Source organism: Methylobacterium sp. JK268 (assembly GCF_054052225.1).
Genome location: NZ_JBSVZN010000002.1, coordinates 1 through 54,391, shown reverse-complemented (window position 1 = coordinate 54,391; position 54,391 = coordinate 1). Strand labels below are relative to the sequence as shown.

Annotated in this window: 58 protein-coding genes and 1 other RNA gene (1 of these 59 cut by a window edge); 23 read left to right on the top strand and 36 right to left on the bottom strand. The window is 72.3% G+C overall.

Annotated elements, in window-relative coordinates:
* Both ACW9J6_RS02170 and pdeM read left to right on the top strand, forming a co-directional pair.
* Positions 1-495, top strand: partial view of a ligase-associated DNA damage response DEXH box helicase gene (locus ACW9J6_RS02170; protein WP_457114788.1) — the end only. It extends 2,082 nt beyond the left edge of the window; the window shows 495 of its 2,577 coding nt (coding positions 2,083-2,577); its start codon lies off the left edge, out of view; the stop codon is at positions 493-495.
* A gap of 40 nt (positions 496-535) precedes the next feature.
* A complete protein-coding gene (gene pdeM / locus ACW9J6_RS02165; RefSeq protein ID WP_457114787.1) occupies positions 536-1,249 on the top strand; it encodes a ligase-associated DNA damage response endonuclease PdeM in 714 nt (237 codons plus the stop codon).
* A 380-nt stretch (positions 1,250-1,629) separates the two neighbouring features.
* Here pdeM and nth read toward each other — a convergent pair whose 3' ends face one another.
* Positions 1,630-2,379, bottom strand: a complete 750-nt coding sequence (gene nth, locus ACW9J6_RS02160; protein WP_457114786.1) for an endonuclease III — start codon at positions 2,377-2,379, stop codon at positions 1,630-1,632.
* A 20-nt stretch (positions 2,380-2,399) separates the two neighbouring features.
* Between nth and ACW9J6_RS02155 the strand changes: the two genes are divergently transcribed.
* Positions 2,400-2,936 (top strand): DUF2244 domain-containing protein, encoded by a 537-nt coding sequence (locus tag ACW9J6_RS02155; protein ID WP_457114785.1) that lies wholly within the window; start codon positions 2,400-2,402, stop codon positions 2,934-2,936.
* A 436-nt stretch (positions 2,937-3,372) separates the two neighbouring features.
* Here ACW9J6_RS02155 and recD2 read toward each other — a convergent pair whose 3' ends face one another.
* The 3 genes from recD2 to ACW9J6_RS02140 all read right to left on the bottom strand — a co-directional run bounded on the left by recD2 (position 3,373) and on the right by ACW9J6_RS02140 (position 7,447).
* Positions 3,373-5,574: an SF1B family DNA helicase RecD2 gene (gene recD2 / locus ACW9J6_RS02150; protein WP_457114784.1), complete on the bottom strand. Its 2,202-nt coding sequence runs from the start codon at positions 5,572-5,574 to the stop codon at positions 3,373-3,375.
* Between the two features lie 46 nt (positions 5,575-5,620).
* Complete coding sequence (locus tag ACW9J6_RS02145) at positions 5,621-5,998, bottom strand: hypothetical protein (protein ID WP_457114783.1); 378 nt, start codon at positions 5,996-5,998, stop codon at positions 5,621-5,623.
* Between the two features lie 453 nt (positions 5,999-6,451).
* Entirely contained in the window at positions 6,452-7,447 is a 996-nt protein-coding gene (locus ACW9J6_RS02140) for an alpha/beta fold hydrolase (RefSeq protein WP_457114782.1), read from the bottom strand.
* 73 nt (positions 7,448-7,520) lie between these two features.
* On the opposite strand from ACW9J6_RS02140, the gene ffs reads away from it, so the two are divergent.
* The 7 genes from ffs to truA all read left to right on the top strand — a co-directional run bounded on the left by ffs (position 7,521) and on the right by truA (position 12,996).
* An RNA gene (gene ffs, locus ACW9J6_RS02135) (signal recognition particle sRNA small type) lies at positions 7,521-7,617 on the top strand.
* Positions 7,618-7,680: 63 nt separating this feature from the next.
* Entirely contained in the window at positions 7,681-9,486 is a 1,806-nt protein-coding gene (locus ACW9J6_RS02130) for a DNA polymerase III subunit gamma/tau (RefSeq protein ID WP_457114781.1), read from the top strand.
* A gap of 55 nt (positions 9,487-9,541) precedes the next feature.
* Entirely contained in the window at positions 9,542-9,865 is a 324-nt protein-coding gene (locus tag ACW9J6_RS02125; RefSeq protein ID WP_457114780.1) for a YbaB/EbfC family nucleoid-associated protein, read from the top strand.
* Between the two features lie 219 nt (positions 9,866-10,084).
* The gene (gene recR / locus ACW9J6_RS02120) at positions 10,085-10,690 is read left to right on the top strand and encodes a recombination mediator RecR (RefSeq protein ID WP_457114779.1); all 606 of its coding nucleotides are present in this window, start codon (positions 10,085-10,087) and stop codon (positions 10,688-10,690) included.
* Positions 10,691-10,786: 96 nt separating this feature from the next.
* Entirely contained in the window at positions 10,787-11,308 is a 522-nt protein-coding gene (def, locus tag ACW9J6_RS02115) for a peptide deformylase (RefSeq protein WP_457114778.1), read from the top strand.
* 10 nt (positions 11,309-11,318) lie between these two features.
* The gene (fmt, locus tag ACW9J6_RS02110) at positions 11,319-12,251 is read left to right on the top strand and encodes a methionyl-tRNA formyltransferase (protein WP_457114777.1); all 933 of its coding nucleotides are present in this window, start codon (positions 11,319-11,321) and stop codon (positions 12,249-12,251) included.
* Between the two features lie 4 nt (positions 12,252-12,255).
* Positions 12,256-12,996, top strand: a complete 741-nt coding sequence (truA, locus tag ACW9J6_RS02105) for a tRNA pseudouridine(38-40) synthase TruA (protein ID WP_457114776.1) — start codon at positions 12,256-12,258, stop codon at positions 12,994-12,996.
* Positions 12,997-13,051: 55 nt separating this feature from the next.
* Here truA and dapE read toward each other — a convergent pair whose 3' ends face one another.
* Positions 13,052-14,239, bottom strand: coding sequence for a succinyl-diaminopimelate desuccinylase (gene dapE, locus ACW9J6_RS02100; protein ID WP_457114775.1), 1,188 nt, complete (start codon positions 14,237-14,239; stop codon positions 13,052-13,054).
* A gap of 335 nt (positions 14,240-14,574) precedes the next feature.
* Between dapE and ACW9J6_RS02095 the strand changes: the two genes are divergently transcribed.
* A complete protein-coding gene (locus ACW9J6_RS02095; protein WP_457114774.1) occupies positions 14,575-15,366 on the top strand; it encodes a HesA/MoeB/ThiF family protein in 792 nt (263 codons plus the stop codon).
* Here the strand turns inward: ACW9J6_RS02095 and ACW9J6_RS02090 are convergent.
* The 3 genes from ACW9J6_RS02090 to ACW9J6_RS02080 form a co-directional block, all read right to left on the bottom strand.
* Positions 15,335-16,816, bottom strand: coding sequence for an AMP nucleosidase (locus tag ACW9J6_RS02090; protein WP_457114773.1), 1,482 nt, complete (start codon positions 16,814-16,816; stop codon positions 15,335-15,337). The genes ACW9J6_RS02095 and ACW9J6_RS02090 overlap by 32 nt on opposite strands.
* A gap of 190 nt (positions 16,817-17,006) precedes the next feature.
* The gene (gene infC / locus ACW9J6_RS02085) at positions 17,007-17,528 is read right to left on the bottom strand and encodes a translation initiation factor IF-3 (protein ID WP_457114772.1); all 522 of its coding nucleotides are present in this window, start codon (positions 17,526-17,528) and stop codon (positions 17,007-17,009) included.
* A 351-nt stretch (positions 17,529-17,879) separates the two neighbouring features.
* Positions 17,880-19,109 (bottom strand): glycosyltransferase, encoded by a 1,230-nt coding sequence (locus ACW9J6_RS02080; RefSeq protein WP_457114771.1) that lies wholly within the window; start codon positions 19,107-19,109, stop codon positions 17,880-17,882.
* A 171-nt stretch (positions 19,110-19,280) separates the two neighbouring features.
* Between ACW9J6_RS02080 and ACW9J6_RS02075 the strand changes: the two genes are divergently transcribed.
* On the top strand, positions 19,281-20,039 hold the full coding sequence (locus tag ACW9J6_RS02075; protein WP_457114770.1) for an alpha/beta hydrolase: 759 nt from the start codon (positions 19,281-19,283) through the stop codon (positions 20,037-20,039).
* Between the two features lie 57 nt (positions 20,040-20,096).
* Here the strand turns inward: ACW9J6_RS02075 and ACW9J6_RS02070 are convergent, their stop codons facing one another.
* The 16 genes from ACW9J6_RS02070 to rplU form a co-directional block, all read right to left on the bottom strand.
* A complete protein-coding gene (locus tag ACW9J6_RS02070; protein WP_457114769.1) occupies positions 20,097-20,348 on the bottom strand; it encodes a BQ00720 family protein in 252 nt (83 codons plus the stop codon).
* Between the two features lie 81 nt (positions 20,349-20,429).
* Positions 20,430-20,864, bottom strand: a complete 435-nt coding sequence (locus ACW9J6_RS02065; RefSeq protein WP_457114768.1) for an Hsp20 family protein — start codon at positions 20,862-20,864, stop codon at positions 20,430-20,432.
* 177 nt (positions 20,865-21,041) lie between these two features.
* On the bottom strand, positions 21,042-21,677 hold the full coding sequence (locus tag ACW9J6_RS02060; RefSeq protein ID WP_457114767.1) for a DUF2939 domain-containing protein: 636 nt from the start codon (positions 21,675-21,677) through the stop codon (positions 21,042-21,044).
* 90 nt (positions 21,678-21,767) lie between these two features.
* Positions 21,768-22,313, bottom strand: coding sequence for an RNA pyrophosphohydrolase (locus ACW9J6_RS02055; protein ID WP_457114766.1), 546 nt, complete (start codon positions 22,311-22,313; stop codon positions 21,768-21,770).
* A gap of 82 nt (positions 22,314-22,395) precedes the next feature.
* The gene (locus ACW9J6_RS02050; RefSeq protein ID WP_457114765.1) at positions 22,396-23,580 is read right to left on the bottom strand and encodes a divergent polysaccharide deacetylase family protein; all 1,185 of its coding nucleotides are present in this window, start codon (positions 23,578-23,580) and stop codon (positions 22,396-22,398) included.
* Between the two features lie 141 nt (positions 23,581-23,721).
* On the bottom strand, positions 23,722-25,044 hold the full coding sequence (locus ACW9J6_RS02045) for a S41 family peptidase (protein WP_457114764.1): 1,323 nt from the start codon (positions 25,042-25,044) through the stop codon (positions 23,722-23,724).
* The gene (locus tag ACW9J6_RS02040; protein WP_457114763.1) at positions 25,044-26,336 is read right to left on the bottom strand and encodes a murein hydrolase activator EnvC family protein; all 1,293 of its coding nucleotides are present in this window, start codon (positions 26,334-26,336) and stop codon (positions 25,044-25,046) included. The genes ACW9J6_RS02045 and ACW9J6_RS02040 overlap by 1 nt, the downstream gene beginning before the upstream one ends.
* The gene (rlmH, locus tag ACW9J6_RS02035; RefSeq protein ID WP_457114762.1) at positions 26,333-26,821 is read right to left on the bottom strand and encodes a 23S rRNA (pseudouridine(1915)-N(3))-methyltransferase RlmH; all 489 of its coding nucleotides are present in this window, start codon (positions 26,819-26,821) and stop codon (positions 26,333-26,335) included. The genes ACW9J6_RS02040 and rlmH overlap by 4 nt, the downstream gene beginning before the upstream one ends.
* A gap of 19 nt (positions 26,822-26,840) precedes the next feature.
* Positions 26,841-27,206 carry a ribosome silencing factor gene (gene rsfS, locus ACW9J6_RS02030; RefSeq protein WP_457115102.1) on the bottom strand — a complete coding sequence of 122 codons (366 nt, stop codon included), beginning with the start codon at positions 27,204-27,206 and terminating at the stop codon, positions 26,841-26,843.
* 160 nt (positions 27,207-27,366) lie between these two features.
* Positions 27,367-27,996, bottom strand: a complete 630-nt coding sequence (locus ACW9J6_RS02025) for a nicotinate-nucleotide adenylyltransferase (RefSeq protein WP_457114761.1) — start codon at positions 27,994-27,996, stop codon at positions 27,367-27,369.
* Positions 27,997-28,002: 6 nt separating this feature from the next.
* The gene (locus ACW9J6_RS02020; RefSeq protein WP_457114760.1) at positions 28,003-29,298 is read right to left on the bottom strand and encodes a glutamate-5-semialdehyde dehydrogenase; all 1,296 of its coding nucleotides are present in this window, start codon (positions 29,296-29,298) and stop codon (positions 28,003-28,005) included.
* Positions 29,299-29,896: 598 nt separating this feature from the next.
* Positions 29,897-31,018 (bottom strand): glutamate 5-kinase, encoded by a 1,122-nt coding sequence (gene proB / locus ACW9J6_RS02015; RefSeq protein ID WP_457114759.1) that lies wholly within the window; start codon positions 31,016-31,018, stop codon positions 29,897-29,899.
* 90 nt (positions 31,019-31,108) lie between these two features.
* Positions 31,109-32,140 (bottom strand): GTPase ObgE, encoded by a 1,032-nt coding sequence (gene obgE, locus ACW9J6_RS02010; protein WP_457114758.1) that lies wholly within the window; start codon positions 32,138-32,140, stop codon positions 31,109-31,111.
* 63 nt (positions 32,141-32,203) lie between these two features.
* Complete coding sequence (locus ACW9J6_RS02005) at positions 32,204-32,839, bottom strand: GNAT family N-acetyltransferase (protein ID WP_457114757.1); 636 nt, start codon at positions 32,837-32,839, stop codon at positions 32,204-32,206.
* A 188-nt stretch (positions 32,840-33,027) separates the two neighbouring features.
* Positions 33,028-33,294, bottom strand: coding sequence for a 50S ribosomal protein L27 (gene rpmA, locus ACW9J6_RS02000; RefSeq protein ID WP_457114756.1), 267 nt, complete (start codon positions 33,292-33,294; stop codon positions 33,028-33,030).
* A gap of 49 nt (positions 33,295-33,343) precedes the next feature.
* A complete protein-coding gene (rplU, locus tag ACW9J6_RS01995; protein WP_457114755.1) occupies positions 33,344-33,661 on the bottom strand; it encodes a 50S ribosomal protein L21 in 318 nt (105 codons plus the stop codon).
* 292 nt (positions 33,662-33,953) lie between these two features.
* On the opposite strand from rplU, the gene ACW9J6_RS01990 reads away from it, so the two are divergent.
* The 4 genes from ACW9J6_RS01990 (at position 33,954) to ACW9J6_RS01975 (ending at position 38,391) form a co-directional block, all read left to right on the top strand.
* Positions 33,954-34,343, top strand: a complete 390-nt coding sequence (locus tag ACW9J6_RS01990; RefSeq protein WP_457114754.1) for a DUF2267 domain-containing protein — start codon at positions 33,954-33,956, stop codon at positions 34,341-34,343.
* Positions 34,344-34,526: 183 nt separating this feature from the next.
* Positions 34,527-35,525 carry a l-ornithine N(alpha)-acyltransferase gene (olsB, locus tag ACW9J6_RS01985; RefSeq protein WP_457114753.1) on the top strand — a complete coding sequence of 333 codons (999 nt, stop codon included), beginning with the start codon at positions 34,527-34,529 and terminating at the stop codon, positions 35,523-35,525.
* Positions 35,526-35,721: 196 nt separating this feature from the next.
* The gene (locus tag ACW9J6_RS01980; protein ID WP_457114752.1) at positions 35,722-35,940 is read left to right on the top strand and encodes a hypothetical protein; all 219 of its coding nucleotides are present in this window, start codon (positions 35,722-35,724) and stop codon (positions 35,938-35,940) included.
* 81 nt (positions 35,941-36,021) lie between these two features.
* The gene (locus ACW9J6_RS01975) at positions 36,022-38,391 is read left to right on the top strand and encodes a type IA DNA topoisomerase (RefSeq protein ID WP_457114751.1); all 2,370 of its coding nucleotides are present in this window, start codon (positions 36,022-36,024) and stop codon (positions 38,389-38,391) included.
* Between the two features lie 211 nt (positions 38,392-38,602).
* On the opposite strand, the gene ACW9J6_RS01970 is transcribed toward ACW9J6_RS01975, so the two are convergent.
* The 5 genes from ACW9J6_RS01970 to fliL form a co-directional block, all read right to left on the bottom strand.
* The gene (locus tag ACW9J6_RS01970) at positions 38,603-38,770 is read right to left on the bottom strand and encodes a hypothetical protein (protein WP_457114750.1); all 168 of its coding nucleotides are present in this window, start codon (positions 38,768-38,770) and stop codon (positions 38,603-38,605) included.
* Between the two features lie 247 nt (positions 38,771-39,017).
* A complete protein-coding gene (locus ACW9J6_RS01965) occupies positions 39,018-39,911 on the bottom strand; it encodes a MotE family protein (RefSeq protein ID WP_457114749.1) in 894 nt (297 codons plus the stop codon).
* Positions 39,908-40,411: a DUF6468 domain-containing protein gene (locus ACW9J6_RS01960; protein ID WP_457114748.1), complete on the bottom strand. Its 504-nt coding sequence runs from the start codon at positions 40,409-40,411 to the stop codon at positions 39,908-39,910. Before ACW9J6_RS01960 ends, ACW9J6_RS01965 begins: the two co-directional genes overlap by 4 nt.
* A gap of 34 nt (positions 40,412-40,445) precedes the next feature.
* Positions 40,446-41,657 carry a flagellar motor switch protein FliM gene (fliM, locus tag ACW9J6_RS01955; RefSeq protein WP_457114747.1) on the bottom strand — a complete coding sequence of 404 codons (1,212 nt, stop codon included), beginning with the start codon at positions 41,655-41,657 and terminating at the stop codon, positions 40,446-40,448.
* 20 nt (positions 41,658-41,677) lie between these two features.
* Entirely contained in the window at positions 41,678-42,193 is a 516-nt protein-coding gene (gene fliL, locus ACW9J6_RS01950; protein WP_457114746.1) for a flagellar basal body-associated protein FliL, read from the bottom strand.
* Between the two features lie 265 nt (positions 42,194-42,458).
* Between fliL and flgF the strand changes: the two genes are divergently transcribed.
* From flgF to flgH, 4 genes are read left to right on the top strand one after another with little or no spacing between them, the layout of a single operon-like run.
* Positions 42,459-43,205 carry a flagellar basal-body rod protein FlgF gene (flgF, locus tag ACW9J6_RS01945; protein ID WP_457114745.1) on the top strand — a complete coding sequence of 249 codons (747 nt, stop codon included), beginning with the start codon at positions 42,459-42,461 and terminating at the stop codon, positions 43,203-43,205.
* Between the two features lie 12 nt (positions 43,206-43,217).
* Entirely contained in the window at positions 43,218-44,009 is a 792-nt protein-coding gene (flgG, locus tag ACW9J6_RS01940; RefSeq protein ID WP_457114744.1) for a flagellar basal-body rod protein FlgG, read from the top strand.
* 6 nt (positions 44,010-44,015) lie between these two features.
* On the top strand, positions 44,016-45,044 hold the full coding sequence (gene flgA, locus ACW9J6_RS01935; protein WP_457114743.1) for a flagellar basal body P-ring formation chaperone FlgA: 1,029 nt from the start codon (positions 44,016-44,018) through the stop codon (positions 45,042-45,044).
* Positions 45,045-45,049: 5 nt separating this feature from the next.
* On the top strand, positions 45,050-45,805 hold the full coding sequence (gene flgH, locus ACW9J6_RS01930; RefSeq protein WP_457114742.1) for a flagellar basal body L-ring protein FlgH: 756 nt from the start codon (positions 45,050-45,052) through the stop codon (positions 45,803-45,805).
* Between the two features lie 7 nt (positions 45,806-45,812).
* On the opposite strand, the gene ACW9J6_RS01925 is transcribed toward flgH, so the two are convergent.
* The 4 genes from ACW9J6_RS01925 to ACW9J6_RS01910 form a co-directional block, all read right to left on the bottom strand.
* The gene (locus tag ACW9J6_RS01925; protein ID WP_457114741.1) at positions 45,813-46,205 is read right to left on the bottom strand and encodes a GcrA family cell cycle regulator; all 393 of its coding nucleotides are present in this window, start codon (positions 46,203-46,205) and stop codon (positions 45,813-45,815) included.
* Between the two features lie 215 nt (positions 46,206-46,420).
* Positions 46,421-46,840, bottom strand: coding sequence for an RNA polymerase-binding protein DksA (gene dksA, locus ACW9J6_RS01920; RefSeq protein ID WP_012333933.1), 420 nt, complete (start codon positions 46,838-46,840; stop codon positions 46,421-46,423).
* Between the two features lie 192 nt (positions 46,841-47,032).
* The gene (locus tag ACW9J6_RS01915; RefSeq protein WP_457114740.1) at positions 47,033-48,406 is read right to left on the bottom strand and encodes an MBOAT family O-acyltransferase; all 1,374 of its coding nucleotides are present in this window, start codon (positions 48,404-48,406) and stop codon (positions 47,033-47,035) included.
* A gap of 71 nt (positions 48,407-48,477) precedes the next feature.
* Positions 48,478-48,894, bottom strand: a complete 417-nt coding sequence (locus ACW9J6_RS01910) for a flagellar assembly protein FliX (RefSeq protein ID WP_457114739.1) — start codon at positions 48,892-48,894, stop codon at positions 48,478-48,480.
* Positions 48,895-49,122: 228 nt separating this feature from the next.
* Here ACW9J6_RS01910 and ACW9J6_RS01905 point away from each other — a divergent pair, with 228 nt between their 5' ends.
* Genes ACW9J6_RS01905 through ACW9J6_RS01895 form a run of 3 tightly spaced genes read left to right on the top strand, consistent with a single transcriptional unit; the run spans position 49,123 to position 51,064 of the window.
* Complete coding sequence (locus ACW9J6_RS01905; RefSeq protein ID WP_457114738.1) at positions 49,123-50,232, top strand: flagellar basal body P-ring protein FlgI; 1,110 nt, start codon at positions 49,123-49,125, stop codon at positions 50,230-50,232.
* Between the two features lie 24 nt (positions 50,233-50,256).
* The gene (locus ACW9J6_RS01900) at positions 50,257-50,607 is read left to right on the top strand and encodes a rod-binding protein (RefSeq protein WP_457114737.1); all 351 of its coding nucleotides are present in this window, start codon (positions 50,257-50,259) and stop codon (positions 50,605-50,607) included.
* Positions 50,591-51,064, top strand: a complete 474-nt coding sequence (locus ACW9J6_RS01895; RefSeq protein WP_457114736.1) for a hypothetical protein — start codon at positions 50,591-50,593, stop codon at positions 51,062-51,064. Before ACW9J6_RS01900 ends, ACW9J6_RS01895 begins: the two co-directional genes overlap by 17 nt.
* Before the next feature lie 7 nt (positions 51,065-51,071).
* On the opposite strand, the gene ACW9J6_RS01890 is transcribed toward ACW9J6_RS01895, so the two are convergent.
* From ACW9J6_RS01890 to ACW9J6_RS01880, 3 genes are all read right to left on the bottom strand, one after another.
* A complete protein-coding gene (locus ACW9J6_RS01890; protein ID WP_457114735.1) occupies positions 51,072-51,398 on the bottom strand; it encodes a porin in 327 nt (108 codons plus the stop codon).
* 438 nt (positions 51,399-51,836) lie between these two features.
* Complete coding sequence (locus ACW9J6_RS01885) at positions 51,837-52,151, bottom strand: hypothetical protein (protein WP_457114734.1); 315 nt, start codon at positions 52,149-52,151, stop codon at positions 51,837-51,839.
* A 187-nt stretch (positions 52,152-52,338) separates the two neighbouring features.
* On the bottom strand, positions 52,339-54,036 hold the full coding sequence (locus ACW9J6_RS01880) for a methyl-accepting chemotaxis protein (protein ID WP_457114733.1): 1,698 nt from the start codon (positions 54,034-54,036) through the stop codon (positions 52,339-52,341).
* Between the last annotated feature and the right edge of the window lie 355 nt (positions 54,037-54,391).

Genomic DNA, 54,391 nt, shown 5'->3' with positions numbered 1-54,391 from the left:
ATCTTCGGCAGCCGCGATGTCGCCGAGCGGATCGGCCGCGAGCCGGGCTTCCTCGACGACCTGTTCGCGCAGGACATGCTCGGCGACGACCTCGAAGCGTGGCTGGATGAATCGGCCATGATGAAGCGCACCTTCCGCCAATGCGCGGTCATCGCCGGACTGATCGAGCGCCACCATCCGGGCCTGCGCAAGACCGGGCGGCAGGTCACGATGTCGACCGACCTGATCTACGACGTGCTGCGCAAGCACGAGCCCGACCATCTGCTGCTGCGCGCCGCCCGCCAGGATGCGGCAACCGGACTCCTCGACGTGCGCCGCCTCGGCATGATGCTGTCGCGCATCCAGGGGCGAATCATCCACAAGGCGCTCGACCGCGTCTCGCCCCTCTCCGTGAACGTGATGCTCGAGATCGGGCGGGAGCGGGTCTACGGGGAGGGGGCCGACGAGATTCTGGCCGAAGCCGAGGCGGCGCTGCTCGACGAGGCGCTGTCCTGACCACAACCGAGCCCGGCCCCGGCTCCAAGGACGAGAGACCGTGACGCCGGCCCTGAAGCTCGAGAAGACCACGAAGACCCCCACCCTCCTCCTCGCCGGCGAAGCCCTCACCCTCGATCTGAGCGGCGCCCTCTGGCTCGACGCCCACCGCACCCTCGTGGTGTCGGACCTCCACCTGGAGAAGGGCTCCTCCTTCGCGGCCCGGTCGGGCCAGTTCCTGCCGCCCTACGACACCCGCGAGACGCTGGCCTGCCTGCACGAGGTGGTGGCGCGGTTCGACCCGGCCCGCGTGGTGGCGCTGGGGGATTCCTTCCACGATGCGGGCGGGCCCGGCCGCATGGATCCGGGCGACCACGCGCTCATCGTCGCCCTGCAGGAGGGGCGCGACTGGGTTTGGATCAACGGCAACCACGACCGCGCCGTGCAGGATGGGATCGGCGGGCGCTTCGCCGACGAGTTGGCGATCGGGGGCCTGCGGCTGCGCCACGAGCCGATGGTGGGCGCGGCGCCCGGCGAGATCGCGGGCCACCTGCACCCGGTGGGGAAGGTCGCGATGCGGGGGCGCGCGGTGCGCCGCCGCTGCTTCGTCGCCGACGGGCACCGCGTGGTGATGCCGGCCTTCGGCGCCTATACGGGCGGCCTCAACGTGCGCAGCGCCGCCTTCGACACGCTGTTTCCGGGGGGTCTGACCGCGCATCTCCTGGGCGATGGGCGGGTCTTCGCGATCGGGCGGGCGATGCTGGCGCGGGAGTGAGGGGCGGGAGCGGGAGAACCCTCCCCCGTAGAGGCTGCCGTGTGCACACGGCATAGCAAGGCTTAACCGACGTCGATGAAGCGGAAGACTGGCAGAATTCATCCAGCCCGGCGGTCGTGAGCCACAGCATCAAACCCAGCTGATGGCGGCAAGTTCAGCTCCTCATGCTGAGGTGCTGCGTAGCAGCCTCTAAGCACCCCGGAACAGTTTGTCCAAACAAACTCTCTCTTGGATCCATGGTCTGGGGTGCTTCGAGGCTCCCTTCGGTCGCACATCAGCATGAGAGGTGTCTCGCTTTCCAGATCCGCCCAGTTGATGAGTCGGCACCATAGTTGTGTGCGCGCGGCAGCCCGCAGAGGGGGAGGGTTGACCGTGCCCCCTCACGCCCCCGGCGCCGCCGTCTTCTCCGGATAGCGGCACAGATCCGCGATCACACAGCGCCAGCACTCGGGCTTCCTCGCCTTGCAGGTGTAGCGCCCGTGCAGGATGAGCCAGTGATGGGCGTTGAGCCGGTAGGGCTCGGGCACGATCGCCTCCAGCCCCTCCTGCACCTTGTCGGTCGTGGAGCCCAGCGCGAGCGGGATGCGGTTCGAGACCCGGAAGATGTGGGTGTCGACGGCGATGGTCGGCTCGCCGAAGGCCACGTTGAGCACCACGCTCGCGGTCTTGCGCCCGACGCCCGGCAACACCTCCAGCTCCTCGCGCCGACGGGGCACCTCGCCCCCGTGCCGCTCCACCAGGATCGCGCAGAGCGCGACGACGTTCTTCGCCTTGGTGTTGAACAGCCCGATGGTGCGGATGTGGTCGCGCACCACGGCCTCGCCGAGGGCCAGCATGGCGGCCGGATGGTCGGCCTTGGCGAAGAGGTCGCGGGTGGCGAGGTTGACGCTCTTGTCGGTCGCCTGCGCGGAGAGGACCACCGCCACCAGCAGCGTGAAGGGGTTAATGTAGTCGAGGTCGGAGCGCGGCTCCGGATTCGCGGCGCTCAGGCGCGCGAAGATCTCGCGCAGCGTCTCCGCGTCGACCGGTTCCGGCACCTGCGGGCGCGCCGGGGCGGTGAGCGGCGCCACCAGGACCGCTCCCGCCTTCACCTTCACTTTTGAGGGAGCGCCCGGCTTTCGTCGCGTCATAGCCGCCTTATATTCAGGTCATGGAGACGGACAAGGCACAGGAAGGGCCGCCGACGCGCCATCCCTACGGGCGTGACCCGGACGCCGTCGAGCGGCCGGTCTTCTCCGCGGTGATCCGGCCGCACTGCTCGCTGGGCCGCACCGGCTTCCAGGTGGTGATGGGGGGGTGCTGCCTCGTCTCGCTGGCGACGAGCCTCGTCTTCCTCCGGCAGGGGTTCTGGCCGATCGCCGGCTTCTTCGGCCTCGACATGCTGGCCCTCTGGCTCGCGCTCAGCGTCAGCCTGCGGCGCGGGCGCTCCTTCGAGCAGGTGATGATCAGCCCGATCGAGATCTTCCTCGCCCGGGTGAGCCACCGCGGCGAGCGGGCCGAGTGGCGCTTCAACCCCCTGTGGAGCCGACTCCACAAAGTGGAGGACGACGAGTACGGGCTGCAGGCCCTGGCGATCGTGTCGCGCGGCCAGCGGGTGCTCGTCGCCCGCGACGCCTCGCCGCCCGAGCGCGAGACCATCGCAGAGGGCATGACGCGGGCGCTGGCCGAGGTGAAGAAGGGGTTCTGATCGGGTTAGAAGGGATTTGCGAGACGATGCAGGGTCCGCTCCGAACCCTCCAGGGCCTGCGTAGCCTCGGACGGCTCAACCGACGCCAATTAAGCTGATGACTGGCAGATGTCATTCAACCGCGCGACGGTGATCCGCAGTGTCAAACCCGACATATTGCAACAAATCCAACCCCTCATGCTGAGGTGCGACCGCAGGGAGCCTCGAAGCACCCCGGAACAGTCTTTCCAAGCAGGTCTTGTGTTGGATCTATGATCAGGGGTGCTTCGAGGCTGCTACGCAGCACCTCAGCATGAGGGGTGTTGTGCCTTCCAGCCCCGCCCAGCCGATGAACTGGCTACAGAGAGCTGTGCACACGGTAGCCTCCGCGGGGGAGGGTTAAACGCGCGGCATCTCGATTGCACCTTTCGGTAATCGAGCCGCAACGCCACACTCATCAATCCACTCCGCCCAACCACTCCCGCAACTTCGTGAAGCGCGGCCTCATCGACCCGCCCCGCACCGCGATCGCCACCGCGCGCGTCTGCGCCACCAGCACGACGAGCCGCTTGCCGCGGGTCACGCCCGTGTAGAGCAGGTTGCGGGCGAGCATCGTGTAGTGCTGGAGCACCACCGGGATCACCACCGCCGGGTATTCCGAGCCCTGCGCCTTGTGGATGGTGATCGCGTAGGCTGGACTCAACGCGTCGAGTTCGTCGAAGGGCCAGGCCACCTCGCGCCCGTCGAAGCTCCCGATCAGCGTCTCCGCCTCGGCGTCGATCCGCGCCACCACCCCGAGATCGCCGTTGAAGACGTCACGGTCGTAGTCGTTCTGCACCACCATCACCCGGTCCCCGGGCGCGAAGCGCCAGCCGAAGCGCTCTACCGCCTGCGGCGGGTTCGGGTTCAGCACCGCCTGGAGGGCGTGGTTGAGGTGGCGGCTGCCCAGCGCGCCGCGGGTCATCGGGCAGAGCACCTGCACGTCGCGGACCGGGTCGAGGCCGAAGCGGCGGGGGATGCGCTTCGTCACGATCTCGACGAGGCGGTCGGCCCCGATCTCGGGATCGTCGATCGCGACCACGAAGAAGTCGCCCGACGGGTCCGGGCTGCCCTCCGGCATCCGCCCGGCCTTGATGCGGTGCGCGTTGACGATGATCCGGCTCTCGGCGGCCTGCCGGAACACTTCCGTGAGCCGCGCCACCGCCACTCGTCCCGAGGCGATCACGTCGGCGAGCACCTGCCCGGGCCCCACCGAGGGCAGCTGGTCGACATCGCCGACGAGCCAGAGGGCGGCGTGGCGCGGCAGCGCCCGGGTGAGCGCGTTCATCAGCGGCACGTCGATCATCGAGGCCTCGTCGACGACGAGGAGGTCGCAGCGGATCGGGTGGCCCTCGTTGCGCTGGAACCCGCCCTTGGCCGGGTCGACCTCCAGCAGCCGGTGCAGCGTCTTGGCCGGGCGCCCGGTCTGCTCGCTCATGCGCTTGGCCGCGCGCCCGGTGGGCGCGGCGAGCAGCACCTCCGCGTCGACGCCGGCGAGCACGCGCAGCAGGGCGTCGAGGGTGCTGGTCTTGCCGACGCCCGGCCCCCCGGTGATCACCGCGACCTTGGCGGCCAGCACCGTGCGGGCCGCCTCCCGCTGCGAGGGAGAGAGGTTGCGTCCCGTCTCGGCCTCGACGGCCGCGAGCGCGGGGTCGACCGCGATCTCGCCCCAGGGCAGCGGCGCCGCGTCGAGGGCGGCGAGCCGCTCGGCGATCGCCCGCTCGGCCGCGTGGAGGCCGCGCAGGAAGACGTGGGTCTCGCCCCCGATCGTGTCCGCCACCAGGGCATCGCCGTCCAGCGACTCCACCAGGGCGGTACGGGTGAGGGACGGATCGACGCCGAGCAGGTCCGCCGCGCGGGCGACGAGGGCGGTCACCGGCAGTGCGCAGTGGCCGTCGTCCATCGCGGCCTGGAGCGCATAGGCGAGGCCGGCGCGCAGGCGCGCGGGCGCGGTCGGCGGCAGGCCGAGCTTGGTCGCGATGGCGTCCGCCGTGCGGAAGCCGATGCCGCGCACGTCCCGGGCGAGGCGGTAGGGATCCTCCGTCATCACCGCCACGGAGTCGGCGCCGTAGGTCTTGTAGATCCGCACCGCCCGCGCGGTGCCGACGCCGTGGGCGTGCAGGAAGATCATGATCTCGCGCACGACCCGGTGCTCGGCCCAGGCGGCGACGAGGCGCGCGGCCCGGGTCGGGCCGATCCCGGCCACCTCGGTCAGGCGCTCCGGCTGCGCCTCGATCACCGCGAAGGTGTCGGTGCCGAAGGCCTGCACGAGGCGCTTGGCCATCTCCGGGCCGATGCCCCGCATCTGGCCCGAGGCGAGGTAGCGCTCGATCCCCTCCGCGCCGGTGGGCGGCGTGCAGGCGAGGGTGTCGGCGCGGAACTGCAGCCCGTGCTGCCGGTCGCTGACCCAGGCGCCCGTCGCGGTGATCCACTCGCCGGCGGCCACCGCGGGAGCGTGGCCGACCACGGGCACGAGGTCGCGCCTGCCCCGTGCCTTGACCTTGAGGACGCAGAACCCTGTTTCGGCGGAGTGGAAGGTGACGCGCTCCACCGTCCCCGCGAGCGCGTCGCGGGGCGCTTCGGCGCCGCCGGCGCGGCGCGGGTGGGGCGATCCATGCATCGGGTCACGGCAGAGATCGGGGCCGGCGGCCCCGCGCGCAACCCTTCTACCAGCGCTCCGGCACCTCGCGGGGCTGCGGCGGGGGCGGAGGGGGCGGGGGTGGCGGGCCGAACCGATCGGGCGGCGGCGGCCCGTCGCCGTCCGGCTGCCAGTGGCTGTGGCGGTGCCAGCGGGGCGGGCCGTCGAAGCCCGGCCCCTCGTCGCAGACGCGCACGCGGCGCACATATTCCTCGCCGCCCGGGCCGTAGCGCCGCTTCACGAAGACCCGGCAGCCCTCGTCGGGACGGAAGGCGTGCGGGGGAGGCGGGGGCGGGGCCCAGCCGAAGCGAGGTCCGGGCGGCGGCTCGTCGAGATCGGCGGCAAGCGCCGGGCCGGCGACGAGGACCAGCGCGGCGAGCGCGCCGAGGCGGAGGGAGCGCAACATGGGGAGCGGAACTCCGGGGCTGCCGGGGGGCTGCCGATGCCCGCACTCTCGCGCGCCGCCGTTGAACCGGGCGTGAGGCGCGCGTTCGGCTGCCGTTTAGCTGGCGCCCCGTGCGGCTCCGGGGGCATCGCTGCTCCCGACACCGAACCCGCGCCCCAGGAATCGGCCACCACGGGTGAGAGGGGAAGAGCGCGGCACGAGTCACTGGGCTTGGCAGGCCAGTGCCACCCGACCGCCCCACCTCCTCCCCTTTTCCGGACGACTGGAGCGTCAGCGGAAGGAGATCCGGAAATCAGATGATGAATCGCCGCGAAGCGGCTCCGCATGCCAGCAGCGTTGCTGAGAAGCAGCCGCTTCGCGCAGTCCTGCGCTGGTTTCCGGGTTGCATTCCGCTGACGCTGCATGCCCCCGGAAAAGGGTGGGGAGGGAGAGTTCACTGAAGGAACCGCTCCCTCACCGTCCCGCGAGCGCCTTCAGCAGCGCCGCGTGGAAGCGATCCGGGTCCTGGACCTGGGGTGCGTGGCCGAGATCCGGGAAGGCCACGAGCGTTCCGGTCATGATCCGCTGCGCCACCGCCGGCCCGAGCCGGTCGTAGCGGCCGAGGCTCGCGGCAAGGTCCGGCGCCGCGCGGTTCGCTCCCGGCGCGGTCCGGTCCTTGTCCCCGACCATCAGCACGGTCGGCACGCGGAGATGCTCGAACTCGTGCACCACCGGCTGCGTGAAGATCATGTCCGAGAGCTGCGCCTGGTTCCACGCCACCCTGTCGCCGCCCGGACCCGCATAGAGGCCTGCCTGCATCTGGACCCAGCGGTCGTAATCCGGTTTCCACTGGCCGTCGTAGTAGTATTTGAGCTGATAGGCCTTGATGCTCTCGAAAGTGGTCTTGTGTTCCTGGGCGTAGAGGGCGTCGATCGTCGCGTAGGGCACGCCCTTCTGCTGCCAGTCCTCCAGGCCGAGCGGGTCGACCATGACGAGCTGCTCGACCGCGTCGGGGAACATCAGGGCGTAGCGGGCCGAGAGCATGCCGCCCATCGAGTGGCCGATGATCGTCGCCTTGGCGATGCCGAGCGCGTCGAGCAGGCCCTTGGTGTTGGTGGCGAGCTGGTCGAAGCTGAACTGGTAGGCGGCGGGCTTGGTGGACTTGCAGAAGCCGATCTGGTCGGGGGCGATCACCCGGTAGCCGGCCTCGCTCAGCACCGCGATGGTGCGCTCCCAGGTGGCGGCGCAGAAATTCTTGCCGTGGAGCAGCACGACCGTGCGCCCGTTCGGCGTGCCCGGCGCCACGTCCATGTAGGCCATGGCGAGGCTCTGGCCCTGCGAGGTGAAGGCGTGGCGGTGCACCGCGTGCGGGTAGGAGAAGCCTTCCAGCTCGGGCCCGTAGGTCTCGGCGGCGGAGGCCGTTCCGGCGAGGAGGCCGAGGAGCGCGGCGAGGGCGAGGCGGTGCTTCATGGGTGTCTCCACACGCGGCAAGCGCGGCGGTCCCGCGCTTGCGTTTCCGCCGTCGGCCGCTCATATAGGCGCCGGGAGGTTGGCGGGGGACGTTTCACTCGCCAACCGGGTCAGGTCCGGAAGGAAGCAGCCCTAACGAGAACGAGCGGGTTCTCGTCCAGCCTCCCACCCTTCTCCACCGAGAGCGCGCGCGGGGCTCGGCGAGCCTCCGCCGCCCTCCGCGACCGCGGCGCATGGACGAGACCACCGGCACGCCCTCGACCGTCGAGCCGGGATTCCCGGGTTTCTCCCCCGCCCCGGCGGCGGCCGGGACGCCCTACCGGGTGCTGGCGCGCAAGTACCGCCCCCAGACCTTCGACGACCTGATCGGCCAGGGCGCCATGGTGCGCACGCTGGCGAACGCCTTCGAGGCGGGCCGCATCCCGCAGGCCTGGATGCTCACGGGGGTGCGCGGCGTCGGCAAGACCACCACCGCCCGGATCCTGGCCCGCGGCCTGAACTACGCCCTGTCCGACGACCCCAAAGCCGGCCCGACCATCCGCATGCCGGGGCTCGGCCTGCACTGCGCGGCGATCATGGAATCCCGGCACATCGACGTGCTGGAGATGGACGCCGCCTCGCATACCGGCATCGACGACGTCCGCCAGATCATCGACGGGATCCGCTACGCGCCGGTCTCCGCGCGCTACAAGGTCTACATCGTCGACGAGGTCCACATGCTCTCCGAGAAGGCGTTCAACGCCTTCCTGAAGACGCTGGAGGAGCCGCCCCCGCACGCCAAGTTCGTCTTCGCTACCACCGAGATCCGAAAGGTCCCGGTGACGATCCTGTCGCGCTGCCAGCGCTTCGACCTGCGCCGGGTCGAGGCCGGCACGCTGGTCGCGCACCTGCAGCGGATCTGCGCGGCGGAGAGCGTCGCGGTGGAGCCCGAGGCCCTCGCCGCCATCGCGCGGGCCGCCGAGGGCTCGGTGCGCGATTCCCTCTCGCTCCTCGACCAGGCGATCGCGCACGGCGCAGGCCGGGTCACGGCCGAGACCGTGCGCGACATGCTCGGCCTCGCCGACCGGGCGCGGATCATCGACCTGTTCGAGGCAGCCCTACGGGGCGACGCGGCCGCCGCCTTCGCGGAGCTGCACGGACAGTACGAGGCGGGGGCCGACCCCTCCGTGGTGCTCCAGGACCTCGCGGCCTTCACGCACCTCGTCACCCGGTTGAAGGTGGCGCCGGAGACGGCGCGGGCCGACACGGCGCTGTCCGAGGCGGAGCGGGTGCGCGGCAGCGACTTCGCGGACCGGCTCTCGGTCCGGGCGCTCTCGCGCGCCTGGCAGATCCTGCTCAAGGCGCTGCCCGAGGTTCAGACGGCGCCCCGGCCACTCGCCGCCGCCGAGATGGCGCTGGTGCGCCTGATCTACGCCGCCGACCTGCCCACGCCCGACGAGGCCCTCCGGCAGGTCCGCGAGAGCGGCGCCGTCGCGGTCCCGCCGGCTCCGCGCACGCCGTCGCCCCCCTCCGCGGGCAGCACGGCCCTGCGCGCCCTGCCCGAGGCGAGACCCGCACCCGCGGCGGCTGCCCCGGCCGCGGCCGCTCCGGCACCCCGCCCGGCCCCGGCGCCGGAGCCCGCCGTGCGGCTGCGCCGCTTCGAGGACATCGTCGCGCTGGCGGAGGAGAAGCGCGACATCGGCCTCAAGATCGCGCTCGAGCGGGACGTGCACCTCGTGCGTTTCGAGGATGGCCGCGTCGAGTTCCGGCTGGCGGAGGGCGGACGCCAGAGCCTCGCCAACGACCTCGCCAAGGCCCTCGATCTCTGGACCGGCCGGCGCTGGGTCGTCGCCCTCTCGCGGGAGACGGGCGAGGCGACCCTCTCCGCCCGCGCCGAGGCGGCGCGGGAGAGCCGCCACCAGGGCGCGGCCGCGCATCCCCTCGTGCAGGAGGTGCTGCGGCGCTTCCCCGGCGCCCAGATCGTGGACGTGCGCGAGAAGCTGGCCGAGGCGGAAGCCGAGGCCCTGCCGCCCCCCGAGGAGCCGGATTCCGACCCGTAGCACCGGCGGCCGATCCGCCCCACATTGGCGGCGAGCGACCGCCGGAGGACACGCCATGCGCGACATCATGGGCCTGATGAAGCAGGCCCAGGCCATGCAGCAGAAGATGGCCGATCTGCAATCCGAACTCGACGCGGTCGAGGTCTCCGGCGCGGCGGGCGGCGGGGCTGTCACCGTGACGATGACCGCCAAGGGGCTCGTGAAGGGCGTGACGCTCGACCCCTCGCTGCTCGTTCCCGACGAGAAGGAGATCCTGGAGGATCTGATCGTCGCGGCGATGAACGACGCCCGCACCAAGGGCGAGCGCGCCGCCCAGGAGCGGATGCAGGAACTCACCAAGGGCCTGCCGCTGCCGCCGGGCATGAAGCTGCCGTTCTAGGGCGGATGTCGACCCTCCCCCCTCTGCGGGGGAGGGTGGCGAGCGGAGCGAGCCGGGAGAGGGGCCGGCGCGACGCTTCTTCAGGGCGCGCCCGTCAGAACGGTTCAGTCGTTTCCTGAAGCGTGGTTCCCCTCTCCCGGCCTGCTCCGCAGGCCACCCTCCCCCGCAGAGGGGGCAGGGCTCTGCGCCGGGCGCGTTCTCCAAGGACTCATCCCACTCATGCCCCAAGCCGTCGCCGGTCCGGAGATCGAGCGCCTGATCCAGCTTCTGGCCCGCATGCCGGGCCTCGGGCCGCGCTCGGCGCGTCGGGCGGCGCTGCAGCTCATCAAGAAGCGCGAGGCCCTGCTCGCCCCCCTCGCCGAGGCGATGCGGGTGGCGGCGGAGCGCATCGTCGTCTGCCGCGAATGCGGCAACGTCGACACGTCCGACCCCTGCACGATCTGCCGCGACCCCAGCCGCGACCCCTCGATGCTGGTCGTCGTCGAGGACGTCTCCGACCTCTGGGCGCTGGAGCGCTCGGGCGCGGTGACGGCCCGCTACCACGTGCTCGGCGGCGTGCTCTCGGCCCTCGACGGCATCCGGCCCGAGAACCTCAACCTCTCCCGCCTCGTGGAGCGGGCGAGCGTGCCGGAGATGCGCGAGATCATCCTGGCGCTCAACGCCACGGTCGACGGGCAGACCACCGCCCACTACGTCACCGAACTCCTCGGCCACCTGCCGATCAAGGTGACGAAGCTCGCCCATGGCGTGCCGGTCGGGGGCGAGCTCGACTACCTCGACGAGGGCACGCTCTCGGCGGCGATCCGCCAGCGCACGGCGTTCTGACGCGCGACGCGGCGATTTGACCCCGCGCGGGCGAATCCCTATCTCGGGGCCAACGAGCGGCGCCCGTCGGCGCCCCGATCCGGTACCACCTCCATCATGACCATCCGCCCCCTCGTCATCCTTCCGGACGCGCGCCTGCGCGTGACCTCCGAGCCGGTTGGCACGATCACGGGCGAGGTCCGCAAGCTCGCGGCGGACATGCTGGAGACGATGTACGACGCGCCCGGCGTCGGCCTTGCGGCGATCCAGGTCGGCGAGCCGACCCGCATCGTCACCGTCGACACCTCGAAGGATAAGGACACGCGCAGCCCCCTCATCCTGCTCGATCCCGAGATCGTCTGGACCTCGGAGGAGACCCGCTCCTACGAGGAGGGCTGCCTCTCGATCCCCGAATACTACGCCGAGGTCGTGCGGCCCGACCGGGTGCGGGTCCGGTTCCGGACGCTCGACGGCGAGACCGTGGAGCAGGAGGCGGACGGGCTCCTCGCCACCTGCCTGCAGCACGAGATCGACCACCTCAACGGCGTGCTCTTCATCGACCACATCTCGAAGCTGAAGCGCGACCGGGTGATGAAGAAGTTCGCCAAGGCGGCCAAGCGCGGCCAGGAAGCGGCCTGACGGTCCGCCCATGTCCCTCAAGGTCGTCTTCATGGGCACCCCGGATTTCGCGGTGCCGACGCTCGCCGAGATCGTCGGGGGCGGCCACGAGGTGGTGGCGGTCTACACCCGCGCGCCCGCCCCGGCCGGGCGCGGCATGGCGCTCAAGCCCTCGCCCGTCCAGGCGCTCGCCGAGCGCTTCGGCCTGACGGTGCTGACGCCCGCGACCCTGCGCACGCAGGAGGCCGCGGAGCGCTTCCGGGAGCACGGGGCGGACGTGGCGGTGGTCGTCGCCTACGGGATGATCCTGCCGCCGGCGATCCTCGACGCGCCGCCCCTCGGCTGCCTCAACCTGCATGCCTCGATCCTGCCGCGCTGGCGCGGCGCGGCGCCGATCCAGCGGGCCGTGATGGCGGGCGACCCCGAGACCGGCGTCGCCGTGATGCGGATGGAGACCGGCCTCGACACCGGGCCGGTGGCGATGCTGGAGCGCGCGGCGATCACGCCCGACATGACCGCCGGCGAGCTCCACGACCGCCTGATGCCGCTCGGCGCCGACCTGATGCACCGGGCGCTCGGCGCCCTGGAGCGCGGAGCCTTGAGCTTCACGCCGCAATCCGAGGAGGGCGTCGTCTACGCCCACAAGATCACCAACGAGGAGGCGAGGCTCGACTGGGCGGAGCCGGCCGCGCGCCTCCACGACAGGATCCGCGGCCTGTCTCCCTTCCCGGGCGCCTTCTTCCTCACCGATCTCGGCCGCGGGCCGGAGCGGGTGAAGGCGCTGCGCGCCCAGCGCGCCGAGGGGTCGGGGGCGCCCGGCACGCTCCTCGATGCCTCCGGCCTCGTGGCTTGCGGCGAGGGAGCGCTGCGGCTGCTGCGGGTACAGCCGGCCGGCAAGGGCGCCATGGAGGCGGCCGATTTCCTGCGCGGCCGCCGCCTGGAGGCGGGCGCCCCGCTCGCCTGATCCGATGCCGCGCTACAAGCTCGTGGTGGAATACGACGGCAGCGGATTCGCGGGCTGGCAGCGCCAGGCCGCCGACCGGTCCGTGCAGCAGGCCCTGGAGGAGGCGATCGAACGCTTCGCGGGCGCGCCGGTGCGGGTGCATTGCGCGGGCCGCACGGATGCGGGCGTGCACGCCACGCATCAGGTCGTGCATGTCGACCTCGCGAAGGAGTGGCGGACGGACACGGTGCGGGACGCGGCCAACGCCCATCTGCGGCCCGAGCCGGTCGCGGTGGTCAGCGCCGAGCGGGTCGGTCCGGATTTCGACGCCCGCCACTCGGCCCTCAAGCGCCACTACCGCTACCGCATCCTCAACCGGCGCAGCCCACCGGCGCTCGGCCGGGCTTATCTCTGGCACGTGCCCTGGGCGCTCGACGCGGAGGCGATGCACGCGGCGGCACAGGGCCTGCTCGGCCGGCACGACTTCTCGGCCTTCCGGGCCGCCGAGTGCCAGGCGAACAGCCCCGTGCGGACGCTGGAACAGCTCGACGTGGCGCGCAGCGGCGACGAGGTCGTGGTGGCAACCTCGGCGCGGTCGTTCCTGCACCATCAGGTGCGCGGGATGGTCGGCACGCTGATGCTGGCGGGGTGTGGGCGGCTCGATGCGGCGGGGGTGCGGGCCGTGCTCGATTCTCGCGACCGGACGCGCTGCGGCCCGCTGGCGCCGGCGGCGGGGCTGACGCTGACGGGCGTGGATTACCCCTGATCGATCGAGAAGCGGTGTCGCGCGCCGCGAACCCTCCCCCCTCTGCGGGGGAGGGTTAGGTGGGGAGCGTTCGAGCAGCACCAGCAAAATACGCCTCCAGCACCCGCCGGAAGATCGCTGTCAGCCGATCGAGATCCGCCACCGCCGCCCGCTCGTCCACCTGATGCATGGTCTGGCCAACGAGGCCGAACTCGATCACGGGGCAGGCCTCCTTGATGAAGCGCGCGTCGGAGGTGCCCCCCGTCGTCGAGAGCGCGGGCCTCCGCCCGGTCTCGGCCTCGACCGCCTGCGTGACCAGATCCACGAAGGCGTCGGGCTGGGTCAGGAAGGCGACCGCGTTGGTCGGCTGCACGTCGAGCCGGTAGCGCACGGCGTTGCCGGCCGCCCCGTCGAGGCGGCGGCGCAGCTCGGCCTCCAGGCTCTGCGGCGTCCAGAGATCGTTGAAGCGGATGTTGAACACCGCCCGCGCCTGGGCCGGGATGATGTTCGTCGCCGGGTTGCCGACGTCGATCGTGGTGAATTCGAGGTTCGAGGCGTCGAAATGCGCCGTGCCCTCGTCGAGAGGCGCCGCGAGGAGCGCGCCCGCCAGACGGATCAGCCCGGGGATCGGGTTCTCGGCCCGGTGCGGATAGGCGACGTGACCCTGCACGCCCTGGACCGTCAGCACCGCGCTGAGCGAGCCGCGGCGACCGATCTTGATCATGTCGCCGAGCGCGTCGGGGTTGGTCGGCTCGGCGAGGATGCAATGGTCGAACCGCTCGCCCCGCTCCCGCGCCCACCCCAGGAGCTTGACGGTGCCGTTCACCGCCGGCCCCTCCTCGTCGCCGGTGACCAGGAAGGCGAGGGAGCCGCCGAAATCCGGGCCGCGGTCCGCCAGGAAGGCGAGCGCCGCGGCGGTCAGGCAGGCAATCCCGCCCTTCATGTCGACCGCGCCGCGCCCATGCACCTCCCCGCCCTCGACGACGCCGCCGAACGGGTCGTGGCGCCACAGGGAGGGGTCGCCCGGCGGGACCACGTCGGTGTGGCCAGCCAGCAGCAGGCAGGGTCCGGCCGTGCCGATGCGGGCGTAGAGGTTCTCCACGTCCGGCGTTCCGGGCTCCGAGAAGACCGGCCGCTCGACCACGAAACCGGCCGCACCCAGGAGATCCGCGAGGTAGCCGAGCGCGCCGCCCTCGGCGGGCGTCACCGAGGGGCAGCGGATGAGGCCCTGCGTCAGGGCGAGCGGCGAGGGCGTCTGCGGCACGGGCGATCCCGGAGGCGAGGGACGGTGCTCCGCCCCTTAAGCGCCGCACGGGCGGGATGCAAACCGGCGGGTTTCGCGCGCGGTCGTTCGGGCGTACTCCACCCGCCAGGATCAGACGCGGGACCCCTTCCCCTCTGCGGGGGAGGGTGGCCTGCGGAGCAGGCGCAGCGGGACGCAGTCCCGCCGAGAGGGGCCGGCGCGACGCTGCTTGAGTCCGGCGCCCGTCACTGCGGTTCAGCCAAGTCCGGCGCCGTGGTTCCCCTCTCCCGCCCCGCTCCGCGGGGCACCCTCCCCCGCAGAGGGGGGAGGGTCGCGTCGGCGCAGGAGCGACAGCGATGGTGAGCCTCAGCCCCGACGAGATCGAGCGCTACGCGCGCCACATCGTCCTGCGCGACGTCGGCGGGCCCGGCCAGGCGCGGCTGAAGGCGGCGCGGGTGCTGGTGATCGGAGCCGGCGGGCTCGGGGCGCCGCTGATTCAGTACCTCGCCGCGGCCGGGATCGGCACGATCGGCATCGTCGACGACGACACCGTCTCGCTGTCGAACCTGCAGCGGCAGGTGATCCACGCCACCCCCGATATCGGCCGGCCCAAGGTCGAGAGCGCGGCCGACGCGGTCGCCCGCCTCAACCCGCACGTGACGGTCGTCCCGCACGCGATCCGGCTCACCGCCGCGAATGCCGAGGCCCTGGTCGCCGGCTACGACCTCGTGGCGGACGGCTCCGACAACTTCGCCACCCGCTACACCGTGTCGGATGCCTGCTACCGGGCGGGGCGCCCCCTCGTTACCGCCGCGCTCGGGCAGTTCGACGGCTCGCTCACCACGATCCGCGCCCACGAGACCGGGCCCCACGGGCGGCCGAACCCGACCTATCGCTGCCTGTTCCCCGAACCGCCGCCGGCCGGTGCGGTGCCGACCTGTGCGGAGGCCGGCGTGCTCGGGGCGCTCGCCGGCCTGATGGGCTCGCTGATGGCGCTCGAAGTGATCCGCGAGATCACCGGCTTCGGCGAGGGGCTGGTCGGGCGGCTCCTGATGGTGGACGCGAGGGCGCTGCGCTTCGAGACCCTCGCCTATGCGTACGACCCCGACAACCCGCTCAGCGGAACGGCGGCTCGTCGAAGCTCCTGAGCTTGCGCGAGTGCAGCCCGCCGCGATCCCGGCGCAGGGCGTCGAGGGTCGCGAGCCCGATCAGCAGGTGCTCGCCCACCGCCCGCTCGTAGAAGGCGTTCGCCGCCCCCGGGAGCTTGATCTCGCCGTGGAGGGGCTTGTCGGAGACGCAGAGCAGGGTGCCGTAGGGCACCCGCAGCCGGTAGCCCTGGGCCGCGATGGTGCCGCTCTCCATGTCGACGCCGATCGCCCGCGACAGGTTGATCCGCCGCCGCTCCTGCGACCAGCGCAGTTCCCAGTTGCGGTCGTCGTAGGTCACGACGGTGCCCGTGCGCAGCCGGCGCTTCAGGGATTCCGCCCGCTCGCCGGTCACCGACGCGGCGGCCTCCTGGAGCGCCACCTGCACCTCGGCCAGCGCGGGGATCGGCACGTCCGGCGGCACGAGTTCGTCGAGGATGCGGTCGCGGCGCAGGTAGCCGTGGGCCAGCACGTAGTCGCCGATGGTCTGCGACTGCCGCAATCCCCCGCAATGGCCGACCATCAGCCAGCAATGGGGGCGCAGCACCGCGAGGTGGTCGGTGATGGTTTTGGCGTTGGAGGGGCCGACGCCGATGTTCACGAGCGTCGTGCCCTGCCCGTCGCGGGCGACGAGGTGGTAGGCCGGCATCTGGAAACGATGCCAGGGCGAGGCGGCGATCAGCGCCTCCGCCCGCGCCTCCCCGGCCTCCTCGGCCGAGACCGCGACGCCGCCCGGCAGGACGAGGCGCTCGTAGCGCTCGGGGTTCTCCGCCAGGGTCCTGAGCCCGACGCGCACGAACTGGTCCACGTAGCGGTGATAGTTCGTGAGCAGGATCCAGGGCTGGATCGCCCGCCAATCCGCGCCCGTGTAGTGGACCAGGCGGCGCAGGGAATAGTCGACGCGGGGTCCGTCGAACAGGGCGAGGGGGCGCGGCTCGTCGCCCTTGTCGAGCCAGAGCCCGTCCGCGATCTCGTCGCCGACGCTCGACAGCATCGGGGTCGGGAAGGAGCGGGCGAGATCGCTCGACGTGTGCTCGCCGCGGGTGAGTTCCGCCCCCGGCTCGACCACGTACGGATAGGGGATCTCCTGCGCGCTGAGACCCACCTCGATCGTGGCGCCGTAATCGGCCACCAGCGGGCGGAGCTGTTCCAGCAGGTAGGCGCGGAAATGGGCGGGCTGCGTCACCGTGGTGGCGTAGATGCCCGGCCCCTGGAACTTCGCGGTGGCCCGCTTGATCCGCGGCATCGGCCCGTCCGGCCGGTAGGTCAGGCGCAGCTCGGGGTAGCGGAAACTCAGCCGTTCCGCGTGGTCGGGGGGCACTCCGTCCCGCAGGAACCGGGCCAGGGCCGCCTTTAGGCTCTCGGTGGCGGAGGCGTGCAGGGCGGCGAGGCGGTCGACCGCGACATCCGGGTCGGCCACGGTCTCCATGGGTCTGAGTTCGTCGGCGAACACGATCTTCCGGCCTCCGCGGGGCGCCCGCCGCGACCGGAATCGCCCCGGGCCCCTCCCTGTTGGGACGCCCTCGCCCGGAAGGCAAGGCCGGGGCGCCGATTCCGGGCGGGCGGCGGCCTCACCAACGCCGAAAGCCCGGCGAGGCGAACCTCCCGGGTGTCGGCCGGTGCGGGATCCGGGCGGCCGCGCGTCAGCGCGGCGCGAGGATCATGATCATCTGGCGGCCTTCGAGCTGCGGCTCGCTCTCGACCTTGGCGACCTCCTGGGTCTCCGCCTTCACGCGCTCGAGCAGGCGCAGGCCGAGATCCTGGTGCGCCATCTCGCGGCCGCGGAACCGCAGCGTCACCTTGACCTTGTCGCCTTCCTCGAAGAACCGTTGCACGGCCTTCATCTTGACGTCGTAGTCGTGCTTGTCGATGCCGGGCCGGAGCTTGATCTCCTTGACCTCGACCGTCTTCTGCCGCTTGCGCGCCTCGGCCTGCTTCTTCTGCTCGTTGAAGCGGTAGCGGCCGTAATCGAGCAGCTTGCAGACGGGCGGCACCGAGTTCGGGGCGATCTCGACGAGGTCGAGGCCCGCCTCCTCGGCGACCTGCAGCGCGTCGAAGAAGGCCATGACGCCGCGGTTCTGCCCCTGGTCGTCGATGAGCTGAACTTCCCGAACGCCGCGGATGTCCCGGTTGGCGCGCGGCCCGTCCTTCTGCGGGGCCGGCATGGCTCTCATAGGTCTGCGAATGGCTGTGATCTCCTGATTGATGCCGCTGTCGGCGACCCGGCCCGCCCCTGAGCCACAGGGGCGGTGGCGGAGAGCCGCGCGGACACACTCGTGTGAACTGCGGCACCTTGGCTAAACCGCGCCAGATGTCAACTCGCCGAAAGGGAACTTGGTTGCGAACGGTTGTTTCGGGAACAGATTCCCGGCTCTCGCCGGCCGGCGACCCGTTGTTCGCGCCGGCACCGCCCCGGTCATGCTGTCACGTGTGCCAGCGCACACGTGCCGGCGCGGCGTCGCCGCCCTGATCGACCTGCATCGACTTGCGGGCGGTGCCGCCGCGGCGACGGAGTGTTAAGCGGCCGGATGCGGCCGGCCCAGCAGGGCCGCGTAGACCGCCAGCGTATCGGCCGTCATGCGCTCCAGCGAGAAGTGGCTCTCGACGTGACGGCGGGCCCGGCGCGCCAGCGACTCGCGGGCGCTGGCGCCGAGTTGGAGCATCTCGGCGAGGGCCTCCGCGAGCGCGCCCGCGTCGCCGGCCGGCACGCGCCAGCCGGTGCGCTCGCCGGCCGCCACCTCGGGCGGGGCCAGGACGGTCTCGCGCACCGCGCCGAGATCCGAGACCACGACCGGCGTGCCGATCGCCTGCGCCTCCACGGCGGCGCGGCCGAAGGCCTCCGGCGCGGTCGAGGGCACGGCCACCGCGGAGGCAGCACGGAAGGCCGCCGGCATGTCCGCGCAATGCCCGACCCGGCGGACGATCCCGGCGAGGTTGTGGGTCGCGATCAGCGCGTCGAGCTCCCGCTCGTAGGCGGTGCGGCCCTGCGCGTCGCCCGCCAGGACCACGGCGAAGTCCCGCATTCCATGGGCGCGGAGCGCCGCCGCGGCCTCGATCAGCACCCGCTGCCCCTTCCAGGCGGTGAGGCGCGCGGCGAGGAGCACCACCCGCTCGTGCGGCGCGACGCCCCAGGCGCGGCGCAGGGCCTCGACCCGGGCCGGCCCGACCTGCCCGGCCGAGAAGGCGACGAGGTCGGTGCCGCGGTGGATCACCCGCATCCGGGCGGGATCCGCCTGCGGGTGGGCCGCGCGGATCAGCTCCGCCGTGTAGTGCGAGTTGGCGATGACCGCGTCGCCGCGGGCCATCACGGAGTTGTAGAAGCGCTTGACCGGCGTGCGGCCGGAATAGCTGCCGTGGTAGGTCGTCACGAGGGGCAGCCCCAGGCGCCGCCGCGCCCCGAGCGCCACCCAGGCCGGCGCCCGGGACCGGGCGTGGATGAGGGCGACGCCCTCCTGGCGGCAGAGCCGGGCCAGCCGCTCGACGTTCACCGCCATCGCGAAGGGGTTCTTGGTGCGGGCCGGGAAGGGAAGCCAGACGCCGCCCTTGGCCTGCAGCTCGCCGACGAGGCGTCCGCCCTCCGTGGCCACCAGCGCGCGCGCGCCCGCCGCCGCCAGGGCGGCCGCCACGTCGACCGTGGTCCGCTCGGCGCCGCCGGCATCGAGCTCCGGGATGATCTGCAGGACCGTCTCGCCCGCGAGGGGATGGGTCGCCGAGGCGGGAAAGGGAGAGGCCTGGCTCGTCGGCATGAGGCTCCAGGTCCTGGCACGGGACGCGGCCGCGTCCGCACCGCTGCGTGCGGCCGTTGCGCCCATCCGCGCTCCCTGGTGTAGACAATCGGTCACGCCGAGCATGTCTTCGACATTCTCCCGATCGCATTTCGGATCTGTAAACGCTCGGACCTGGATGGCACGCTCCCAATGGATCAGTTGAAAACCCCGGCCACGCCGATCACCGTGACCCGCGACGGCCGCACGCGCCGGATCGCCACGCTGATGCGCGAGGGGGCCGGCCCGCCGGTGGTGTGGCTCGGCGGCTTCCGCTCCGACATGCGGGCCACGAAGGCCGAGGCCCTCGACGCCTGGGCGGCCCGGCGCGGACGGGCCTTCCTGCGCTTCGATTACGGCGGGCACGGGGAATCGGAGGGCGATTTCGCCGACTTCACGATCTCCGACTGGCTCGCCGACGCCGAGGCGGTGGTGGCGCGCTTCGCGCCCGAGCGGCCGGTCCTGGTCGGCTCCTCGATGGGCGGCTGGATCGCGCTGCTCGCCGCCTCCCGCCTGCGGCCCTCGGGCCTCGTGCTGATCGCGCCCGCGACGGATTTCACGGAGGCCCTGATGTGGTCGCGCTTCCCCGAGACGATCCGCGAGCGCATCGCGCGCGACGGCGTGTGGCTGCGCGATTCGGCCTATTCGCCCGAGCCGACGCCGGTCACCCGTGCGCTGATCGAGGACGGCCGCCGGCACCTGCTCCTCGGAGGTCCGATCGATCCGGGCTGCCCGGTGCACATCCTGCAGGGCATGGCCGATCCGGACGTGCCCTGGGACCACGCCCTGCGGCTGGTGGCGGCGCTGCCCGAGCGCGGCGTGGTGCTCACCCTGATCAAGGAAGGCGACCACCGCCTGTCCGACCCGGCGAGCCTCGCCCGGCTGACCGCCGCGGTCGAGGCGATCGCCTGAGCCTCGGCCGGGAGCGCCACGGCCCTCTCCTCGGGGGAGCAGGGCCGCGGCCTCGCGTCAATGCACGCTCAGGGCCTGCAGGTCGTGCGCCCAGGCATTGGCGATCGCGGCGTCGCGGCTGTCGGTGAGCAGGATCGGCGCCCCGCTCGCGGAGAGCAGCGCGAACACGCTGAGCCCCGGCGACAGGTCGGGCGCCTGCGGGAACAGGCGCTTGACCTCGGCGGCGCTCATCGGGCGCACGTAGGCGACGTGGCCCTCGCCCAGGGAGGCGAGCGCGGCGGGGTCGATGGTCGGATGCAGGTCGGTCATGGTTCGCCCTCCTTCAGGGGTGGCAGAGCGGGTGGTGGCCGGACCCCGCAGCGGCCCGGCCGGCGGTGGATATGGGGATCCTCACTCGGCGTCGCGCGTCGCGATGTCGATCCGTCGCACGATGCGCTCGGGCTCGGGCCGGACGAGGTCGATCGAGAGCAGCCCGTTCGACAGGTCGGCCCCCATCACCTCCATGCCGTCGGCGAGGAGGAAGGCTCTCTGGAATTGCCGCGCCGCGATGCCGCGATGCAGGAAGGTGCGGCTCTTGTCCTCGGTCTGCCGGCCGCGGACGATGAGCTGGCTCTCCTCCAGGGTGACGTCGAGCTGGTCGCGGGTGAACCCGGCCACCGCCAGGGTGATGCGCAGCCGCTCGGGCTGTCGCTCGGTCCGCGCCACGCGCTCGATGTTGTAGGGGGGATAGCCGTCATTAGCCGCCTTGGCGACGCGGTCGAGAGCCTGCTCGATCTCGTCGAAGCCGAGGAGGAACGGATGCCCGAAGGGCGAGGGACGCGACATGGACGAACGAAGCCCTTCTCCAGACAGGCACTTCGAAGGCGCGAGCCCGCGGATGCAGCGCTCGGACGTCCGGCGAGGACCCGCCGGCCGCCTGAATATGGCGGCGGCCCAGACCCCCATCAAGGGGCCCGGCGGCGCCGGTCCACGGCCGCGACCGGCTCCCTCGGTGACGAGAGGCTAGCGGGCGGGCTCCGCGGAGCCCGGAAGCTTCAGGCGCAGGAGCTTCTGGCTGATCCGGTCGCGCAGATCCGCCGGCAGTTCGAGGTCGACGACCCGCCAGGTGAACCCGCGCAGCCGCAACCTCAGGCGGTACTGGCTCGCTCGCGGTCGATCCGGCGGGAAGCTGAAGACCACCGCGCGAAAGCCGCGCATCTCGGCCGTGCGCGCCAGGGCGACGAGGTCGGACAGGCGACGGCCGGACAGCCCGCGGTCGCTGCCCCCCGGCCCCGGCCCGGCGGCCTCCGGGCGCGCCACGCCGAGCCGCTGCGGCCAGCCGTCGTCGAGGATGTCGACGAGCACCTCGGGCGTCACAAGCGCGCCGACCACCGGCTCGACGAGGCCCGCCACCGTTTCGGTGAGCATCTGGCGGTCGCGGGGCGCGAGATCCCGCCGGTCCTCGATCGCCGCCAGCGCGGCGGCGGTGGCCTGACGGCTGAGCGAGAGCCTCAGGGTGCGCAGGTTCACGCGCTGCGTCACCGCCGCGAGGTCGTTGGTCCGGACCGCCTCGCTCAGCCGGTAGAGCGCCAGGTAGGGTGAGAGCGAGTAGCCGAGCCAGAGCAGCACGAGGCCGAGGAGCAGGCACCACCAGCGCATGACGTCAGGCTGCCGCGGGCCCGCCGGGCACGATCCGACGGAGCGGGCGCCGCGCCGCCGGGCCCGTCACGGCCGGGGCGGGGATCGGGCTCATGCGGCGCGCGCGAAGGGAGCGAAGGCGGCGATCACCTGCTCGTAGACCGGGCGCTTGAATGGGATGATGAGGTCCGGGAGGTTGGCGAGAGGCTCCCAGCGCCACGCGTCGAATTCCGGCTTGTGGGCGCCGCCCGCCGGACGGTGGATGTCGATCTCGCTCTCCGCGCCCTCGAAGGCGAAGGCGAACCACTTCTGCGTCTGTCCCCGGTAGCGCCCGCGGAAGGGCTTGCCGACGAGGATCGAGGGGAGGTCGTAGCTGTACCAGCCCGGGGCCTCGCCGAGGAGCCGGACCGATCCCGCCCCGACATTGGTCTCCTCGTAGAGTTCGCGCAGGGCCGCCTCGTGCGGCGCCTCGCCCTCGTCGATCCCGCCCTGCGGCATCTGCCAGGCGTGGCCGACGGTTCCGGCGGTCTCCTCCTCGCCGCGGCGGCGGCCGATGAAGACGAGCCCGTCCCGGTTGAACAGGGCGATGCCCACGCAGGGCCGGTACGGGAGGTCGGCCAGGGCCGGTCCGGCCGGGCGGGTCGTGTTCTCTGCCATTGCGCGCGGGTTCGAGCCTGTTGGGAGAATCCTGGCGCCGTTGTGCGAGAGAAGCGGCGGAACGACAAGGCGTCCGCGGCGATCAGATCCGCGTGCGCAGCGCCCGGCTGGCCGGGACGAGCAGGATGCCCCGGGCCTCGAGATCGCGGCTCCAGCGGGCGATGCGATCCACCGTGAGCGGCAGCGCCATCGCGGAGCCCATCGCGAAGCCCTTGCGCCGCGCCGTCTCCTCCAGGCGGGCGAGTTCGCGGTCGATCGCGTCGGGCAGCGGCGCGGCGTCGATCACCACGTCGGCCCGAGCGACCGGCGTGCGGGCGCGGCGGCCCACATCGAGCGCCAGGGAGCGGGGAGAGGTGCCGTCGTCGAGGAAGCCGAGGCCGCGGCCGGCGATCTCGCGCAGCACGGGCTCCAGCGCGCCGGCCTCCGAGGTCAGCCGCGCCCCCATGTAGTTGACCACCGCCACCGCCCCGGACACGCGGGAGAGCACGAAGGCGAGACGGTCGGCGTTCTCGGCCGGCTTGGCCGCGGCCAGCAGCGTCTGCGGCCCCGGGTCGTTGTCGGGATAGTCGAAGGGCTCCATCGGGGCCTGGACCATGACCTCGTGGCCCAGATCGCGGGCCCGCGCGGCCGCCCTCGCGACCTCGGTGCCGTAGGGCGCGAAGGCGAGCGTCACCGCCGGGGGAAGCCGCGTCACGGCGTCCTGCGTCACCGCCTGGCCGATGCCGAGGCCGGTGACCACGAGCGCGATGCGGCCGGCGGGCGCGGCGCCGCTGCGCAGGCTCGGCGCCTCGGGGCGGGCGTAGATGTCGAGGGCGCGGGCGCCGTCCGGTCCGAGGCGCGGCAGCGTGCCGTAGCGGCCCTTCTCCGACAGGCGCGGATCCGGCGCCGGGGCGAGCTGCACCTCGGCGGGCTCGGGCACGCGGATCACCACGGCCTCCGGCACGCTGCTCCCGTCCGGCCGCCGCACGGCGACCCCCGAGGCGCGCTCGACCTCGCTGGCGGTGCGGCTCGCCTCTTCGGTCGGGCGGGACGGGGCGGGCGGGAGCGGGACGGGGTCGCGACGGGTGATCGTCGCCACGGCGAAGGGCTCTCCGCCGAGGGGGTCCTCGGTCAGGGCGATGACGGCCGCGAGGGCCGCGACGGCCACGCTGGCGGCGGCGATCAGGATCGGCCGCAGCGGAAGCGCCGCGCGCCAGCGCGCGAGGCGGGAGGGAGTCTCGTCCCGCAGCCCGAGCGGGCGGGTGAGGGCGTCGTTCGCGAGGGTCACGGCGTCGCTTCCGGCCTTGGCACCGCGCCGCAGGAACGAGAAAGGCCCGCAGCGACGGTCGCCTGACCGCCATTGCGGGCCCGCATGGTTAAGGCCGTCTTAACAACCGCCGATCCGCGACGCCGCTCGTTCGGGACGCCGTTAGTTCGGGACGCCGCTCTTGGCGGTGTTCGCCGCGCCCTTCTGCACGCCGTGCAGGAAATCGACCGCGGCGGTGAGCTGCTTGTCCTTGGCCGGGTCCGGCGGAACGTAGGCCGAGGACCCGCCGCGCTCCTCCTGGTCCTTCTGCTTCAGGTGGCCCTTCAGCCCGGCCTCGCCCTTGGTCTCGTCCTTCCCCTTCAGGTCGTCGGGCACCTCCTGCAGGACCTCCTGGTCCGGCTCGATGCCCTTGGCCTGGATCGAGCGGCCCGACGGCGTGTAGTAGCGCGCGGTGGTCAGGCGCAGGGCGCCGTTGCCGCCGAGCGGGATGATCGACTGCACCGAGCCCTTGCCGAAGGAGCGCGTGCCGAGCACCGTCGCGCGCTTGTGATCCTGCAGGGCGCCCGCTACGATCTCCGAGGCCGAGGCCGAGCCGCCGTTGACCAGCACCACCACGGGCTTGCCCTTGGTGAGGTCGCCGGCCTTGGCCGAGAAGCGCTGGGTCTCGTCGGGGTTGCGGCCGCGGGTCGAGACGATCTCGCCCCGGTCGAGGAAGGCGTCGGACACCATCACCGCCTGGTCGAGCAGCCCGCCCGGGTTGTTGCGCAGGTCGAGGATGTAGCCCTTGAGCTTGTCGCCGGGCACGTCGGTCGAGATCTTGTCGATCGCCGCCTTCAGCCCGTCGAAGGTCTGCTCGTTGAACTGGGTCAGCCGGATGTAGCCGACGTCGCCGCCCTCGACCCGCGACCGCACCGGCTTGATGCGGATCAGGTCGCGGTTGAGGGTGACCTCGATCGGGTCCTTGGCCTCCTTGCGGGTGATCTTGAGCTTCACCGGCGAGTTGACCGGACCCCGCATCTTCTCGACCGCCTGGTTGAGGGTCAGGCCCTGGACCTGGTCGTTGTCGATCTGCGTGATGACGTCGTTGGCGAGCAGCCCGGCGCGGGCGGCCGGCGTGTCGTCGATCGGGGTGACGACCTTGATGAGGCCGTCCTCCATCGTCACCTCGATGCCCAGGCCGCCGAACTCGCCGCGGGTCTGCACCTGCATGTCGCGGAAGCTCTTCGAGTCCATGTAGCTCGAATGCGGGTCCAGCGAGGTCAGCATGCCGTTGATGGCGGCTTCGATCAGCTTCGACTCGTCGGGCTTCTCGACGTAGTCGGTACGGATCTTCTCGAAGACGTCACCGAACAGGCTGAGCTGGCGGTAGGTCTCGGCGGACGCCGCCACCGCGCTCGTCCCGGAGAGGAAGTGCGTCTGTGTCGCCACCGTGGCGGTCCCGGCGCCGAGAATCGCACCAAACAGGACGAGGGATACTTTGCGCATTATCCGCGAACCTTCTCGCTTGCCGCCTTGGCCCACCATGGCTCCGGGTCGATGGAGCTACCGTCTTTCTTGAACTCGACGTACAGGACGGGGTCGTTTCGCCCGCCGGCTCCCGCCGAAGGCGCCAGGCCCGGGTCCCCCATCGCGGCGACCGGCTCTCCGGCAAGCACGAACTGACCGACCTCCACGTTGATCTGTCCCATGCCCGCCAGAAGCAGATAGTAGCCGTCGCCAGCGTTGATGATCAAGAGACGTCCATAGCTCCGAAACGGGCCCGCGTAGGAGACCCAGCCGTCGGCCGGAGATGACACGATGGCGCGGGGGCGGGTCGCGAGCGAAATGCCGCGCGTCGTTCCGCCGTTGCCGTCGGGCTCGCCGAAGGCCCTCACCACCTCGCCGCTCGCCGGCCGCGGCACGGCGCCCCGCACCTGTGCGAAGGGCAGCTTCGGCGCGAGGCGGGCGGGGTCGCGCAGGGCCGCGGCGGCGAAGCGCTCGCGGGTCTCGCGGCTCTCCGCGTCGGCGGCGCGGCGGGCGGTCGACACCTCGCCGTCGAGCCTGTCGACCAGGTCCTTGAGGCTGCGCGCCTGGGTGGCGAGGGCGGCGGCGCGCTCCTTCTCGCCCGCGAGCCCCGTCTCGGCCTCCCCGAGGCGCGTCTGGCGGGCCGCGATCAGGGCGTTGAGGCGCTGCTGCTCGCCGGCCCAGTCGGCGAGGTCCTTGCGCAGGCTCTCGCGGTCGTCGGCGATGAGGCTGCGCAGGCGCTCCAGCTCCGCCAAGTCCCCGGCGAGCGTCTCGGCCTCGCCCTGCAGCTCGGGCACCACGGCGCCGAGCAGCATCGAGGTGCGGATCGCCTTGAGCACGTCCTCGGGCTGGACCAGCACCGCGGGGGGCGGCCGGCGGCCCATGCGCTGGAGCGCCGCCAGCACCTCGGCAATGACGCCCCGGCGGGCCTGCAGGGAGCGGCGGATCGCGGCCTCGCTCGCCGCCATGGTCTGGAGGCGACCCTCGAGGCCCGCGATGCGCTCCTCGGAGTCCTGGGCCTTGCGGGTGCCGTCGAGGAGCGCCTGGTTGAGGCGGGTGCGGTCACCCTTCAGGCTCTCGACCTCCTTCTCCAGGCGCGCCCGGGACTCGGCACTCTGCGCCAGGGCCGCTTCGAGCGCCTTGAGGCTGTCGGCCTTCTGCTCCTTCTCCGCCTGGGCCTGCTCGATCGGATCCGGCTTCGCGGAGGCCCGCTCCTGCGCGGCGGCGCCGGAGGCCGCGGCGAGCAGGGAGACCAGGAGGGCGTAGCGGATCACGGGGCGCCGCGGTGATAGGGATGGCCAGCCAGGATGGTCATGACGCGGTATAGTTGCTCAAGCACTAACACGCGCACCAGGCCGTGCGGCAGCGTCGCCGCGCCGAAGGCGAAGACGAGGTCGGCCCGGCGCCTCACGGCCTCGCCGAGACCGTCGGCGCCGCCGATCACGATCGCGAGACCCGGCCGACCGCCGTCGCGCCACGCGGCCACCTGCTCGGAGAGGCCGAGGCTGGTCACGGCCCGGCCGCCCTCGTCCATCACCACGAGCGCCGCCCCCGCCGGCACCGCCTCCAGGATGGAAGCCGCCTCCTCGGCGCAGCGGTCGGGCGCCCGGCGGGCGCGGCTCTCCGGCAGTTCGGTCACCTGGATCGCCGCGAAACCCAGCCCGCGGCCGATCGCGTCGGCACGCTCGCGGTAGGTCTCGACGAGGTCGCGCTCCGGGCCGCGCTTGAGCCGCCCCACGGCCACGAGGGCGAGGCGCACGGCCCCCTCCCCTCCCGGATCAGCCGGCGAGGCGCTCGCCCGGCCGGTCGGCGCCCCACATCTTCTCCAGATTGTAGAAGTGCCGAACCTCGGGCCGGAAGATGTGCACCAGCAGGTCCCCGGCGTCGATCAGCACCCAGTCGCAGGCCGGCATCCCCTCGATGCGGGCGTTGCCGTGCCCGGCCTGCTTGAGGTCCTGCACGAGCTTCTCGGCGATGGAGCCGACGTGCCGGTGAGAACGGCCGGAGGTGATGATCATCGCGTCGGCGATCGAGGTCTTGCCGACGAGGTCGATCTCCACCGTGTCCTCGGCCTTCATGTCCTCGAGGCAGCGCCGGGCGATCCCCAGGAGCGCTCCCTCCGCGGGCGCATCCGCCGCAGGCAGCTCGGCCGTCGGGGCCACGGCCGGAGGCACCGCCGCCTCGGGCCGGGCGGGAAGCTCGGCGATGCGAGCCTCGCGGGTAGAAGGTTGATTCAGTGCCGACCCCTGTCGTTCGCGCCACGCGGCGCCGCTGCTTCAAGATAAGGGCCCACGGCCCTGCCTTTCAATACGTGTGCGCCGTCGAAGACGATCCTCCGGCCACGGTGGCGTTGCGCAGGGCCGTCGAGGAAAGCTCGGAGCGCGGTCCGTGCAGGAAGACCCAGGCGGGCGGATCCGCGTCCGCCAGGAGGGCGGCGTCGCGCTCGTCGAGGCGCTCGCGCGCCAGCGCCCGCGCGGCCGGCGAGGCCGTCGCCGCGAGGGTGAAGCCCGGCCGGTCGATCACCGCGATCGGCATGCGCCGAGCGATCTCGCGCCAGCCCTGCCAGCGGTGGAAGCTCGCGAGGCTGTCCGCGCCCATGATCCAGACGAAGCGCACGGCCGGCCGCCGCGTCTGCAGCCAGTCCAGGCTCTCGCGGGTGTAGCGGGCGCCGATCTCCGATTCGAAGCCCGTCACGGCGACGCGCGGGTCGCGGGCGATCGCGGCCGCCCCGGCCATTCGGTCCGCGAGCGAGGCGAGGATCCTGCGGTCCTTCAGGGGATTGCCGGGACTGACGAGCCACCACACCCGGTCGAGGGCGAGGCGCCGCAGGGCGAGCCGGCTCACATGCAGGTGGCCGGCATGGGCCGGGTTGAAGGAGCCGCCGTAGAGCCCGACGCGCAGGCCCGGGGCGCTCGGCGGAAGCCGGGGTGGCACGGAGGGTCAGGGCCGGATCTGCCCGGACCCGTGCACGCGGTACTTGAAGGTCGTGAGCTGCTCGACCCCGACCGGGCCGCGGGCGTGCATGCGCCCCGTCGCGATCCCGATCTCGGCCCCGAACCCGAACTCGCCTCCGTCGGCGAACTGCGTCGAGGCGTTGTGGACGACGATGGCCGAATCGACCTCGGCGAGGAAACGCTCGGCCACGGCCGCGTCGTCCGTGACGATCGCGTCGGTGTGGTGGGAGCCGTTGGCCTCGATATGGGCGATGGCGGCGTCGAGGTCCTCGACCACCCGCACCGCGATGATCGCGTCGAGGTACTCGGTCCGCCAATCCGCCTCGCTCGCCGGCGTCACCCGCGGATCGACCGCCTGGGTTGCCGCGTCGCCGCGCACGGCGCAGCCGGCGTCGAGGAGGTCGGTGACGAGGGGCGCGAGGTGCGAGGCGGCGCAGCCGCGATCGACCAGCAGCGTCTCGGCCGCCCCGCACACGCCGGTGCGCCGCAGCTTGCTGTTGCGCAGGATCGTGCGGGCCATCGCGAGGTCCGCCTGCGCGTGGACGAAGACGTGGCAGATGCCCTCGAGATGCGCGAAAACCGGCACCTTCGCCTCATTCTGCACGCGGGCGACGAGGCTCTTGCCGCCGCGCGGCACGATCACGTCGAGGCAGCCGTCGAGGCCCGACAGCATGGCCCCGACCGCCGCGCGGTCGCGGGTGGGGACGAGCTGGATCGCGTCGCCCGGCAGCCCGTGCGCGGCCAGGCCGCTCGCCATGGCGCCGGCGATGGCGGACGCGCTGCGCAGGCTCTCGGAGCCGGCCCGCAGCACCGCGGCGTTGCCGGCCTTGAGGCAGAGCGCGCCCGCATCCGCCGTGACGTTCGGCCGGCTCTCGAAGATCACGCCGACGACACCGAGCGGCGTGGAGATGCGCTCGATGGCGAGCCCGTTGGGACGCTCGAAGGCGGCGAGCTGACGCCCGACCGGGTCGGGCAGTCCGGCGATCGCCTCGACGGCAGCGGCGATCGCCTCCACGCGGGCGGGGTTGAGCTCCAGCCGGTCGAGGGTGGCGGCGGGCAGGCCCTTGGCCCGCGCATCCGCCAGATCGGCCGCGTTCGCCTCCAGGATGGCCGGGGCGGCGGCCCGGATCGCCGCGGCGGCGGCGCGCAGGCCCTCGTCCTTGGCCTGCGCCGGCGCGAGCGCCATGCGGCGGGCGGCGGCCCGGGCCTTGCGGCCGATCTCCCGCATGAGGGCGTCGACGTCGTCGGCCCCGGCGCGGGGCTTCAGGCTGAGCACGGACACGGCGCGGTTCCTGCCTTGCGCCGAGGCGGCTTCGTGAGGGCGCGGGCCTTCCATGCCACGCGCCTCCCGGCGCGACAAGCGAAGCCGGCGCAGCTCAGCGCTGTCCCTCCCGTGTCGCTGCCACGAGGAGAGGGCCAGGACGGGAGGGTGTTCACCGGACCGGCGCGGCCGGCGGGCCGCAGACCCGAACCCTATCCCGTCTGCGGGCTGAAGCGTTCACACGTCGCCGTAGAAGGCGCGGGTTTCTCCTCTCCCCGCCTGCGGGGAGAGGGCTGCGGACCCCTTGTCGGGTCCGCAGCGAGCCCGAAGGGCGAGGGTGAGGGGGCGGTTCCGGATGTGCTCCATCCTGAGGCGCCCCCTCACCCTCGGCTGCCGCCTCGTCTCGCCCCCGACAAGGGGGGCTCGACCCTCTCCCCGCACGCGGGGAGAGGGCATGCGCACGAACCGAAGTGTGAATGTGTAAACCCGCACGGGAGAGGGGATCCCGCGGGTCTCCCCGGCTTCGTTCAAGCGACTACGAAAGAAGAGCCTTTTTTATGCCGACAGGCGACGTGCGAACACACCAGCCCTCGCAGAAGGGGAGGGTTTGCCCCGCCCCTCACTCCCCGGCGAGCGCCATGTCGTCCCGGTGGACCATCTCGGCCCGGCCCGGATAGCCCAGCACCGCCTCGATCTCGCGGCTGGCGCGGCCGATGATCCGGGCGGCGTCGTCGCTGTCGTAGGCGACGAGGCCGCGGCCGAGCACGGCGCCCGACAGGGAGCGGATCACCACGGCGTCGCCGCGCGCGAAGCTGCCCTCGATCCGCGCGACGCCGACCGGCAGCAGGCTGGCGCCGCCGGCGAGCGCCCGCTCGGCGCCCGCGTCGATGACCAGGCTGCCGCGGGGTTCGAGGGAGCCGGCGATCCAGGTCTTGCGGGCGGCCGTCGGCGTCGAGCCGGACAGGAACCAAGAGGCGCGGGCGCCGGAGGCCACCGCCTTGAGCGGGTTCTTGCCGCGCCCGTCGGCGATCAGCATGTGGGTGCCCCCGCCCGTGGCGATCTTGCCGGCCTCGATCTTGGTGCGCATGCCGCCGCGCGAGAGGTCGGAGGCCGGCCCGCCCGCCATCGCCTCGATCTCCGGGGTGATGCGCTCGATCACCGGCAGGTGCCGGGCGTCCGGGTCGCTCGCGGGCGGCGCCGTGTAGAGCCCGTCGATGTCGGAGAACAGGACCAGGAGGTCGGCCCCGATCATCGTGGCGACGCGGGCGGCGAGGCGGTCGTTGTCGCCGTAGCGGATCTCGGAGGTCGCCACCGTGTCGTTCTCGTTGACGACCGGGACGGCGCGCACCTCCAGGAGCTTCAGGGTGGTGGCGCGGGCGTTGAGGTAGCGGCGGCGCTCCTCGGTGTCGCGGGGCGTCACCAGGATCTGGCCCGCCGCGATGCCGTGGTGGGCGAGCGCCTCGGACCAGTGGCGCGCCAGCGCGATTTGGCCCACGGCGGCGGCGGCCTGGCTCTCCTCCAGGCGCAGCGCGCCGGCGGGGAAGCCCAGCACCGTCCGCCCCAGCGCGATCGAGCCGGACGAGACCACCAGCACGTCGACGCCGCGGCCGTGCAGGTCGGCGATGTCCTCGGCGAGCGCCGCGAGCCAGGCGTGGCGCAGGCGGCCGCGGGAGCGGTCGACGAGCAGGGAGGAGCCGACCTTGAGGACGACGCGGCGGAACTGGTCGAGGGCGGGGGTCATGGCGGGGCCGGAGGGCGAGCGGGGTGATCCCGGCGCATAGCCGGAGACGGGGCCGCTGGACAGCCCCGCCGCGGCGGGAGCGCCCTCACCTCAGGGCTGCCACGCCTCCTCGCGCGCCGGGGCCGAGTCGGCGCGGGCCGCGTCCATGGCGGCGAGGACCGCCCGCAGCGCCTCGGGCACGCCCGCGCGGGTCGCCGCCGAGAGCACCAGCGGCGTCCGGCCGGTGGCCTCCGTCAGGCGCTCGACCTGCGCGGCCAGCGTCTCCGGATCGAGGATGTCGGTCTTCGACAGGGCGACGATCTCGGGCTTGTCCTCCAGCCCGTGCCCGTAGGCCTCCAGCTCCGCGCGCACCAGCCGGTAGGCGGCGCCCGCATCCTCGCTCGACCCATCGACGAGGTGGAGGAGCACCCGGCAGCGCTCCACATGCGCCAGGAAGCGGTCGCCGAGGCCCACGCCCTCGTGCGCGCCCTCGATCAGACCCGGGATGTCCGCGAGGACGAATTCCCGCGTATCCGCCCGCACGACGCCGAGGCCCGGATGCAGGGTGGTGAAGGGGTAGTCGGCGATCTTGGGCTTGGCCGCCGTCACGGCGGCGAGGAAGGTCGACTTGCCGGCATTGGGCAGGCCGACGAGCCCGGCATCGGCGATGAGCTTGAGGCGCAGCCACAGCCAGTGCTCGCGGCCCTCCTGGCCCGGATTGGCGTGGCGCGGCGCCCGGTTCGTCGAGGTCGTGAAGTAGGCGTTGCCGAAGCCGCCGTTGCCGCCGCGGGCGAGCAGCACCCGCTGTCCGACCCGGGTCAGGTCGGCGACCAGGGTCTCCCCGTCCTCGGCGAGGATCTGGGTGCCGGCAGGGACCTTCAGCACCGCGTCGGCGCCCTTCCCGCCCGCCCGGTTGCGGCCGGAGCCGTGCTCGCCCTTCTTCGCCTTGAAGTGCTGCTGGTAGCGGTAGTCGATCAGCGTGTTCAGGCCCTCGACGCATTCGGCCCAGACATCGCCGCCGCGCCCGCCGTCGCCGCCATCGGGCCCGCCGAACTCGATGAACTTCTCGCGGCGGAACGACACGCAGCCGGCTCCACCGTCGCCGGAGCGCACGTAGACCTTGGCTTCGTCGAGGAACTTCACGGAATCGGTCCTCCTGACCGTCAACGCGGAGAGGCCGGGGGCGTGCCCCCGGCCGTCATGGTTTCAGAGACCGAGACACGGCTGTGCCGTGCGATGGCGATCGAAGACGAGCCCCGAGGCCTGCCAGGTCTTGAGGCTGTCCCAGGCCCGCCGGTCCAGCCGGAACTCATCGACCGGGAAGACGCCGCCCCGGGCCGGAAAGGCGCGCAGGCCCGAGCCGACCGCGGCGAAGCCGCACTTCTCCAGCACCCGGCGCGAGGCCGGGTTCACCACCCGGGCCGAGGAGCCGAGTTCCTGCCCCTCCGTGTAGGCGAAGAAGGCGTCGATCATGGCCCTCGCCGCCTCCGTGGCGAGGCCCTGGCCCCAGTGCGGGACCCCGAGCCAGTAGCCGAGCAGCGGCGCGTCTCCCGGGCGGTGGCAGACGATCCCCACCATCCCGATCAGGGTCTGCGGCTGGCGCCGCGGCGTGATCGCCATGTGGAGCGCCCGCCCCTCGGCATTCTCGCGCCGCGCCCGCAGGACGAAGGCCTCCGCGTCCGGCGGCGCCATCGGGTGCGGGACCCCGGCCGTCATCTCGGCGACGGCTTTCTCACCGGCGAGACGCACGATGGCTTGGGCGTCGGCCTGGCGGGGCCAGCGCAGCCAAAGCCGCCGGGTCTCGATCCGGAAGACGTCGTCGCGGGTGAGGTCGGGAAACATCGCCTGACTCCGATCCGACCGGATGAGGGCTGTCGCCCGCACGCGGCCACGAGAACGACGAAGGGGAGAGTGGTGCCCCACCCTCCCCCGGATCTCGATCGGAGCTCGGCCGTATCAGGGCCAGGACATCGGATCCGCCGGGTCGGTGGGGACACCGGCGGAGCTCCTTCGTCACTGGCTCCGTCGGCTTATTCTGCGGCCTGTTGGGCCGGGACGACCGTTACGTAAGCTCGGCCTTGTTTCGTGGCAAAGCGGACGCGACCGTCCGTGAGGGCGAAGAGGGTGTGATCGCGGCCCATGCCGACATTGGTGCCGGGATGCCAGCGCGTGCCGCGCTGACGCACAATGATGTTGCCGGCAATGACGGCTTCGTCGCCGAACTTCTTCACGCCGAGGCGGCGGCCTTCGGAATCGCGGCCGTTGCGGGACGAACCGCCTGCTTTCTTGTGAGCCATCGGGCTACTCCTGAATCTCTCTGAAGGGCTGTCTGCGTCCGGCCTGCGGTCAGGCGGCGCTGATGCCCGTGACGCGCACCACGGTGAAGTCCTGGCGGTGACCGCGCTTGCGGCGCGAGTTCTGCCGGCGGCGCTTCTTGAAGGCGATGACCTTCGGGCCGCGCTTCTGGGCGACGATCTCGCCCGCCACGCTGACGCCGGAGACGGTCGGCGCGCCGACCTTCGTGGCACCCTCGCCGTTAGCGAAGAGGAGAACCTCGCCGAAGGTGACGCTGGTCCCGGCCTCGCCCTCGAGCTTGGCGATTGTGATGACGTCGTTTGCGGCAACGCGATACTGCTTGCCGCCGGTCTTGATGACTGCGAACATCGTTCTGGTCTCGTGTTCCATCCGGGCTCCGGCGCGGGGCCGGGCACCGTCTTCTTGACAGTTGACGTTGGGTCGCCCCGAGGGGATCGCCGAACGCGACGGCGCGCGAACCGGACGGTCCGCGCGCCAAGGATGGGTTGGTAGCGTCGCGATGCCGCTCCTGTCAACGGGTTTCCCGGCGCCGGCCCGGGATCGTCTCGCGATGCCGGCCTGCCTCACACCGATCCCGACCCCCCGGTTGATTTCCCCGGGGGCTTGCCCGATGACCGGGCGACCGCATCAGGAGACGGTGATGGAAGAGCTTGTTGCCCGGGTGACGCAGGCCACGGGATTGGACGCCGAGACGGCCCAGACGGCGATCGGGCACATCCTAGCCTTCCTGCGCAAGGAAGGGCCGACCGACGAGGTCAACCAGATCATCGCGGCGATCCCGGGCGCCGAGGACATCCTGGCGCAGTCGGGGGACGGCGGCCCCGGCGGGGGGATCGGCGGCCTGATGGGCATGCTCGGCGGCATGGGCGGCGTGATGGCGCTCGGCCAGAAGCTCATGTCCGAGGGCGTCTCGATGGGCCAGATGCAGCCGCTCGGCCGCGAATTGTTCGCCTATGCCCGCGAGAAGGCGGGCGAGGACGCGATCGGCCCGATCATCGGCTCGGTGCCGGGCCTGAATCAGTTCGTGTGATGGTGTGACGGCTAACGGCCGGGGGAGGCGCCGCGCGATCTCGACCACGCGGCGCAAGCTCCTGCTGTCGTTGGATGGTTGCTGTCACAAAACCGTGCGCCCTTCGTGATGTTGTCCGACGAGATGGCGGCGCGTCGCCCCTTCGGGCGCAGCACACTCAACGCCGCACGGGAAACCACGACGATGACACCGTTCCTCTCCCGCGGCCCGCGTCCCGTCCGGGACGACGCCCGGGCTCCGACACCCTTCGCGCGCCTGATGCAGCGGGGCGGAGCCGGAGAGGGGCGGCACGGGATCGATCTGCGCGGGGTCGTCGCGCCGACGCGGCTGTTTCCGCCGCTCAAGCGCCTGCCGACGCACGGCCTCGACCCGGTGCTGGGCCGGATCGGCGCCCTCGAGGTGCGGCTCGCCACCCGTCCGAAGGATGTCCGGCGCGCGCAGCGCCTGCGCTACAAGGTGTTCTACGAGGAGATGGCGGCGGTGCCGTCGAGCCTCGCCGCGCTCAAGCGGCGGGACGCCGACGAGTACGACGCGGTCTGCGACCACCTCCTCGTCATCGATCACGCGGCCAACGGGGCGAAGCCCTTCCGCAAGCCGCGGCCGCGAGTGGTGGGCACCTACCGGCTGCTCCGCCAGGACCAGGCCGACCGGCATTTCGGCTTCTACACGGCGGGCGAGTACGACATCGCGCCGGTCCTGGCGGCGAATCAGGGCCTGCGCATCCTCGAACTCGGCCGCTCCTGCGTGCTGAAGCCCTATCGGACCAAGCGCACGGTGGAGCTGCTGTGGCACGGGATCTGGACCTACGTGCTGCACCACCGCATCGACGCGATGCTCGGCTGCGCCAGCCTGGAGGGCACCGACCCCGACCGGCTGGCGCTGCCCCTGAGCTTCCTGCACCACTTCGCCCGGGCACCGGAGGTGTGGCGCGCCCGGGCGCTGCCTGAGCGGCACGTGGCGATGGACCGGCTCAGCCGCGAGGCCATCGACCCCAAGGCCGCCCTCCAGGAGCTGCCGCCGCTCATCAAGGGCTACCTGCGCATCGGCGCGACCTTCGGGGACGGCGCGGTGGTTGACCGGCAATTCGGCACGACGGACGTGTTCGTGGTGCTGCCGGTCTCGGCCATCGCGCCGCGCTACATCGAGCATTTTGGCGCCGGTGCGCAGCGGCACGCGGCCTGATCCCGCGCCCGCTCGGCCCGGCCGCCTCCCTCGCCACTTCCGCGCATCTCCCATCTGGAGGGTGCGGGCGAGCACGATCTTCGGCAGCCTCCCGCGTTTAGATCCTCCCGGGCCGGCGTGCGGTCCGGAGCGACAGGCGGAGGCGGGGGCGATGAGCGGAGGATCGAAGCGCGGGGGGTGGGGCGGAGGCCGCCGTGTGCGCGGCGGAGCGGGCCGCGGTTCGGTCCGCACGCCCCGGATCCTCTACGCGGTCGACGTGGCGGATGCCTACGCCGTCTGCGAGGACTGCCCCGCCAACGACAACCATCTGCGGATCCGCTCGCGCGCGGCCGCGCGGCGCCACGATCCGCGGGTCCTCGCGCTCCGGCTGGTCGCGCGGAGCGGCGAGGACGAGGGCGCCCGCCGCACGCCGTGACGGCGCACCCCGCGTTGACCGGCAGCCGGCCGCGCCGTATGTTCCCGGTCCGTTCGCATCATCGCCGGGAACCCGCGCGCCATGGTCTCCGCTTCCGCCGGAAGGACGCTGTTCTTCTTCGAGAAGCCCTCGGCGATGCGCCAGCTCCAGCGCTTCTTCCGGGCGCCGACCACGGTCTGCGTGGCGGCCGAGGGGCACCTTCTCGCTGCCCGGGAGCCGGCCGAGATCCGGCCCGACTGGAAGGCGTGGCGCTTCGAGGACCTCCCCATCGCGGTCGACGAGATCCCGGTCGCCTGTGGGGAGAACCGCTCCGGCGCCTCGCATGCGGGCCGGATCGACGCGATCCGCCGGGCCCTCTCGGGCGTGGACCGCGTGATCATCGCCACCGATCCGGGCCGGGAAGGCTCGATGATCGCCTGGGAGGTGCTGGAGCACCTGCGCTATCGCGGCCGGGTCGACCGGCTGCGGCTCGGCGCGCTCGACGAGGTCTCGATCCGGCGCGCCTTCGCGGCGCTCGCCCGCGAGCCCGATTCGGGCGAGCGCGACTACGCGGCCTACCTGGAGGCGCTCTGCCGCCGCTATGAGGACTGGCACCTCGGGCTCAACGGCACGCGCGCGGTGTCCCTGCGGCTGCGGCCGCCGAGCGTCCGGCAGCCCTGGCGGTTCGGCGGCGTGCAGACGCCGACGCTCGCCCTGCTCGCCGACCTGGAGCGGCGGATCCGGGACTTCGTGCCGCGCGCGTTCTTCAAGATCGCCCTGCCGGTGGAGAGCGAGACCGGCGCCGCCCTGACGCTCTGGCACGCGCCCAAGGAGCGCCTGTTCGACGAGGCGGAGGCCGAGGCGATCCGCGACGCCGCCAACGGGTGGTCCGGTCCCCTCGCCGTCGCCCACAAGGACGTGCGGCGCCCGCCGCCGCGGCTATTCTCCAAGGACACGCTGGCGCGGCGCTGCGCCAAGCGCTTCGGCTGGGACCCCCAGCGGACCGCCTCCGTGGCGCAGGACCTCTACGACCGCGGCTTCCTGAGCTATCCGCGCACCGAATCCGAGCACCTGCCCGAGAGCCAGGGCGGGGACGCGCCGTCGGTGCTGGCTGCGATCGGCACCAGCCTCCCCGACCTCGCCGGCCTGATCCCGGCCCCCGAGGCGGTGCTGGTGCGGCGGGGGCCGCGGGGCCACTACGTCAAGGATCCCGGCGAGCACCACGCCATCGTGCCGCTGCGCAAGGTGCCGCGGCCCGGCGAGGTCGGCGGCGATGCCTGGCGGCTCTGGGAGCTGGTGGCGAAGTCCTACCTCGCCGCCCACCTGCCGGACGGGATCGACGCCCGCACGACGGTGACGGCGGAGGTCGCCACGCCCCTCGGCCCCAAGCGCTTCGCGGTTACGGGGACCGTCGTGCGCTCGCCCGGCTGGCGGGCCGTCTACGGCACCGAGGCCGAGGAGGACGAGCCGCTCCCCGGCAAGGCGAAGCGCGACGACGAGCCCTCGGCCGGCCGGCTGCCCCTGGTGCGGGACGGCGAGCCTGCCCGGGGCGGCGAGCCGCGGGTCGAGCGCGCGATGACGGAGCCGCCGCGGCGCATCACCCGGGGCGAGTTGCCGGTGGTGATGGGCCGCCTGATCGACCACGTGGAGGATCCCGCCCTCAAGCGCGCCCTCGAGAACCCGTCCAACCCGAACGAGCCCCGCGGCCTCGGCACGGCGGCGACCCGCGATGCGGTGCTGCCGAAGCTGGAGAGGAGCGGCTACGTGACCCTGGCCGGCGGCAAGGACCCGCCGATCAGCGTTACCGAGGCGGGCCTCGCCTTCGTGGAGGCGGTGCGGCGGGTCTTCCCGGCTTACGGCGACCCGGTCGGGCGGGCGGTGTTCGAGGCCGACCTTGCGGAGATCGGCCGGGCGCCGACCCGGGCGGAGGCGCTGCGCCGGGCCGCGGAATTCCGCCAGCGCACGCGGGCGCGCCTCGACGCGCTGATCGCGGCGGTCGCGGGCGCCGAGCGCCTGGCCGTCGCCGGCGCGGCGCTGGGCGCGGCCGCGTCGGGCCGCCCGCCGACGCCGGCGATGATCGCCTTCGCGACGGCGCTCGCCGCCCGCAAGGGTCTGCGCCTTCCCCGCGGGGCGACGTCGGACGCCGCGCTCTGCCGCCGCTTCCTCGACGCGCATGCCGAGAAGCGGGAGGCGTCGGGCGACCGGCGAGCGCCCACGCCCGCCATGCTGCGCTTCGCCGAGGCGCTGGCACGGGAGAAGGGACTCGACGGCCTGCCGGACGGCGTCGCGGAGGATTTCGCGGCCTGCCGGGCCTTCCTCGACGCACAGGCGGAGGGCGGGCGGACGACGGCGCCGAAGAAGGGGCGGAGCCGGCCGGGTCAGGCGCCGCGGAGGGCGTCGCCGCGCCGGCGCCGGACGGGAGGCGCGGGGGAGGACGCCCTCGGGAATCTGGGCCCTCGGCCTCCCGCGTGACGCCACGCGCGGATCCGCGGGCACGAACGCTCCCTCATCAACTGAACGCTTCTGGTAAAACACGACACTCCTCATGCCGAAGTGCTGCGCAGCAGCCTCGAAGCACTCCGAACCGTCAATCCAAGAGTAGAGTTCATTGGGTACGCTGTTCTGGGGTGCTTCGAGGCTCGCTACGCTCGCACCTCAGCATGAGGAAGTGGGTTTGTTGCCATCAGCCGAGTCTGATGCTGCGGCTCACCATCGCCTGGCTGGATGACATCTGCCGATCTTCAACCTGATCGGCGTCGGTCGCGCCGTCCGAGGCTATGCAGGCGATCATGCAGCACGCGCGGATGAGTGATGTCGGGTCAGCCCGATGTCGATCGATGTGATCGATCATCCGGTTGATGCAATACGCGTTTGCCGATGCTGTGTGGATCCACAAGCCCACGCAGGAGACGGGGATCGCGCGCGAGCTGGACTGGCGTAGTTCGTTGTCAAAACAGCAGTTTCCGGAGACCAACGCGCTCTGTCAGCGGCCTTGATCGTCCCCGGACGGCTGTGCGCACGCGGAACGTGACACCCGCGCTTCCTCCGGCGAACCATCGCGGGCTCAGACCGCGGACGGCGACAGGTCGTCGTCGCGTCTACCGCGAACCCGGATCGATCGCCGGCAGCTCGTTCGGCGGCAGCGGCGCGGGGCCGGCGGGCTTGGCCGTCGGCGGGGCGGCGCCGCGGGCGCGCATCGCCAGCGCCACGGTCAGCTTCTCGGCCGTTTCCGGCTGCATCATCGCCAGCACCTCGGCCATCTTGCGCGGGTTCATCGCCACCACCACGGGCACCAGCACGTCGAGGGAGAGCCGGTCGAAGACCCGGGCCGCCTCCTTCGGCTTCATCGTCTCGTACATGGTGACGAGGGGCTTCAGCCCGGCGGCCTCGGCCTCACCCCGTCGCACGGGCACGCCCTCCGCCTTGTCCTCGAGGGTCTTCAGGTCGTTGATGCGGCTCTCCAGGTGCCGCTCCGCGTTCTCGATCAGCTGCTGGCGCGTGTCGAGGTCGCGGTTGCGCTGCTGGAGCGCGTCGCGGCGCGCGCCGAGGCGCTCCAGGATCGCCCGCTCGGCCGGGGATCCGCCCTCGCCCGGGGGCTTGGCGACCGGGGGCGTCGCATCGCGCGGGGCCGCCTTCGCCTCCGGAGCGCCCTCCTCCTTCGGCGTGACGGAGCCGGTGATGGACGGGTCCGACAGGTCCTCGCCGGAGCGCGCGTAGGACAGGACGCGGGCGAAGTCCGAGCGGCGGCCGGGGCCCTCATCGGCCGCGAGCCCCACGAGCTTCAGGACGAGGAGGCCCCCCGCCGCGAGCGCGACCGCATCGACGAGGCGCAGCCGCGGGGACGGCCCGCGCCAGGACGGCTTCGTCACCGCCTTCGTCCGGGCCGTCGCGGGGCGCGTGGCGGGCGCCGCGCCCGGGGCCCCGGACGGCGCCTTCCCGGGCCGCGGCGCACCGGCGAGCGCCGCCGCGATGCGACGCAGCCCGTCGCTCATGCGGCCTGGCTTTGCAGCCGGCTCAGGGCGCGCTCGCTCAGCGCGCGGGCGGCGGCCGCCGCGGCGCCGAGGCGCTCGGCCGTGCTGACCACGACGGGACCGGGCGCCGGCTTCGCCGCGGGCGGCTCGGCGGAGCGCGCCGGCGGGGTCTCGGGCTGGGGCATCGGTCCGGGCTTCGCCTGCGCGACGATGCGCCCGATGCGGTTCACCACCTCCTCGCCCGCCCGCACGCCCGCGGTGAGGCCGGCCGCGGCCGTCTCGGCGGCGGCGAGGCGCTCGGCCAGGGTGCGCTCGCAGCTGCCCAGGGTCGCCCGCAGGCCGGAGATCGCCCGCTCGGCGGATTCCGTCGCCACCATCAGGTCGCCGATGGTGCGGCGCATGGCGGTCTCGTCGGCCTTCAGGCGGGTGATGCGGCGGCTGAGCGTCACCGACGAGACGATGCTCGCCACGAGCAGCACGGCGACGAGGCTGTCGGCCAGCAATCCGATGAGGGCGGTCATGGCAGGGCAGGCTCCGGCGAGAAGAGGGACACGGTCAGCCGTCCTTCCGGTTCTTCATCGAGGCCTCGAAGGCCGCGAAGGTGGTGCGGGCCCGCCGCAGCGGGCGGGTGACCTGGACCGCGATGCTGTCGTCGAGACGCCCGATCCGCCCCTGGCTGAGCGCCCAGTCGCCGCAGCGCAGGGTGATCAGGTCGGAGGGCTTGGCGTCGAACATGATGGTGTCGCCGACCTCGAGGGCGAGGACGCGCCGCAGCGGCAGCGTCGTCTGGTGGAGCACGGCCTCCACGGCGACGTCGGCCTGCCAGATCTCGGTGGCGAGGTGGCTCTCCCAGACGTGGTCCCGCCCGAGCTTCTCGCCCATGAAGCTCTGCAGCAGCAGGTCGCGGATCGGCTCGATCGTGGCGTAGGGGAACAGGATCTGCAGGAGGCCGCCGCGCCCCTCCATGTCGAGCTTGAGGTCGATCAGGATCGCCGCGTTGGCCGGCCGGGTGATGGTCGCGAAGCGCGGGTTCGACTCGATGCGGTCGATGCTGAACCGCACCGGCGACAGGGGCTGGAACGAGGCTTCGAGATCGCCCAGGATGATCTCCAGCATCCGCCGCACCAGCGACATCTCGATGCTGGTGAAGGGGCGCCCGTCGAGCCGGATCGTGGTCGAGCCGCGCTTGCCGCCGAGCAGCAGGTCGAGCGTGGCGTAGGCGAGGTTGGTGTCGACCGTGACGAGCCCGGAATTCTCCCACACGTCCGCCTTGAACACGCCGAGCAGGGTCGGCATCGGGATCGCGTTGAGATAGTCGCCGAACCGCACCGAGGTGATGTTGTCGAGGGTGACCTCGACGTTGTCCTGGAAGAAGTTGCGCAGGGAGGTCGACAACAACCGGATCATCCGGTCGAAGACGATCTCCAGCATCGGCAGGCGTTCGTAACTGACGACGCCCGAATCGACGATGGCGCGGATGCCGCCCGCGCCGGAGGCCGACAGCTCCCGCAGCGAGAAGCCGAGGACCTGGTCTATCTCTTCCTGGTTGAGGATGCGGTCGTTGCCGGCGAGTTCGGGCAGGTCCTCCGCCTCGCTCTCGTCGATCATGTTGGCCCATTCGGCCGCCATGTCGCTCGATTGCGCCGTCGTGCCCTGCTCGGCCAGCGCCGCGCCCCATTCCTCGGCGAGGGACGCGTCGCCCCCTCCCTGCTCGGCGAGGGCCGCCGCCCAGTCGTCCTCCAGGACCTCGTCGTCCGATCCGGCCAAGGCTCGCCCGTTCCTTCCCGCTACTGGATCACGAATTCCTTGAACAGCACCGCGTCCACCTTGGCCGGGTAGACCGCGACGTTGACGCGCCGCAGCAGTTCCTCGCGCAGGCGGTAGGTGCCGATCGAGCCGTCGAAGTCCGCCGGCCGCATCTCGCGAATGAAGACCTGGAAGGCGTCCTCGATGCGCGGCATCAGCGGCTGGATCTCGGCCGCCACGCGCGCGTCGTGCACCTCCAGGGAGACCCTGAGCTTGATGAAGCGCGTCTGCGGCTGGCCGACATCGGAGGTGAGGTTCATCACCATCTCGCGCACGTCCATGAAGGCGACGGGCGCCTTGGCCTCGGCGGCGTGCTCGGCCTCTTCCGCCGCCGCCGCGTGGTGGCGCATGTAGGCGTAGCCGCCACCGCCGCCGAGCAGGACCAGCGCTCCGCCCGCGATCAGGAGCAGCCGCTTGCGCGACTGCCCGGGGGCCGCCGGGGCCGTGCCCTCCTCGTCCTCCTCGCCGTCGGACGTCTTCTTCGGCTTCTTCGCCATCGCTGACCGTGATCCCGTGCCCGCCGGGGCGGACCCGGGCGTGCTTGCCAAGATGTGAAGGATCGCGGTTAACGTCTCGTTAAGGCGGCAGAAGCTGCCGGGTCGAAGCTGCCGCCCGGCCGGAAGGCGGCCCGCCACCGCCTCTCGGCGTTTCTCGTCAATCCATTGCAAAAGATCGATTTTTCGGCGCGTCCGGACTTGGCACGCGCCCTGCCACACCCTCCCTGCCGGCCCGGACCGATCCGGGCGGCGGAGCGGACGGGCGATGCAGAACGCGCAGCTGATCGGACTCTCGGCGCAGGTGGCGCTGGGGCGCGAGCTCGAGGTGATCGCCAACAACATGGCGAACGCCTCGACCACGGGCTTCAAGGCGCGCAACACGCGCTTCCAGGAATACCTGATGCCGAAGGCGCGCGCGGAGACCTTCCGGCTGCCCGACCGCCGCCTGTCCTACGTCATCGACGCGGGCACGCCGCTCGACCTGTCGCAGGGGCCGATCGAGCCGACCGGCAACCCGCTCAACGCCGCCATCAAGGGCGACGGGTTCTTCGCCGTGCGCACGCCGCAGGGCGAGCGCTACACCCGGGACGGCGCCTTCGAGATCGACGCGCAGGGCCAGCTCGTCACGGCGGCCGGCAACCTCGTGCTGGGCGAGGGCGGCCCGATCCAGATCAACCCGCAGGAGACCGGCTTCGCGATCGGACCGGACGGTACGGTCTCGACCAGCCAGGGCAATCGCGGCCGGATCCGCGTCGTCACCTTCGCCGACCCGCAGGCGCTCACCAATGTCGGCGCCAACCTCTACACCGCGGCGAGCCCGCCGCGTCCCGCCGGGGCGCAGACCCGGATCGAGCCGGGCGCGATCGAGCGCTCGAACGTCAGCCCAGTCCTGACCATGACCCGGATGATGGAGGTCAACCGCGCCTACGCGCTCGTCTCCGACACCGTCTCGCGCATGGACAGCCTGCAGGGCACGGCCCTGCAACGCCTCGCCGATGTCGGCACCGCCTGAGGGAAGTGAACGATGCGCGCGCTCTACGCCGCCGCCACCGGCATGGCGGCCCAGGAACTCAACGTCCAGGTCATCTCGAACAACATCGCGAACCTGCGCACCACCGGCTACAAGCGCCAGCAGGCGCATTTCCAAGATCTGCTCTACCAGAACCTGCGCCGGGCCGGCACGTCGACCTCCGACCAGGGCAACCAGCTTCCCGCCGGCCTCGCCCTCGGCTCGGGCGTCAAGACCGATTCGACCGCCCGGGTGATGAGCCAGGGCACGCTGTCCTCGACGGAGAAGACCTACGACGTGGCGATCCGCGGCGAGGGCTTCTTCCAGATCTCGCTGCCCGACGGGCGCACCGCCTACACGCGCGACGGCTCCTTCGACCTCGACGCGCAGGGCCAGCTCGTCAGCCGCGACGGCTACCTCGTCAACCCGGCCATCACGGTGCCGAACAACGCCACCGGCGTGACGATCAGCGCGGCCGGCCTCGTCCAGGCGAGCATCCCGGGCCAGACCGCCCCGCAGACCCTCGGTCAGCTCCAGCTGGCGCGGTTCGTGAACAAGGTCGGCCTCGAATCGATCGGCGACAACCTCTTCATCGAGACCCAGGCCTCCGGCCCCGCCATCCAGGGCAACCCGAACACCGAGGGGTTCGGGAACCTGCAGCAGAGCTACCTGGAGGAGGCCAACGTCAACGCCGTCACGGAGATCTCCTCCCTGATCGCCGCGCAGCGCGCCTACGAGATGAACTCGAAGGTCGTGACCGCCGCCGACCAGATGCTCTCCACCACCTCCCAGATGTTCCGCGGGTAGCGCCCCATGAGCCTCGACGCCCGAACCATCCCGGTGGTCCCCCGGACCTGCATCCTCGGCCCCGGGGTGCTCGGCCGGGCCGCTTTCGCCCTCCTGGCGCTCGGCCTGCTCACGCTGCCGGTCCTCGCCGCCGGCCCGGTCCGGCCGGTGCTCAAGGGCGACATCACGGCGCGGCGCGACGTCATCACCCTCGGCGACCTCGTCGAGGGGGCGCCCGCCGACATCGCCGAGCGGCCCCTGTTTCGCGCCCCGGCGCTCGGCGCCGTCGGCACGATCCAGGTCCGCCGCATCGTCGAGGCGACGGCGCAGCTCGGCCTGGAGCCGCCGGAGAGCGGCGGGCGCCTCCAGGTCACGGTGCAGCGGGCCGCGCGCCGGATCGCGGGGCCCGAGATCGAGGGTGCCGTGCGCGAGGCCCTGGCGTCGCAGCTCGGCGTCGCTCCGGCGAGCCTGTCGATCGCCTTCGACGGCGAGCCGCCGGCGCTCACGGTGCCGGTGGACCTCGACGGCCAGGCCCGCGCCGCAGAGGTCGCCTACGACCCGCGCTCCCGCCGGGTCTCCGCCCTGGTGACCGTGGGCGAGCGCCAAGCCTCCCTGCGCGTCTTCGGTCAGGTAATCGAGATGGTCGAGATGGCGGTGCTGGCCCGGCCGCTCGGCCGCGGCGAGACGGTCGGCCCCCAGGACGTCACGGTGCAGCGCCGCCCCCGCGACGGCGCCCCCCAGGACGGCGTGGTGGACGTCACGGCCCTGGTGGGCCAGGTGGCGCAGCGCCCGCTCGGCCCCGGCCAGCCCCTGCGGGCCGGCGACCTCGCCCGGCCCGACCTCGTGCAGCGCGGCGACGCCGTGACCATCGTCTACGAGGGCACGGGCGTGAGCCTCTCCCTGCGGGGTGTCGCCAAGGAGGGCGGCCCGCTCGGGACTGTGGTCGCGGTCGTCAACCCCATCTCCAAGAAGGTGCTGCAGGGCACCGTGATCGGTCCCGGCCGGGTCGGCGTCGGCGCGACCCAGACCGCCAGCCTCGCCGCCGCGCGCCCGTGACCGCCATGACGCTCCTCTCGCTGCTCCCCTCCCCCCGCCTCGTCCTCCCGGTGGTCTTGGCGGCCGGCCTGTCGGCCTGCAACACGGTCGACCGGCTGTCGAATATCGGGGCGACGCCGACCCTCTCGGCGATCCAGGATCCGACCGCCCAGGCCGGCTACAAGCCGGTGCGGCTGCCCATGCCCGAGGTGCAGCCGGTCTCCTACGCGCCGAACTCCCTCTGGCGCACCGGGTCGCGGGCCTTCTTCAAGGATCAGCGCGCCGCCAAGATCGGCGACCTCGTCACCGTCAAGGTGAACGTCACCGACAAGGCCAACGTCAACAACGAGACCAAGCGCTCGCGGGCCAACACCGAGAACTTTGGCATCCCGAACGCCTTCGGGCTGGAATCGAAGGCCAAGCTCCTGGCCGGCGCCGATCCGAAGAACCTGCTCGACACCTCCGCCACCACGAGCAACGACGGGGCGGGGTCGATCCAGCGGGCCGAGACGGTGACCACCAACGTCGCCGCGATCGTCACGCAGGTGCTGCCCAACGGCAACCTCGTGGTCGAGGGCAAGCAGGAGATCCGGGTGAATTTCGAGGTGCGCGAACTGGTCGTTGCGGGCGTGATCAGGCCCGAGGACATCGAATCCGACAACACGATCGATTCGACCAAGATCGCCGAGGCACGCATCGCATATGGCGGCCGCGGCCAGATCACCGACGTGCAGCAGCCCCGCTACGGGCAGCAATTCCTCGACATCATGCTCCCGTTCTGACCGACCTCTACCGCCGGGCCGAGCGCTGCGTGCGCTCCATCGGCGTGTAGGCGATACGCGCATGCGCCTCGCAATAGGGCAGCCCGGGTTGGCGCCGGGCGCCGCAGAACCGGAACTCGCTCCCCAGGGGATCGCCGACCGGGAAGCGGCAGGACCATTCCTTGAGCATCAGGATCGGGTGCAGGGGCTGCTCCGGCTCGGCCGGCGCCGCGTCGTTGGCGGCCGGGGCCGCTTCGGTGGCGAGATTCTTCCGGGCCAACCCGAGCCGGTGAATCTTCCCCATCACCGCGTTGCGGTCCTTCAGCCCGAGCCGCTTGGCGATCTCAGAGCCCGTCAGGCTCTGGCTCCAAAGCCGCTTGAGTTCCTCGATCCGCTCGTCCGTCCAGGTCGACATCGCCATCCCGTCGATCACTCGCCGATGAGATGTCGGGCATCCGGGGGCCGGATGCCAGCCGATGCCGCGGCGCAGCGCGGACTATCCACGGGAATCGTCGGCACTTGCGCGCCGGAAGGGCAGCGGCGACAGGTCACACGTCCGGCGTGCCGGACTGTTGCCGTTTCGGGCGGTGGCACCCGGCGATGCTCCGCATCGCTCTCGCGCGTGCGGAGGGCAGATCAGTCGTCGCGGTAGACGCGCTCGCGGCGCTCGTGCCGCTCCTGCGCCTCCAGAGAGAGCGTGGCGATGGGCCTCGCCTCCAGTCGCTTTAGGGAGATGGGCTCGCCGGTCTCCTCGCAATAGCCGTAGGATCCGTCCTCGATCCGCGCGAGGGCCGCGTCGATCTTGGCGATCAGCTTGCGCTGACGGTCCCGCGCCCTCAGCTCGATGGCGCGGTCGGTCTCCGAAGAGGCACGATCGGTCAGATCAGGATGGTTCTCGTTTTCGGTCTGCAGAGCGACCAGCGTGTCCTGCGCCTCACGGAGAATGTCCTGCTTCCAGCTCAGCAACTTGCGGCGGAAATACTCCCGCTGCCGTTCATTCATGAAAGGTTCGGCATCGCTGGGGGCATAACCGTCCTCGATCACGACCTTCGCCATCACGCCCCTCGATACATCGCAGTTTACGCGGCCGGCGCCGTTCGCAGCAGGCGTATAATCGAGCCGGGATGGCCCGACAACGTGCCGGACGGTCACGCAACATTCGGACCGCTCCCCGGCGCGCTCCTGCTGCAAATGCGCCACGACCCACTCCCGGCGTCCCTCGGCGGCAACCCGTGCGGGCGCCCTGCGTCAGAACTGGAAGTAGATGAAGTTGAAATTCGCTTCGTCGCCGATGCGCAGCAGGGCCGCGACCAAGAGGAGGCCGAGGGCCGCGGCGACCATCCGGCGCGGCGGCGCCCGCTGCGCCAGGGTCGAGGCCGTGGGCCCGGCGAGGGCCAGGAGCAGCGCCGGCACGAAGGCGCGCCACTTGAGGCCGCCGCCCGCCGGCGCGAACCCCGCCAGCGCCTTGTAGACCGCCAGCGCGGCCTCGAAGGAGGGGGCGCGGAACAGCACCCAGGTCACCGCGACGAAGCCGAAGGTCAGGCCCCAGCCGAGGACGGAGGGCATCGGCAGCCGCGCTCGCCGCCACAGCACGCCCGCGCAGAGCCCGATCCCGTGCGCGGCCCCCCAGGCGACGAAGGTCGGCCCCGCCCCGTGCCAGAGGCCGCCCAGCGTCATCGTCGCGGCGAGCGCGCCGAGTTGCACGGGAAGCCCGTGACGGTTGCCGCCGAGCGGCACGTAGAGGTAGTCGCGCAGGAAGCGCGACAGCGTCATGTGCCAGCGCCGCCAGAACTCCCGCAGAGACGCGGCGCGGTAGGGGGCGTCGAAGTTCTGCGGCAGCATGATGCCGAAGAGCAGCGCGACGCCGAGCGCCATGTCGGTGTAGCCGGAGAAGTCGAAGTAGATCTGGAACGTGAAGGCGAGCGTGGCCTGCCACGCCTCGGCCGTCGTGATTCCCTCGCCCCGCGCCGCCGCGGCGAAGACCGGGTTGACGTAGGTCGCCAGGGGATCGCCCAGGAAGACCTTCTTGGCGAGGCCGCAGCCGAGCAGGATCAGCGCGCGCCCGGCCCGCGCCGCGCCCTCGTCGTCCGCATCGGGACGCGCGTCGAACTGGTGAAGGATCTCGCTCCAGCGTACCAGGGGCCCGGCGAGGACCTGCGGGAAGAACGCGATGTAGAGGGCGTAGCGGGTGAGGTCGACCGGCGGCGCGCGCCCGGCGCGGAGGTCCACCAGGTACATGACGTGGTGGAAGGTGAAGAAGGAGATCCCGAGCGGCAGGGCCAGCGAGGGCCGCGGCAGGGCGAGGCCGGAAACGAGGTTCGCCAGATCGGCGAGCAGCCCCGCGTACTTGAACAGCGCCAGCACGGCGAGGTTGGCCGCGATGGCCAGGGGAATGGCCCAGCGCCCGCCGCCCGGCCCGACGGACCGCGCGACGCACCAGTTGAGGCCGATCGAGGCCGCGAGGAGCGGGACGAAGCGCGGGTCCCACCAGCCGTAGAAGCCGAAGGACAGGACGACGAGGAGCGGCAGGCGCCACGCGGGACGCCAGCGCAGAACGAGGGCGTGGAGCAGGAGCGCCAGCGGCAGGAAGCCGAGGAGGAAGGCGTAGGAGTTGAACAGCATCGGGCCGGACCGGGGCCCTTTTGAGGTGGCGCGGCGGACGCGTCAATGCGGATAGGTCGTCCCGGCGGGCCCTACGCCGCCAGCCCGAGCTTCGCCAGTTCCACCTCCGCCCGCAGCTCGATCTGTCCGATGAGCGCGTCGAGGCGCGGATCGCCCGAGGAGCCCGCCCGCTCGGCGAGGCGGGCCGCGATCGTCTTGAGATCCTGCGTCCCCACCCGCCCGCCGAGGAGCGCCGCCTTCAGCCGATCCAGGGCGTCCAGGAGGTCGTGCCCGCGCTGCGCGCTGCGGCGGCGCCGCTCGGCCCGGTCCTCGCCCTGGCCCTGGAGGGTCAGGATCGCGTCGAGGCCGGCGAGCGGGACCGCGCCCCCGGCGCTGGTCGCGCTCCGCGGCGACGCCTCCGCGGCGACGCCGAAACCCTGCGCCGGCTCGGCGGAGCGCTTGGCGACGCCGCCGGCAGCTTGGGTGGCGAGGCGGGAATCGACGCGCATGGCTCTCCGTCCTGGATCTCGCGACTACCGGGAATCCTCCGCCGTCATGGTGAACGAAGGGTAAAGCGCCCGGCAAGAACTGCCGGACCGGCGGAAAGCGACCGGCGCCGGCGGCGATGCGCGCCGGCTCTCGATCTGAAAAGCCTCTCCTTATCAGAGAGTTGAATGGTCAGGCGGAGTGGCACGGTCCTGGCACCGGCTTCGGCACCCTCTCCGGAACCCGGCGTGATGCGTCAACCCCTCCTCGTCCTTCTGTCGGCCCTGGCGGCGATCCTCCTCGCCGGCCCGGCCCTCGCCCTGTCGCGGGTGAAGGACCTCGCCGCGATCGAGGGCGTGCGTCCCAACCAGCTCGTCGGCTACGGCATCGTGGTCGGCCTCAACGGCACCGGGGACACGCTCAACAACGTGCCCTTCACGAAGCAATCCGTGCAGGCGATGCTGGAGCGGCTCGGGGTCAATACCCGCGGCGCCACCATGCGCACCGCGAACCTCGCCGCCGTGATGGTGACGGCGAGCCTGCCTCCCTTCGCCACCCAGGGCACCCGCATCGACGTCACGGTCTCGTCGCTGGGCGACGCCAAGTCGCTGCAGGGCGGCACGCTTCTCGTCACGCCGCTCCTCGGCGCGGACGGCGAGGTCTACGCGCTGGCGCAAGGGTCGCTCGCCATCGCGGGGTTTCAGGCCGAGGGCGACGCCGCCAAGATCACCCGCGGCGTGCCCACGAACGGGCGCATCGCCAACGGCGCCATGATCGAGCGCGAGATCGAGTTCAAGCTCAACCAGCAGCGCAATCTGCGGCTCTCGCTGCGCAATCCCGACCTCACCACCTCGAAGCGGATCGCGGCGGCGATCAACGACTTCATGGGCGCCGACACCGCCGAGCCCACCGATCCCTCGACGGTGACCCTGCAGGTGCCGGCCCGCTACCAGGGCAACATGATCCGCCTCCTCACCGAGATCGAGCAGATCAAGGTCGAGCCCGACCAGACCGCCCGCGTCATCATCGACGAGCGCTCGGGCATCATCGTGATGGGACGCGACGTGCGCGTCTCCACGGTGGCGGTGGCGCAGGGCAACCTCACGGTGACGATCACCGAGCAGCCGCAGGTGAGCCAGCCGGAGCCGCTCTCGCAGGGCCAGACCGTGGTGGTGCCCCGCACCGCGCTCAAGGTCGATACCGGCGACAAGAACAAGCTCGCCCTCGTCAAGGAGGGGGTGAGCCTGCGCGAGCTCGTCGACGGGCTGAACGCGCTCGGCGTCGGGCCGCGCGACCTGATCTCGATCCTCCAGGCGATCAAGGCCGCGGGCGCCCTCCAGGCCGACATCGAGGTGATGTGACCCTTCCCCCAAGGAGACGACGCCATGATCCCCCTCGCTCCCCTCGCGGCCACCACGGCGCTCGCCGCCGGCCAGGCCCTCGCGGGCGTCGCCAGCGCCGCGCTCGGCGGCGCCACCGCCGCGACGGCCAAGATCAAGAAGACGTCCCAGGACTTCGAGTCGATGTTCCTGGAGCAGACCCTGGACAAGCTCAACGGCTCGACCGGAACCGACGGCCCGCTCGGCGAGAACGGCACCGGCGGCGGCGTCTACCGCTCCATGCTCAACAAGGAATACGCGCAGGGCATCGTGAAGAGCGGCGGCGTCGGGATCGGCGACCAGGTGATGCGCGAGATGCTGCGGATGCAGGGGGCGGCCGGTGGCCCCGCGGCCTGAGCCCCTGCGCGTCGCGGATGCGGCGGCGGCGGCGCGGCTCGTCGCCGAGACCCTCGACCGGATGCGCGACCTCGCGGCCGCCCTCGATGCGGAGAGCGCCGAGGTCGCGGCCGGCCGGTTGCGCGAGGGCCTCGCGGGCGAGGCGCGCAAGGCGGAACTCGCCGGCGCCTACCTCACCGGCCTGGAGGCGGTGAAGGCGAACGCGGTGGCGCTCGCCCGCTTCGCCCCGGAGGGGATCGCGGCCCTGCGCGAGGCGCACCAGGGCTTCACGGCGAGCGTGGAGCGCAACCAGGCGGTGCTCGCCACTGCGCGCAGCGTCTCCGAGAGCCTGATGAAGTCCCTGTCGGGCGAGCTTCGCCGCGCCTCGGTGCCCCAGGGCTACGGCCGCCAGGGCCCGATGCCATCGCCCTACGGCGCCAACCGGGCGACGCCGCTCGTGCTGTCGCGGAACCTCTGAGACGTCCTCACCGCGTCGCCGAGCCGCCGCGCAGGCGGATGAAGGTCCGCGCCGGCCCGAGTTCCGTCTCGGTCCGTGCGTCGAGGTCGACCCGGGCTCCGGCCGCCACGGCCGCGGCCCCCGGATCGCCCGGGTGCGCCCGACGCGCCGTTCCCGCCTCCGCGGTGACCCGCCCACCGATGCGCAGGCAGGTCTCCGTTCCCGGAACCTTGCTGAACCGCGGGCCCTGCTCCGGGCAGGGCGCGGCGACGCGCGGCAGATCGAGGTCGAGGGCGTGGGCAGCCGTCGCCAGAGGCCAGGCGACGAAGGCGGCGATCCAGGCTCGGCGGGTCATCGTTGGGGGGTCCTGCGACGCGGGTGTTCCATGCGCCGACGAGGGCGTTGCGGCGTGGTCGTGCCCTGCCCTCGCGGCGGATCTGGGGCAAGGTCCCGCGTCACCACGGACCGGATCGCCCTCACCCGGACCGGCGACTGCGTCGCAGGCTCCCGAGGCAACGGTCGCGGTGTGCCTCCAGGTGGCAGCGGCGAACCGTCGATCCGGATGGACGAGATGGCTGGGGCGCAAAGCCTTTCCGCCTGAGCCCTTGGAAACGACATCAATGGGTTAGGCCGCTGATAACCCGCCTTCAAGCAGCCTCAGGCCCGGAGGATGGACCATTCCTGTGGGCGCGGATCAACGCCGTGGCGCGCGTGCTCCAAGGTTTCGAGCGGGTCAACGGCGACACGGTTCTGCGCGTGATCGGTCCAAGCGGGATGGATCCCGCCGCCATCATCAAGTCATGGGTACCGCGCGCGGAGCATTCGGTGTCGGCCAGAAGCCGGCGGTGAGCCGATCCAGCGCGTCGATCGGATGCGCCACCGTCAGAGCCACCTCGTCCGCGCGCTCATGCAGGGGCGTGGAGAGCTGTCGCGGCGAGCCGTTCACCCGCGTGACCAGCCGCGCATCATGGCGCTCGGCGTCGTGGGTGACGAAGTCGGCCGGATTGTCCGTTACCGGGAGGTCGACACGATCGGTGATGCAGGACGCCGGAACGCACGCGTTCTCGCGGTCTGTCATCGCCAGCTGATCGCGGCCCGTGGTCGGCAATCCCGGCGTCAATCCCAGCGGCCCCGAGTCCGGTGGGCCATCGCAGCGCTCAGGCGCCGCCTGGAGGCATGCGAGAGGTGGTACGGCCACCCGCGGTCCCTGCTCGACGACGAGCGCTCATTGGGAGAATCCCGACTGCTCAAGGCGGGCCGGGGCTCCTGGCGGCGATCTCTCCCGACCCCTGCCCTCACGCAGCCCTCACGGTCTGGAGAAAGCCTTCCACCTCCCGGCCGAGAACCGCGGACTGTTGCGACAAGTCCGTGGCCGAGCTCAGCACCTGCGCCGCCGCTGCCCCGGTCTCCTCCGAGGCGCGTGCGACCCCCGCGATGTTGGCCGTCACCTCTCCGGTCCCGGCGGCCGCCTGCGCCACGTTGCGCACGATCTCCTGGGTCGCCGCGCCCTGTTCCTCCACCGCCGCCGCGATCGAAGCCGTGACCGTGTCGATCTCGCGAATGCGCCCGGCGATCTGCCCGATCGCCGATACCGCCCGACCGGTTGTGGCCTGCACCCCCGCGACCTGACTGGAGATCTCCTCGGTGGCCCGCGCCGTCTGGCCGGCCAGTTCCTTCACCTCGGCGGCCACCACGGCGAAGCCGCGACCCGCCTCGCCGGCCCGCGCGGCCTCGATGGTGGCGTTCAGGGCGAGGAGGTTCGTCTGCGCGGCGATGCCGGCGATGACCTCGACGATGCCTCCGATCCGCCCGGCAGCCTCGCTGAGAGCCCCCACCAGGGCGGCGGCCTCGTCCGCCTCGCCGACCGCGCACCGGGCCAGCTCCGCCGAACCGCTCACTTGGCGACCAATCTCCTCCACTGACGCTCCGAGCTCCTCCGCCGCCGCGGCGACGGTGGCCACGTTCGAGGCGGCCTCTTCGGCGGCGGCCGCCACGGTCGTTGATTGGCTGGCGGTCTCGGTGGCGGTGCCCGCCATGCCCTCGGACGTGGCGCGCAGCTGCGTGGCCCCAGCGGTGACCCCGGCCACGATGCCGCTGACCGCCGCCTCGAAGCGCTCGGCCACTTGTCGGAGCGCCGACCGCCGCCGCGCCTCCCCGTCGGACCGCGCCCGCGCCGCCTCCTTCTCCAGCTCCCGCGTCCGAGCAAGCCCCGCGCGGAAGACCTCGACGGCGCGCGCCATCGCGCCGATCTCGTCGCGGCGCGCGGTCCCGGCGACGGGGATGTCGACCTGCCCTTCGGCGATGTGCCGCATGGTCTGCGCCAAGCCGGCCAAGGGCCGCATGGCCCGGCGCAGGCCGAGCGCGAGCACACCGGTCCCGACCAGGACCAGGATGAGACCGATGCCGAACGCCCGCCACACGGTCGCATCCAGCGCCGCGAGGTAGTCGGCCTTGCGTACGCCGACGTAGAGGATGCCCAGGACCTCGCCGGCGGGATCGAGGATGGGTTCGTATGCGGTGAAGGTCGGGGTGCCGAGAACGTCGGCCTCGCCGCGGTAAGCTTCGCGCCGTACCAGGACGGCGTCGCGGACCGGCCCCTGGGCGAGCTTGGTGCCGGTCGCGCGCTTGCCGTCCGCACCGACGACGTTCGTGGCGAGGCGGGTGTCGCCGACAAAGATTGTGGCGTTGCCGCCCAAGACCTCGCGGACGCGGTCGACGGCCGGCTCGGCCGTGTCGACGACGTGGGTGCCGACGCGCAACTGGCCGTCAACGACCGAGAAAGTCGCCGCGCCGCCCTCGTCGGCGAGGGTGAGACGCAGCAGCCTCATGTTGCGGTCGAGGGCCTCGCCGGCGCGGCGGCCCATGTCGGCGCGCAGGTCGGCGAGCATGAGGGCGAGGGCGCCGGCGCAGGCCAGGGCGGTCACGGCGATGCCGATCAGGCTGATCCGGGTCGTGAGTGAAAGGCCGATCATCCAGGGTCTGCGCGTCGACATAGAGTGTCCCCGAAGAGCAAGTGGCGGCACTCCTCCGATTGACGAAGGAAGCCGCGTCGAAACTCGTCCGCATCGGCGCTGAACGTCTCAGAGGCGAGGCTGAACCCGGGCACATACAGTCGCAGAACACCTTAAAGCAATCTTGTCAAAATCTTAGGATCAACGCTCACGAGGGTATATTACTCAAGTTCAATGGGCTTAGACGAACAGAGCTAGTCCCAGTATCAGATGATACGATTGCATCAGATTATAGAAGCACTCTTTTAACACTGTGGCGAATGGCTTGGCGGTTCCGCGTGAGTGCTCGGGGTTGCCGCACACGGTGATGTGCCGCCGTCCTGCGCCATCGGGAACT

What these genes read in the sequence shown, in the direction of transcription:
- nth (WP_457114786.1), bottom strand. Translation starts at nt 2,379, where the DNA reads ATGACGCGACGAAAGCCGGGCGCTCCCTCAAAAGTGAAGGTGAAGGCG.
- ACW9J6_RS02155 (WP_457114785.1), top strand. Translation starts at nt 2,400, where the DNA reads ATGGAGACGGACAAGGCACAGGAAGGGCCGCCGACGCGCCATCCCTAC.
- recD2 (WP_457114784.1), bottom strand. Translation starts at nt 5,574, where the DNA reads ATGCATGGATCGCCCCACCCGCGCCGCGCCGGCGGCGCCGAAGCGCCC.
- ACW9J6_RS02145 (WP_457114783.1), bottom strand. Translation starts at nt 5,998, where the DNA reads ATGTTGCGCTCCCTCCGCCTCGGCGCGCTCGCCGCGCTGGTCCTCGTC.
- ACW9J6_RS02140 (WP_457114782.1), bottom strand. Translation starts at nt 7,447, where the DNA reads ATGAAGCACCGCCTCGCCCTCGCCGCGCTCCTCGGCCTCCTCGCCGGA.
- ACW9J6_RS02130 (WP_457114781.1), top strand. Translation starts at nt 7,681, where the DNA reads ATGGACGAGACCACCGGCACGCCCTCGACCGTCGAGCCGGGATTCCCG.
- ACW9J6_RS02125 (WP_457114780.1), top strand. Translation starts at nt 9,542, where the DNA reads ATGCGCGACATCATGGGCCTGATGAAGCAGGCCCAGGCCATGCAGCAG.
- recR (WP_457114779.1), top strand. Translation starts at nt 10,085, where the DNA reads ATGCCCCAAGCCGTCGCCGGTCCGGAGATCGAGCGCCTGATCCAGCTT.
- def (WP_457114778.1), top strand. Translation starts at nt 10,787, where the DNA reads ATGACCATCCGCCCCCTCGTCATCCTTCCGGACGCGCGCCTGCGCGTG.
- fmt (WP_457114777.1), top strand. Translation starts at nt 11,319, where the DNA reads ATGTCCCTCAAGGTCGTCTTCATGGGCACCCCGGATTTCGCGGTGCCG.
- truA (WP_457114776.1), top strand. Translation starts at nt 12,256, where the DNA reads ATGCCGCGCTACAAGCTCGTGGTGGAATACGACGGCAGCGGATTCGCG.
- ACW9J6_RS02095 (WP_457114774.1), top strand. Translation starts at nt 14,575, where the DNA reads ATGGTGAGCCTCAGCCCCGACGAGATCGAGCGCTACGCGCGCCACATC.
- infC (WP_457114772.1), bottom strand. Translation starts at nt 17,528, where the DNA reads ATGCCGGCCCCGCAGAAGGACGGGCCGCGCGCCAACCGGGACATCCGC.
- ACW9J6_RS02080 (WP_457114771.1), bottom strand. Translation starts at nt 19,109, where the DNA reads ATGCCGACGAGCCAGGCCTCTCCCTTTCCCGCCTCGGCGACCCATCCC.
- ACW9J6_RS02075 (WP_457114770.1), top strand. Translation starts at nt 19,281, where the DNA reads ATGGATCAGTTGAAAACCCCGGCCACGCCGATCACCGTGACCCGCGAC.
- ACW9J6_RS02070 (WP_457114769.1), bottom strand. Translation starts at nt 20,348, where the DNA reads ATGACCGACCTGCATCCGACCATCGACCCCGCCGCGCTCGCCTCCCTG.
- ACW9J6_RS02065 (WP_457114768.1), bottom strand. Translation starts at nt 20,864, where the DNA reads ATGTCGCGTCCCTCGCCCTTCGGGCATCCGTTCCTCCTCGGCTTCGAC.
- ACW9J6_RS02060 (WP_457114767.1), bottom strand. Translation starts at nt 21,677, where the DNA reads ATGCGCTGGTGGTGCCTGCTCCTCGGCCTCGTGCTGCTCTGGCTCGGC.
- ACW9J6_RS02055 (WP_457114766.1), bottom strand. Translation starts at nt 22,313, where the DNA reads ATGGCAGAGAACACGACCCGCCCGGCCGGACCGGCCCTGGCCGACCTC.
- ACW9J6_RS02045 (WP_457114764.1), bottom strand. Translation starts at nt 25,044, where the DNA reads ATGCGCAAAGTATCCCTCGTCCTGTTTGGTGCGATTCTCGGCGCCGGG.
- proB (WP_457114759.1), bottom strand. Translation starts at nt 31,018, where the DNA reads ATGACCCCCGCCCTCGACCAGTTCCGCCGCGTCGTCCTCAAGGTCGGC.
- ACW9J6_RS02005 (WP_457114757.1), bottom strand. Translation starts at nt 32,839, where the DNA reads ATGTTTCCCGACCTCACCCGCGACGACGTCTTCCGGATCGAGACCCGG.
- rpmA (WP_457114756.1), bottom strand. Translation starts at nt 33,294, where the DNA reads ATGGCTCACAAGAAAGCAGGCGGTTCGTCCCGCAACGGCCGCGATTCC.
- rplU (WP_457114755.1), bottom strand. Translation starts at nt 33,661, where the DNA reads ATGTTCGCAGTCATCAAGACCGGCGGCAAGCAGTATCGCGTTGCCGCA.
- ACW9J6_RS01990 (WP_457114754.1), top strand. Translation starts at nt 33,954, where the DNA reads ATGGAAGAGCTTGTTGCCCGGGTGACGCAGGCCACGGGATTGGACGCC.
- olsB (WP_457114753.1), top strand. Translation starts at nt 34,527, where the DNA reads ATGACACCGTTCCTCTCCCGCGGCCCGCGTCCCGTCCGGGACGACGCC.
- ACW9J6_RS01975 (WP_457114751.1), top strand. Translation starts at nt 36,022, where the DNA reads ATGGTCTCCGCTTCCGCCGGAAGGACGCTGTTCTTCTTCGAGAAGCCC.
- ACW9J6_RS01970 (WP_457114750.1), bottom strand. Translation starts at nt 38,770, where the DNA reads ATGATCGATCACATCGATCGACATCGGGCTGACCCGACATCACTCATC.
- ACW9J6_RS01965 (WP_457114749.1), bottom strand. Translation starts at nt 39,911, where the DNA reads ATGAGCGACGGGCTGCGTCGCATCGCGGCGGCGCTCGCCGGTGCGCCG.
- ACW9J6_RS01960 (WP_457114748.1), bottom strand. Translation starts at nt 40,411, where the DNA reads ATGACCGCCCTCATCGGATTGCTGGCCGACAGCCTCGTCGCCGTGCTG.
- fliL (WP_457114746.1), bottom strand. Translation starts at nt 42,193, where the DNA reads ATGGCGAAGAAGCCGAAGAAGACGTCCGACGGCGAGGAGGACGAGGAG.
- flgF (WP_457114745.1), top strand. Translation starts at nt 42,459, where the DNA reads ATGCAGAACGCGCAGCTGATCGGACTCTCGGCGCAGGTGGCGCTGGGG.
- flgG (WP_457114744.1), top strand. Translation starts at nt 43,218, where the DNA reads ATGCGCGCGCTCTACGCCGCCGCCACCGGCATGGCGGCCCAGGAACTC.
- flgA (WP_457114743.1), top strand. Translation starts at nt 44,016, where the DNA reads ATGAGCCTCGACGCCCGAACCATCCCGGTGGTCCCCCGGACCTGCATC.
- flgH (WP_457114742.1), top strand. Translation starts at nt 45,050, where the DNA reads ATGACGCTCCTCTCGCTGCTCCCCTCCCCCCGCCTCGTCCTCCCGGTG.
- ACW9J6_RS01925 (WP_457114741.1), bottom strand. Translation starts at nt 46,205, where the DNA reads ATGGCGATGTCGACCTGGACGGACGAGCGGATCGAGGAACTCAAGCGG.
- dksA (WP_012333933.1), bottom strand. Translation starts at nt 46,840, where the DNA reads ATGGCGAAGGTCGTGATCGAGGACGGTTATGCCCCCAGCGATGCCGAA.
- ACW9J6_RS01915 (WP_457114740.1), bottom strand. Translation starts at nt 48,406, where the DNA reads ATGCTGTTCAACTCCTACGCCTTCCTCCTCGGCTTCCTGCCGCTGGCG.
- ACW9J6_RS01910 (WP_457114739.1), bottom strand. Translation starts at nt 48,894, where the DNA reads ATGCGCGTCGATTCCCGCCTCGCCACCCAAGCTGCCGGCGGCGTCGCC.
- ACW9J6_RS01905 (WP_457114738.1), top strand. Translation starts at nt 49,123, where the DNA reads ATGCGTCAACCCCTCCTCGTCCTTCTGTCGGCCCTGGCGGCGATCCTC.
- ACW9J6_RS01900 (WP_457114737.1), top strand. Translation starts at nt 50,257, where the DNA reads ATGATCCCCCTCGCTCCCCTCGCGGCCACCACGGCGCTCGCCGCCGGC.
- ACW9J6_RS01890 (WP_457114735.1), bottom strand. Translation starts at nt 51,398, where the DNA reads ATGACCCGCCGAGCCTGGATCGCCGCCTTCGTCGCCTGGCCTCTGGCG.
- ACW9J6_RS01880 (WP_457114733.1), bottom strand. Translation starts at nt 54,036, where the DNA reads ATGTCGACGCGCAGACCCTGGATGATCGGCCTTTCACTCACGACCCGG.